The sequence below is a fragment of the Acidovorax sp. LjRoot74 genome, from assembly GCF_964254355.1.
Classification (GTDB): Bacteria; Pseudomonadota; Gammaproteobacteria; order Burkholderiales; family Burkholderiaceae_C; genus Acidovorax.
Genome location: NZ_CAXUTI020000001.1, coordinates 502,703 through 558,033 on the forward strand (window position 1 = coordinate 502,703; position 55,331 = coordinate 558,033).

General features: G+C 67.1%; 50 protein-coding genes (2 of these 50 running past the window's edge). 30 read left to right on the forward strand and 20 right to left on the reverse strand.

Annotated elements, in window-relative coordinates:
• The 14 genes from ACSQ3O_RS02350 to ACSQ3O_RS02415 form a co-directional block, all read left to right on the forward strand.
• Positions 1–1,063 carry the 3' portion of an MFS transporter gene (locus ACSQ3O_RS02350; protein ID WP_137748845.1) on the forward strand. The gene continues 230 nt to the left of window position 1, outside the view, so the window shows 1,063 of its 1,293 coding nt (coding positions 231–1,293); its start codon lies off the left edge, out of view; it ends in the stop codon at positions 1,061–1,063.
• Between the two features lie 21 nt (positions 1,064–1,084).
• Entirely contained in the window at positions 1,085–2,494 is a 1,410-nt protein-coding gene (locus ACSQ3O_RS02355; protein WP_137748844.1) for a NarK family nitrate/nitrite MFS transporter, read from the forward strand.
• Between the two features lie 46 nt (positions 2,495–2,540).
• The gene (locus ACSQ3O_RS02360) at positions 2,541–6,350 is read left to right on the forward strand and encodes a nitrate reductase subunit alpha (RefSeq protein WP_436137710.1); all 3,810 of its coding nucleotides are present in this window, start codon (positions 2,541–2,543) and stop codon (positions 6,348–6,350) included.
• 23 nt (positions 6,351–6,373) lie between these two features.
• Positions 6,374–7,897, forward strand: a complete 1,524-nt coding sequence (gene narH / locus ACSQ3O_RS02365; protein ID WP_137748842.1) for a nitrate reductase subunit beta — start codon at positions 6,374–6,376, stop codon at positions 7,895–7,897.
• Between the two features lie 22 nt (positions 7,898–7,919).
• Positions 7,920–8,621: a nitrate reductase molybdenum cofactor assembly chaperone gene (narJ, locus tag ACSQ3O_RS02370; RefSeq protein WP_137748841.1), complete on the forward strand. Its 702-nt coding sequence runs from the start codon at positions 7,920–7,922 to the stop codon at positions 8,619–8,621.
• Positions 8,618–9,352 carry a respiratory nitrate reductase subunit gamma gene (gene narI / locus ACSQ3O_RS02375; RefSeq protein WP_137748840.1) on the forward strand — a complete coding sequence of 245 codons (735 nt, stop codon included), beginning with the start codon at positions 8,618–8,620 and terminating at the stop codon, positions 9,350–9,352. Before narJ ends, narI begins: the two co-directional genes overlap by 4 nt.
• Before the next feature lie 27 nt (positions 9,353–9,379).
• Positions 9,380–10,321 (forward strand): peptidylprolyl isomerase, encoded by a 942-nt coding sequence (locus tag ACSQ3O_RS02380; RefSeq protein WP_137748839.1) that lies wholly within the window; start codon positions 9,380–9,382, stop codon positions 10,319–10,321.
• A 29-nt stretch (positions 10,322–10,350) separates the two neighbouring features.
• The gene (locus ACSQ3O_RS02385) at positions 10,351–11,028 is read left to right on the forward strand and encodes a carbonic anhydrase (protein ID WP_137748838.1); all 678 of its coding nucleotides are present in this window, start codon (positions 10,351–10,353) and stop codon (positions 11,026–11,028) included.
• A gap of 100 nt (positions 11,029–11,128) precedes the next feature.
• Positions 11,129–13,576: an adenosylcobalamin-dependent ribonucleoside-diphosphate reductase gene (locus tag ACSQ3O_RS02390; protein ID WP_436137711.1), complete on the forward strand. Its 2,448-nt coding sequence runs from the start codon at positions 11,129–11,131 to the stop codon at positions 13,574–13,576.
• Entirely contained in the window at positions 13,549–14,907 is a 1,359-nt protein-coding gene (locus tag ACSQ3O_RS02395) for an NnrS family protein (RefSeq protein WP_436137712.1), read from the forward strand. The genes ACSQ3O_RS02390 and ACSQ3O_RS02395 overlap by 28 nt, the downstream gene beginning before the upstream one ends.
• Positions 14,908–14,921: 14 nt before the next feature.
• The gene (locus ACSQ3O_RS02400) at positions 14,922–15,599 is read left to right on the forward strand and encodes a nitroreductase family protein (protein ID WP_436137713.1); all 678 of its coding nucleotides are present in this window, start codon (positions 14,922–14,924) and stop codon (positions 15,597–15,599) included.
• A gap of 28 nt (positions 15,600–15,627) precedes the next feature.
• Positions 15,628–16,041, forward strand: coding sequence for a ribonucleotide reductase subunit alpha (locus ACSQ3O_RS02405; protein WP_137748834.1), 414 nt, complete (start codon positions 15,628–15,630; stop codon positions 16,039–16,041).
• An 88-nt stretch (positions 16,042–16,129) separates the two neighbouring features.
• Positions 16,130–16,609, forward strand: coding sequence for a hemerythrin domain-containing protein (locus tag ACSQ3O_RS02410; protein WP_436141060.1), 480 nt, complete (start codon positions 16,130–16,132; stop codon positions 16,607–16,609).
• A gap of 252 nt (positions 16,610–16,861) precedes the next feature.
• On the forward strand, positions 16,862–17,941 hold the full coding sequence (locus ACSQ3O_RS02415; protein WP_436137714.1) for an AbrB family transcriptional regulator: 1,080 nt from the start codon (positions 16,862–16,864) through the stop codon (positions 17,939–17,941).
• Positions 17,942–18,061: 120 nt separating this feature from the next.
• Here the strand turns inward: ACSQ3O_RS02415 and ACSQ3O_RS02420 are convergent, their stop codons facing one another.
• From ACSQ3O_RS02420 to ACSQ3O_RS02430, 3 genes are all read right to left on the reverse strand, one after another.
• Positions 18,062–18,361: a BTH_I0359 family protein gene (locus tag ACSQ3O_RS02420; RefSeq protein ID WP_137748832.1), complete on the reverse strand. Its 300-nt coding sequence runs from the start codon at positions 18,359–18,361 to the stop codon at positions 18,062–18,064.
• Positions 18,362–18,626: 265 nt separating this feature from the next.
• Positions 18,627–19,787, reverse strand: a complete 1,161-nt coding sequence (locus ACSQ3O_RS02425) for a DUF3108 domain-containing protein (RefSeq protein WP_436137715.1) — start codon at positions 19,785–19,787, stop codon at positions 18,627–18,629.
• A gap of 21 nt (positions 19,788–19,808) precedes the next feature.
• Entirely contained in the window at positions 19,809–20,591 is a 783-nt protein-coding gene (locus ACSQ3O_RS02430; protein WP_298452947.1) for an IclR family transcriptional regulator, read from the reverse strand.
• 102 nt (positions 20,592–20,693) lie between these two features.
• On the opposite strand from ACSQ3O_RS02430, the gene ACSQ3O_RS02435 reads away from it, so the two are divergent.
• On the forward strand, positions 20,694–21,701 hold the full coding sequence (locus ACSQ3O_RS02435) for a fumarylacetoacetate hydrolase family protein (RefSeq protein ID WP_137748829.1): 1,008 nt from the start codon (positions 20,694–20,696) through the stop codon (positions 21,699–21,701).
• Positions 21,702–21,977: 276 nt separating this feature from the next.
• Positions 21,978–22,958, forward strand: coding sequence for a Bug family tripartite tricarboxylate transporter substrate binding protein (locus ACSQ3O_RS02440; RefSeq protein WP_137748828.1), 981 nt, complete (start codon positions 21,978–21,980; stop codon positions 22,956–22,958).
• Between the two features lie 119 nt (positions 22,959–23,077).
• Here ACSQ3O_RS02440 and ACSQ3O_RS02445 read toward each other — a convergent pair whose 3' ends face one another.
• Both ACSQ3O_RS02445 and ACSQ3O_RS02450 read right to left on the reverse strand, forming a co-directional pair.
• Complete coding sequence (locus tag ACSQ3O_RS02445; protein ID WP_436137716.1) at positions 23,078–23,491, reverse strand: VOC family protein; 414 nt, start codon at positions 23,489–23,491, stop codon at positions 23,078–23,080.
• Positions 23,492–23,618: 127 nt separating this feature from the next.
• Positions 23,619–24,641, reverse strand: coding sequence for a zinc-binding alcohol dehydrogenase family protein (locus ACSQ3O_RS02450; protein WP_436137717.1), 1,023 nt, complete (start codon positions 24,639–24,641; stop codon positions 23,619–23,621).
• A 129-nt stretch (positions 24,642–24,770) separates the two neighbouring features.
• Here ACSQ3O_RS02450 and ACSQ3O_RS02455 point away from each other — a divergent pair, with 129 nt between their 5' ends.
• The 4 genes from ACSQ3O_RS02455 to ACSQ3O_RS02470 all read left to right on the forward strand — a co-directional run bounded on the left by ACSQ3O_RS02455 (position 24,771) and on the right by ACSQ3O_RS02470 (position 29,180).
• Positions 24,771–25,721, forward strand: a complete 951-nt coding sequence (locus tag ACSQ3O_RS02455) for a LysR family transcriptional regulator (RefSeq protein WP_436137718.1) — start codon at positions 24,771–24,773, stop codon at positions 25,719–25,721.
• A 185-nt stretch (positions 25,722–25,906) separates the two neighbouring features.
• Entirely contained in the window at positions 25,907–26,632 is a 726-nt protein-coding gene (locus ACSQ3O_RS02460; protein WP_171012348.1) for an alpha/beta fold hydrolase, read from the forward strand.
• A gap of 122 nt (positions 26,633–26,754) precedes the next feature.
• Complete coding sequence (locus ACSQ3O_RS02465) at positions 26,755–27,918, forward strand: iron-containing alcohol dehydrogenase (protein WP_436137719.1); 1,164 nt, start codon at positions 26,755–26,757, stop codon at positions 27,916–27,918.
• Positions 27,919–28,088: 170 nt separating this feature from the next.
• Positions 28,089–29,180, forward strand: coding sequence for an alpha/beta hydrolase family protein (locus tag ACSQ3O_RS02470; protein WP_436137720.1), 1,092 nt, complete (start codon positions 28,089–28,091; stop codon positions 29,178–29,180).
• Positions 29,181–29,276: 96 nt separating this feature from the next.
• On the opposite strand, the gene ACSQ3O_RS02475 is transcribed toward ACSQ3O_RS02470, so the two are convergent.
• Entirely contained in the window at positions 29,277–31,370 is a 2,094-nt protein-coding gene (locus tag ACSQ3O_RS02475) for a molybdopterin-containing oxidoreductase family protein (protein WP_436137721.1), read from the reverse strand.
• A gap of 135 nt (positions 31,371–31,505) precedes the next feature.
• On the opposite strand from ACSQ3O_RS02475, the gene ACSQ3O_RS02480 reads away from it, so the two are divergent.
• Positions 31,506–32,654 (forward strand): ABC transporter substrate-binding protein, encoded by a 1,149-nt coding sequence (locus ACSQ3O_RS02480; protein ID WP_436137722.1) that lies wholly within the window; start codon positions 31,506–31,508, stop codon positions 32,652–32,654.
• Between the two features lie 152 nt (positions 32,655–32,806).
• On the opposite strand, the gene argE is transcribed toward ACSQ3O_RS02480, so the two are convergent.
• A complete protein-coding gene (argE, locus tag ACSQ3O_RS02485) occupies positions 32,807–33,967 on the reverse strand; it encodes an acetylornithine deacetylase (protein WP_436137723.1) in 1,161 nt (386 codons plus the stop codon).
• Positions 33,968–34,044: 77 nt separating this feature from the next.
• Here argE and ACSQ3O_RS02490 point away from each other — a divergent pair, with 77 nt between their 5' ends.
• From ACSQ3O_RS02490 to ACSQ3O_RS02505, 4 genes are all read left to right on the forward strand, one after another.
• A complete protein-coding gene (locus tag ACSQ3O_RS02490; RefSeq protein ID WP_137748819.1) occupies positions 34,045–35,256 on the forward strand; it encodes a M20 aminoacylase family protein in 1,212 nt (403 codons plus the stop codon).
• Between the two features lie 111 nt (positions 35,257–35,367).
• On the forward strand, positions 35,368–36,465 hold the full coding sequence (locus ACSQ3O_RS02495; RefSeq protein ID WP_436137724.1) for a M14 family metallopeptidase: 1,098 nt from the start codon (positions 35,368–35,370) through the stop codon (positions 36,463–36,465).
• 156 nt (positions 36,466–36,621) lie between these two features.
• Positions 36,622–37,686 carry a response regulator transcription factor gene (locus ACSQ3O_RS02500; protein ID WP_436137725.1) on the forward strand — a complete coding sequence of 355 codons (1,065 nt, stop codon included), beginning with the start codon at positions 36,622–36,624 and terminating at the stop codon, positions 37,684–37,686.
• 178 nt (positions 37,687–37,864) lie between these two features.
• Complete coding sequence (locus tag ACSQ3O_RS02505) at positions 37,865–39,505, forward strand: tannase/feruloyl esterase family alpha/beta hydrolase (RefSeq protein ID WP_436137726.1); 1,641 nt, start codon at positions 37,865–37,867, stop codon at positions 39,503–39,505.
• A gap of 55 nt (positions 39,506–39,560) precedes the next feature.
• On the opposite strand, the gene ACSQ3O_RS02510 is transcribed toward ACSQ3O_RS02505, so the two are convergent.
• The 4 genes from ACSQ3O_RS02510 to ACSQ3O_RS02525 form a co-directional block, all read right to left on the reverse strand.
• Positions 39,561–40,727, reverse strand: a complete 1,167-nt coding sequence (locus ACSQ3O_RS02510) for a mandelate racemase/muconate lactonizing enzyme family protein (RefSeq protein WP_436137727.1) — start codon at positions 40,725–40,727, stop codon at positions 39,561–39,563.
• A 147-nt stretch (positions 40,728–40,874) separates the two neighbouring features.
• Positions 40,875–41,573 carry an SDR family NAD(P)-dependent oxidoreductase gene (locus tag ACSQ3O_RS02515; protein WP_436137728.1) on the reverse strand — a complete coding sequence of 233 codons (699 nt, stop codon included), beginning with the start codon at positions 41,571–41,573 and terminating at the stop codon, positions 40,875–40,877.
• Positions 41,563–42,525: a Bug family tripartite tricarboxylate transporter substrate binding protein gene (locus ACSQ3O_RS02520; RefSeq protein ID WP_436137729.1), complete on the reverse strand. Its 963-nt coding sequence runs from the start codon at positions 42,523–42,525 to the stop codon at positions 41,563–41,565. Before ACSQ3O_RS02520 ends, ACSQ3O_RS02515 begins: the two co-directional genes overlap by 11 nt.
• A 79-nt stretch (positions 42,526–42,604) precedes the next feature.
• Positions 42,605–43,543, reverse strand: coding sequence for a dihydrodipicolinate synthase family protein (locus ACSQ3O_RS02525; protein ID WP_436137730.1), 939 nt, complete (start codon positions 43,541–43,543; stop codon positions 42,605–42,607).
• A 116-nt stretch (positions 43,544–43,659) separates the two neighbouring features.
• Here ACSQ3O_RS02525 and ACSQ3O_RS02530 point away from each other — a divergent pair, with 116 nt between their 5' ends.
• Positions 43,660–44,607 (forward strand): LysR family transcriptional regulator, encoded by a 948-nt coding sequence (locus tag ACSQ3O_RS02530; protein ID WP_436137731.1) that lies wholly within the window; start codon positions 43,660–43,662, stop codon positions 44,605–44,607.
• A 32-nt stretch (positions 44,608–44,639) separates the two neighbouring features.
• Here ACSQ3O_RS02530 and ACSQ3O_RS02535 read toward each other — a convergent pair whose 3' ends face one another.
• On the reverse strand, positions 44,640–45,107 hold the full coding sequence (locus tag ACSQ3O_RS02535) for a DUF1348 family protein (RefSeq protein ID WP_436137732.1): 468 nt from the start codon (positions 45,105–45,107) through the stop codon (positions 44,640–44,642).
• Between the two features lie 89 nt (positions 45,108–45,196).
• Between ACSQ3O_RS02535 and ACSQ3O_RS02540 the strand changes: the two genes are divergently transcribed.
• Complete coding sequence (locus tag ACSQ3O_RS02540) at positions 45,197–45,805, forward strand: TetR/AcrR family transcriptional regulator (protein ID WP_436137733.1); 609 nt, start codon at positions 45,197–45,199, stop codon at positions 45,803–45,805.
• A 178-nt stretch (positions 45,806–45,983) separates the two neighbouring features.
• Here the strand turns inward: ACSQ3O_RS02540 and ACSQ3O_RS02545 are convergent, their stop codons facing one another.
• A complete protein-coding gene (locus ACSQ3O_RS02545) occupies positions 45,984–47,618 on the reverse strand; it encodes a wax ester/triacylglycerol synthase family O-acyltransferase (protein ID WP_436137734.1) in 1,635 nt (544 codons plus the stop codon).
• 149 nt (positions 47,619–47,767) lie between these two features.
• Between ACSQ3O_RS02545 and ACSQ3O_RS02550 the strand changes: the two genes are divergently transcribed.
• Entirely contained in the window at positions 47,768–48,022 is a 255-nt protein-coding gene (locus ACSQ3O_RS02550; protein WP_063459276.1) for an acyl-CoA-binding protein, read from the forward strand.
• 65 nt (positions 48,023–48,087) lie between these two features.
• On the opposite strand, the gene ACSQ3O_RS02555 is transcribed toward ACSQ3O_RS02550, so the two are convergent.
• On the reverse strand, positions 48,088–49,008 hold the full coding sequence (locus tag ACSQ3O_RS02555; protein WP_436137735.1) for a hydroxymethylglutaryl-CoA lyase: 921 nt from the start codon (positions 49,006–49,008) through the stop codon (positions 48,088–48,090).
• 201 nt (positions 49,009–49,209) lie between these two features.
• Here ACSQ3O_RS02555 and ACSQ3O_RS02560 point away from each other — a divergent pair, with 201 nt between their 5' ends.
• Complete coding sequence (locus tag ACSQ3O_RS02560) at positions 49,210–50,274, forward strand: ornithine cyclodeaminase (RefSeq protein ID WP_436137736.1); 1,065 nt, start codon at positions 49,210–49,212, stop codon at positions 50,272–50,274.
• A gap of 28 nt (positions 50,275–50,302) precedes the next feature.
• On the opposite strand, the gene ACSQ3O_RS02565 is transcribed toward ACSQ3O_RS02560, so the two are convergent.
• Genes ACSQ3O_RS02565 through ACSQ3O_RS02575 form a run of 3 tightly spaced genes read right to left on the reverse strand, consistent with a single transcriptional unit; the run spans position 50,303 to position 52,593 of the window.
• On the reverse strand, positions 50,303–51,007 hold the full coding sequence (locus tag ACSQ3O_RS02565; protein WP_436137737.1) for a nitroreductase: 705 nt from the start codon (positions 51,005–51,007) through the stop codon (positions 50,303–50,305).
• 13 nt (positions 51,008–51,020) lie between these two features.
• Complete coding sequence (locus tag ACSQ3O_RS02570; RefSeq protein ID WP_436137738.1) at positions 51,021–51,428, reverse strand: polyhydroxyalkanoic acid system family protein; 408 nt, start codon at positions 51,426–51,428, stop codon at positions 51,021–51,023.
• A complete protein-coding gene (locus tag ACSQ3O_RS02575) occupies positions 51,421–52,593 on the reverse strand; it encodes an aminopeptidase (RefSeq protein WP_436137739.1) in 1,173 nt (390 codons plus the stop codon). The genes ACSQ3O_RS02570 and ACSQ3O_RS02575 overlap by 8 nt, the downstream gene beginning before the upstream one ends.
• Before the next feature lie 82 nt (positions 52,594–52,675).
• Between ACSQ3O_RS02575 and ACSQ3O_RS02580 the strand changes: the two genes are divergently transcribed.
• Positions 52,676–53,350, forward strand: a complete 675-nt coding sequence (locus ACSQ3O_RS02580) for a DNA-3-methyladenine glycosylase I (RefSeq protein ID WP_436137740.1) — start codon at positions 52,676–52,678, stop codon at positions 53,348–53,350.
• A gap of 20 nt (positions 53,351–53,370) precedes the next feature.
• On the opposite strand, the gene ACSQ3O_RS02585 is transcribed toward ACSQ3O_RS02580, so the two are convergent.
• The 3 genes in view from ACSQ3O_RS02585 to phnN are tightly spaced (at most 39 nt apart) and all read right to left on the reverse strand, a layout consistent with a single transcriptional unit that may run on beyond the window.
• Complete coding sequence (locus ACSQ3O_RS02585) at positions 53,371–54,570, reverse strand: MFS transporter (RefSeq protein ID WP_436137741.1); 1,200 nt, start codon at positions 54,568–54,570, stop codon at positions 53,371–53,373.
• A gap of 39 nt (positions 54,571–54,609) precedes the next feature.
• A complete protein-coding gene (arsC, locus tag ACSQ3O_RS02590) occupies positions 54,610–55,032 on the reverse strand; it encodes an arsenate reductase (glutaredoxin) (protein WP_436137742.1) in 423 nt (140 codons plus the stop codon).
• Positions 55,029–55,331: the final stretch of a phosphonate metabolism protein/1,5-bisphosphokinase (PRPP-forming) PhnN gene (phnN, locus tag ACSQ3O_RS02595; protein ID WP_436137743.1), read on the reverse strand. The gene runs 312 nt beyond the window's last position; 303 of the gene's 615 nt are visible here — the last part of the coding sequence; its start codon lies beyond the right edge, outside the window; its stop codon occupies positions 55,029–55,031. Before phnN ends, arsC begins: the two co-directional genes overlap by 4 nt.

Here is a 55,331-nt window from a genome sequence, read left to right on the forward strand (position 1 = left end):
CTGGACCGACCGCTTCGGTGGCCGCATCGTGATGGCTGCCGTGATGGCCACCACCGTGCCGGCCATCTGGATGATGGGCTACGCCACCGAGTACTGGCACTTCCTCACCATCGGCCTGTTCGTCGGCCTGGCGGGCGGCTCGTTCTCGGTGGGCACGCCCTATGTGGCGCGCTGGTTTCCCAAGCACCGCCAGGGCACGGCCATGGGCGTGTACGGCGCGGGCAACTCGGGCGCTGCCGTCAACAAGTTCGTGGCCCCGGTGCTGCTGGTGGCCTTCGGCTGGACCATGGTGCCGCAGGTGTACGCCGCCATCATGCTCGGCACGCTGGTGCTGTTCTGGCTGTTCAGCTACAGCGATCCGGCCCACCTGGTGGCCAGCAACGTCAAGTTCTCCGACCAGCTCAAGGCGCTCAAGGACCCCAAGGTGCTCAAGTACTGCCAGTACTACAGCATCGTGTTCGGTGGCTACGTGGCGCTGTCGCTGTGGATGGTGCAGTACTACGTGGGCGAATACGGCCTCGATATCCGCGTGGCCGCGCTGCTGGCCGCCTGCTTCTCGCTGCCCGGTGGTGTGCTGCGCGCCATTGGCGGCATGCTCTCTGACAAGTACGGTGCCCACAGCGTGACCTGGTGGGTGATGTGGGTGAGCTGGATCTGCCTGTTCCTGCTGAGCTATCCGCAGACCGACTTCACCATCCTCACCGTCAACGGCCCGCAGACCTTCCACATCGGCTTGAACGTGTACATGTTCACCGGCCTCATGTTCCTGCTGGGCATTGCCTGGGCCTTCGGCAAGGCCAGCGTCTTCAAGTACATCAGCGACGACTACCCCAAGAACATCGGCGCCATCAGCGGCATCGTGGGCCTGGCCGGTGGCATGGGCGGCTTCATTCTGCCCATCCTGTTCGGTGCACTCATGGACCTCACGGGCGTGCGCTCCAGCGCCTTCATGCTGATGTACGGCGTGGTCTGGGTCTCGCTCATCTGGATGTACTTCACCGAAGTGCGCCGCACCCGCCTCATGGGCTCGCCGGACGCCGCTGCACAGCCCGCTGCCCGCTGATTTTTTCTAGGAAACCTCACCATGTCTGCCACCACCACCAGCGGGCGCCAGGGGCGCCTGCTCACCCTCTGGACGCCAGAGGACAAGAATTTCTGGGAGCGCGAAGGCGAAGCCGTCGCCAAGCTCAACCTGTGGATCTCGGTGCCCGCGCTGTTTCTGGCCTTCGCCATCTGGCAGGTCTGGAGCGTCGTCGCCGTGAGCCTGCCGGGCCTCGGGTTCAAGTACTCGACCAACCAGCTGTTCTGGCTGGCGGCGGCGCCTGCGCTCTCGGGCGCCACGCTGCGCATCTTCTATTCGTTCATGGTGCCGCTGGTCGGTGGCCGCCGCTGGACGGCGATCTCCACGGCCTCGCTGCTGATCCCTGCGATCGGCATCGGCTTTGCGGTGCAGGACAACACCACCGCCTACCCCACCATGCTCATTCTGGCGCTGCTGTGTGGCCTGGGTGGCGGCAACTTCAGCTCCAGCATGGCCAACATCAGCTTCTTCTTTCCGAAGGAGCGCAAAGGCTCGGCGCTGGGTGTGAATGCGGGCCTGGGCAACCTGGGCGTGTCCGTGGTGCAGTTCCTGAGCCCGCTGGTCGTCACGGCCGGCATCTTCGGCATCTTTGGTGGCGAGGGCCAGACCATCGTCAAGAACGGCCAGACCCTGCAGGTGTGGACGCAGAACGCTGCCTTCATCTGGGTGCCATGGATCGCCATCACCGCACTGGCCGCCTGGTTCGGCATGAACGACATCGCCGACGCGCGTGCCTCGTTTGCCGCGCAGGCCGCCATCTTCAAGCGCAAGCACAACTGGCTGATGTGTGTGCTGTACCTCGGCACCTTCGGCTCGTTCATCGGTTACGCCGCAGGCTTTCCGCTGCTCATCAAGAGCCAGTTCCCCAGCATCAACCCCCTGGCCTATGCCTGGCTGGGCCCGCTGGTGGGCGCGGTGATCCGGCCCTTTGGCGGCTGGCTGGCCGACAAGCTCGGCGGTGCACGCGTCACGCTGTGGAACTTCATCGTCATGGCCATCGCCGTGATGGGCGTCACGGTGTTCCTGCCGTCCGCAGGCAACGAGGGCCAGTTCGCCGGCTTCTTCGTGTGCTTCCTGGTGCTGTTCCTCACCACCGGCATCGGCAACGGCTCCACCTTCCGCATGATCCCCGTGATCTTCCTGACCGAAGCCATGCGCGGCGTGGACAAGAACGACACCGCCGCCGTCGCCAGTGCCAACAAGGAAGGCAACACCCTGGGCGCCGCCACGCTGGGCTTCACCGCCGCCATGGCGGCCTACGGTGGCTTCTTCATCCCCAAGAGCTACGGCAGCTCCATCGCCCTCACTGGCAGCCCCCATGCCGCGCTGTGGACGTTCTTCGCGTTCTACATCGTCTGCATCGTGATCACCTGGTGGTACTACGGCCGCAAGAACGCCGAGATGCCTTGCTGAGCCGCCCCACAGAACCGCACAGAACAGACAAGAAAAGGAGTCCCCGATGAGCCATTTCCTCGATCGCCTCACGTACTTCTCGCAGCCCCGCGAGACCTTCGCCCAAGGCCATGGCGAAACCAACGGCGAAGACCGCACCTGGGAGGACGCCTACCGCGACCGCTGGGCGCACGACAAGATCGTGCGCTCCACCCACGGCGTGAACTGCACGGGCTCCTGCTCGTGGAAGATCTACGTCAAGGGCGGCATCGTGACCTGGGAAACCCAGCAGACCGACTACCCCCGCACCCGCCCCGATCTGCCCAACCACGAACCCCGTGGCTGCGCACGCGGCGCCAGCTACAGCTGGTACCTGTACAGCGCCAACCGCGTGAAGTACCCCATGGTACGTGGCCGTCTGCTCAAACACTGGCGCGCCGCCATTGCCCTGGCCAAGAGCCCTGTGGATGCTTGGGCCAGCATTGTTGAAAACGATGCCTCCAAGCGCGAATGGCAAAAGCAGCGCGGCTTGGGCGGCTTCGTGCGCAGCACCTGGGACGAAGTCAACCAGATGATCGCTGCGGCCAACGTCTACACGATCAAGAAGCATGGCCCGGACCGCATCATCGGCTTCTCGCCGATTCCGGCCATGTCGATGATCTCGTACGCGGCCGGCAGCCGCTACCTGAGCCTGATCGGCGGCGTGTGCATGAGCTTTTACGACTGGTACTGCGACCTGCCTCCCAGCAGCCCGCAGACTTGGGGCGAGCAGACTGACGTGCCCGAGTCGGCCGACTGGTACAACAGCTCGTACATCATTGCCTGGGGCTCCAACGTGCCCCAGACCCGCACGCCCGACGCGCACTTCTTGACCGAAGTGCGCTACAAGGGCACCAAGGTTGTGTCCATCACGCCCGACTATTCCGAAGTGGCCAAGCTGGGCGATTTGTGGATGCATCCCAAGCAGGGCACCGACGCCGCCGTGGCCATGGCCATGGGCCACGTGATCCTGAAAGAGTTTTACTTCAAGGATGGTGGCAAGGGCCGCAGCGCGTACTTTGATGACTACGCCCGCCGCTACACCGATCTGCCGCTGTTGGTGGTGCTCAAGGAAAAGACGCTGCCCGATGGCCGCACGGTGATGGTGCCTGACCGCTATGTGCGCGCCAGCGACTTCCCTGGCCAGCTCGACCAGTCCAACAACCCCGACTGGAAGACCGTGGGCTACGACGAGCTGGGCCAGGTCACGCTGCCCAATGGCTCCATCGGCTTTCGCTGGGGGGCCGACGGCCGCGCCGATCAGGGCCTGTGGAACCTGGAGAACAAGGAAGCCCGCACGGGCAACACCGTCAAGCTCAAGCTGTCGGTGATCGAAGACGGCGCACAGGCGCATGAAGTGGCCAAGGTGGCCTTCCCGTACTTCGGCGGTGTGCAGTCGCCCAACTTCACGGCCAACGAACAAGGCAGCGATGTGATGGTGCGCCCTGTGCCGGTGACGCACCTGGAGCTGGCGGGCCACGAGGCACAAGGCAAGGTGATGGTGGCTACGGTGTTCGACCTGCTGGCCGCCAACTACGGCATCGACCGGGGCCTGCCTGGTGAAGAGCCTGGCGGCAGCTATGACGCCGACCGCCCCTACACCCCTGCGTGGCAAGAGAAGATCACCGGCGTGCCGCGCGATCAGATCATCACCGTGGCCCGCCAGTTCGCCGACAACGCGCACAAGACGCATGGCAAGTCCATGGTCATCATCGGCGCGGCGATGAACCACTGGTACCACTGCGACATGAACTACCGGGGCATCATCAACATGCTGATGCTGTGCGGCTGTATTGGCCAGAGCGGCGGCGGCTGGGCGCACTATGTAGGCCAGGAAAAGCTGCGGCCCCAGACCGGCTGGACGGCGCTGGCCTTTGCGCTGGACTGGATCCGCCCACCGCGCCAGATGAACAGCACCAGCTTCTTCTACGCGCACACCGACCAGTGGCGCTACGAAAAGCTGGGCATGGAAGAAATCCTCTCGCCCCTGGCCGATGCCAGCGCCTACCACGGCGCGCAGATCGACTACAACGTGCGCGCCGAGCGCATGGGCTGGCTGCCTTCGGCGCCCCAGCTCAAGACCAGCCCGCTGCAGGTGGCCAAGGATGCCGCTGCGAAGGGCATGGACGCCAAGGACTATGTGGTGAAGTCCCTCAAGGAAGGCAGCCTGCAGATGAGCTGCGAAGACCCGGACCATCCCGACAACTGGCCGCGCAACATGTTCGTGTGGCGCTCCAACATCCTGGGCTCGTCGGGCAAGGGGCATGAATACTTCCTCAAGCACCTGCTGGGCACCACCCATGGTGTACAGGGCAAGGACCTGGGCCAGGACGAAGCCAAGCCCGAAGAAGTGCAGTGGCACGCCAAGGCACCCGAAGGTAAGCTGGACCTGCTGGTCACGCTCGACTTCCGCATGAGCACGACCTGCCTGTACTCCGACATCGTGCTGCCCACGGCCACCTGGTATGAGAAGAACGACCTCAATACCAGCGACATGCACCCCTTTATCCACCCGCTGTCCACCGCGGTGGACCCTGCCTGGCAGGCCAAGAGCGACTGGGAGATCTACAAGGGTTTCGCCAAGGCCGTGAGCGAGGTCAGCGTGGGCCATCTGGGCGTCGAGAAGGACGTGGTGCTCACTCCCATCATGCACGACACCCCCGGCGAAATGGCGCAGCCCTATGGCGTGCGCGACTGGAAGAAGGGCGAGTGCGAACTCATCCCCGGCAAGACCGCGCCCCAGGTCACGGTGGTCGAGCGCGACTACCCTAACCTGTACAAACGCTTCACCGCCCTGGGCCCCTTGATGGACAAGGCCGGCAACGGCGGCAAGGGCATTGGCTGGAACACGCAGACCGAAGTCGGCCAGCTGGGCGACCTGAACGGCCGCGTGAAGGAAGAGGGCGTGACGCAAGGCATGCCCCGCATCGTGACCGACATCGACGCTACCGAAGTGGTGATGATGCTGGCGCCTGAGACCAACGGCCACGTGGCCTGCAAGGCCTGGGAAGCCCTGGGCAAGCAGACCGGCCGTGACCACGTGCACCTGGCGCTGCACCGCGAGGACGAGAAGATCCGCTTCCGCGACATCCAGGCGCAGCCGCGCAAGATCATCAGCTCGCCCACCTGGTCGGGCCTGGAAAGCGAGAAGGTCAGCTACAACGCGGGCTACACCAATGTGCACGAGTACATCCCATGGCGCACCCTCACGGGCCGCCAGCAGTTCTACCAGGACCATCCGTGGATGCGCGACTTCGGCGAAGGCTTCGTGAGCTACCGCCCACCGGTGCACCTGAAGACGCTGCATGAAGTTGAAGGCAAGAAGCCCAATGGCAACCGTGAGATCCAGCTGAACTTCATCACGCCGCACCAGAAGTGGGGCATCCACAGCACGTACAGCGACAACCTGATGATGCTCACGCTGAACCGGGGTGGCTCGGTGGTGTGGCTGAGTGAAGACGACGCCAAGGTCGCAGGCATCGTGGACAACGACTGGGTCGAACTCTTCAACGCCAACGGTGCCATTGCGGCGCGCGCGGTGGTGAGCCAGCGCGTGAACCCCGGCATGGTGATGATGTACCACTCGCAAGAGAAGATCATCAACACCCCCGGCTCCGAGATCACCGGCACCCGTGGCGGCATCCACAACTCGGTCACGCGCATCGTGCTCAAGCCTACCCACATGATTGGCGGCTACGCACAGTACAGCTACGGCTTCAACTACTACGGAACCATCGGCACCAACCGCGACGAGTTCGTGCTGGTGCGCAAGATGGACCGCGTGGACTGGCTCGACGATGAAGCCCCCGCATCGGCCCACAGCGGTGCGCATGCCTGAAGCCGAAGACAAGGAGAAACACGATGAAAATTCGCGCACAAATCGGCATGGTGCTGAACCTGGACAAGTGCATCGGCTGCCACACCTGTTCCGTCACCTGCAAGAACGTCTGGACCAGCCGCCCCGGCGTGGAATACGCCTGGTTCAACAACGTCGAAACCAAGCCTGGCATTGGTTACCCCAAGGAATGGGAAAACCAGGACCGCTGGAACGGTGGCTGGGTACGCAGCCCTGACGGCTCCATCGCCCCCCGCCAGGGCGGCAAGTGGAAGCTGCTCATGCGCATCTTCGCCAACCCCAACCTGCCGCAGATCGACGACTACTACGAGCCCTTCACGTTCGACTACGACCACCTGCAGTCGGCGCCTGAAAGCAAGGCTGCACCCACCGCGCGCCCGCGCAGCCTGATCACGGGCAAGCGCATGGAGAAGATCGAGTGGGGTCCGAACTGGGAGGAAATCCTGGGCGGTGAATTCAGCCGCCGCAGCAAGGACAAGAACTTCGACGATGTGCAAAAGGACATCTACGGCCAGTTCGAGAACACCTTCATGATGTACCTGCCGCGCCTGTGCGAGCACTGCCTGAACCCGGCGTGCGTGGCATCGTGCCCCTCGGGCTCGATCTACAAGCGCGAGGAAGATGGCATTGTGCTGATCGACCAGGACAAGTGCCGTGGCTGGCGCATGTGCGTCAGCGGCTGCCCCTACAAGAAGATCTACTACAACTGGCAGTCGGGCAAGGCCGAGAAGTGCATCTTCTGCTACCCCCGCATTGAGGCAGGCCAGCCGACCGTGTGCTCGGAAACCTGCGTGGGTCGCATCCGGTACCTGGGCGTTCTGCTGTACGACGCGGACCGCATCCAGGAAGCCGCCAGTGTGGAGCGCGACCGCGACCTGTACCAGGCGCAGCTCGACATCTTCTTGAACCCCAACGATCCGGACGTCATCAAGCAAGCGCGCATCGACGGCATCCCGGACAGCTGGATGGACGCTGCCCGCAACAGCCCCGTCTACAAGATGGCCGTGGACTGGAAGGTGGCGCTGCCGCTGCACCCCGAGTACCGCACGCTGCCCATGGTCTGGTACGTTCCGCCGCTCTCGCCCATCACGGCCGCCGCCAACGCGGGCCATGTGGGCGCGAATGGCGAGATTCCGGATGTGTCGCAGCTGCGCATCCCCGTGCAGTACCTGGCCAACCTGCTCACCGCCGGTGACACCGGCCCTGTGGTGCGCGCGCTGGAGCGCATGCTGGCCATGCGCACTTACCAGCGTGACAAGCACGTAGAGCAGCGCCAGAACCTGTCGGTGCTCAAGCAGGCTGGCCTGTCGATGGCCGAGGTGGAGGAGATGTACCAGGTGATGGCGATCGCCAATTACGAAGACCGCTTCGTGATCCCGTCAGCCCACCGCGAGTACGCCGAGAACGCGTTCGACATCCGGGGCGGTTGCGGTTTCTCGTTCGGCAACGGCTGCTCCGATGGCGCCAGTGAGGTCAGCATGTTCGGCGGCAAGAAGCCTCGCACCATCCCGATCAAGGCCACGGTCTGATCGCACACAGGAAGGAATCACCATGTTCAAGAAGAACCCGACCTCTGTGCGCTTGACCCTGCGCGCCCTGGGCTACTTGCTGAGCTACCCCGATGCGCAGCTGCGCAGCGTGATGCAGCAGCTCGTCGATGCGCTGCAGGCCGAGCAGGCCCTCCCCGCCGAGCGCATGGAGGAGCTGAAGGCCGTGTGCCAGCACCTCGCGGCACTCGATCCGCTCGAAGCCGAAGCCCGCTATGTGGACAACTTTGACCGGGGCCGCCAGACCTCGCTGCACCTGTTCGAGCATGTGCACGGCGACTCGCGCGACCGCGGCCCGGCGCTCATCGACCTGATGCAGACCTACGAAAAGGCCGGCTTGCAATTCCAGGCCGACGAGCTGCCTGACCACTTGCCCGTGGTGCTGGAGTTCGCCTCCACCCAGCCCCCCGAAGTCGCCAAGGAGTTCCTGGGCGAAATGGCCCACATCCTCAACGCGCTGTTCAGCGCGCTGGTGGCGCGCAACAGCCCTTACGCCAGCGTGATTGCGGCCGTGCTCGAAGTCTCGGGCCAGCGTGTGCAGTCGGTGGCGCTCACCCCCGAGCCCGAGATGGACGAGGTGTGGGCCGAGCCCGAAGCGTTTGGGGGTTGCAGCACCCAGGGCCAGTCCAAGCCTGACCAGCCGCAACCTATGCATTTTGTTCGTACTCCCCGCGCCGAGCGGGCATCCGAAGGAGTCTCAGCATGACTACCACCTGGCTCGACACCCTGTTGTTCGGCATCTATCCCTACATCTGCTTGGCCGTTTTTTTCATCGGCAGCTGGGCGCGGTTTGACCGCGATCAGTACACCTGGAAAAGCGATTCATCGCAGCTGCTGCGCACCGGCAGCCTGCGCTGGGGCAGCAACCTGTTCCACATCGGCGTGCTGTTCCTGTTCTTCGGCCACACCGTGGGCATGCTCACGCCGCACTTCTTGTATGAGCACTTCATCAGCGCGGGTGCCAAGCAGGTCATGGCCATGGTGTCGGGTGGCCTGGCAGGTACGCTGGGCTTCATTGGCCTGTCCATCCTGTTGCACCGCCGCCTGTCGGACCCGCGCATCCGCGCCACGTCCAAGACCAGTGACATCCTGATCCTGGTGCTGCTGTGGCTGCAACTGGCGCTGGGCCTGGCCACCATCCCGCTGTCGGCGCAGCATCTGGACGGCTCCATGATGATGAAGCTGGCCGAGTGGGGCCAACGCGTGGTGACCTTCCGCAGCGGCGGTGTGGAGTTGCTGGCCGAAGCCGGTTGGATCTTCAAGGCCCACATGTTCCTTGGCATGAGCATCTTCCTCGTCTTCCCGTTCACCCGCCTAGTGCACGTGTGGAGCGGTTTTGGCACGCTGGCCTATGTGCTGCGCCCTTACCAGGTGGTGCGTGCGCGCCGCTTGAACCTGCCCGCAGGCCACATGCAGTCGCAAGACCGCCGTGCCTGAGACCTACCGATCCCCAAGGAGCACACCATGAGCGGATGTGGAACCGGGAGCTGCGGATGCGGCTCCACCGATAGCAGCGCGGCAGCAGCCCCTGCCAGCACACTGACCCCCACGCAGACTGCGGCCTACGAGGCCCTGGTAGCAACGATGGCCGATGCCCCCGTGCAGGCGATGCCAGCATCCGTAGCAAGCGGGCCGGGGGTAGTGGCTGCAATCGCACGCATCAACGGCGTGGCCCTCAACGCACCGCACGAAGTTCTGGACGAAGAGGCCCTGCGCCAACGCGCCTGCACCGAGCTGCTGCGCCAGGCGGCCCAGCAGGCGGGGTTGCTGTCGGCCGACGATGTGCCGGGTACCGAGGGCGTCATCAGCACCGAGGCTTCCAACGCCATCGAGCAACTGCTGGACCGTGAGCTGCCCATTCCCGATCCGTCGGAAGAGGCCTGCCGCCGCTACCACGAGGCCCACCCTGCAGCGCATGCCCAGGGCGAGCGTGCGCAACTGCGGCATGTGCTGTTTGCCGTGACGCCGGGTGTGGATGTGAAGCAGTTGCGCCTGCGCGCCGAGGCCTTGCTGATCGAGCTGCGCTGCGCCGACGACGGTGGTGCGAAGTTTGCCGAGGCCGCCGCCCAGTGGTCCAACTGCCCCAGCGGCCAGCAAGGGGGTGACCTGGGCTGGCTCACCCGCGCCGACTGCGCCCCCGAGTTCGCCCGCGAGGTGTTTGGCAGCGCCGAGATCGGCGTGCTGGCGCGCCTGGTGCACAGCCGCTTTGGCCTGCATGTGGTGGAAGTGGTAGCGCGTGAAGCGGGGCAACAGCCCGCGTTCGAGGACGTGCGCCAGGCCATCGCGCTCACCCTGCGCCAGCAGGCCTGGGTGAATACCCTGCGCCAGTACCTGCAACTGCTGGCAGGTGCTGCGGTGGTCGAAGGGGTGGCGCTGGATGCGGCCGAATCGCCGCTGGTGCAGTAGCGGCATGTTTGTCTGTGGGTCATACCACCATGCCTGACGAGCTGCTGGACCGCTTGCGCCGTTTTCATGACGACGCCTTTCCCCAGTACCGCGAGCAGTTCCAGACGCTGGTGGACGAGGGGCAGCACCCCACCACTTTGTTCATTGGCTGCTCCGACTCGCGCCTGGTGCCCTACCTGCTGACCGGGGCGGGACCGGGCGAGCTGTTCCTGGTGCGCAATGTGGGGGCCTTCATCCCGCCGTATGACGGCTCGCACGGCCACCATGGCACCACGGCGGCCATCGAGTTTGCGGTACTCAACCTGCAGGTGCGCCGCATCGTGGTGTGCGGCCACAGCCACTGTGGGGCCATCAAGGCGATGTACAGCGAGGTGTCGCCCGAGGCTCCCAACCTCAACCACTGGCTGGACCTGGGGCGCGAGGCCCTGTTGCCCATGTCGCCGGGCCCCGAGGTGCTGCGCCGCACCGAACAGCGCGCGGTGGTGCTGCAGCTGGAGCGCCTCATGGAGTACCCCATGGTGCGCAGCCGGGTGCAGTCGGGCCAGATCAGCCTGCATGGCTGGCACTACGTGATCGAGGAGGGCGAGGTCCATGTGTTCGACGTGAGCACCGGTGGTTTTGTGCCTGCCTCGCGTGCGGACAACAGCGGCACAGGCCCTTACCAGCCCTATGTGGAGCACGACGGACAGGTGCTGGTGGACGAGTGATGGGCCGACGACTTGCCACGGCGCGGCATTCGGAGTCGAATGAGCGCTCCTTGACGGAACGCAACCCCGTTTCAGTGTGAAACCCAAATCATCGGCCCCCATGAAACGCGAACCTCAGCCCCCCCTCCGTGCCCTGTCCTCCCTGCAGCCCATCAGTCTGGATGTGCTGCGCGAAAAGTACCTCAAACCCGGCGAGACCACGGCCGACGAGCTGTACCAGCGCGTGGCGCGGGCCCTGGCCTCGGTCGAAAAGCCGGACCTGCGTGAAAAGTACGAAGCCCTGTTCCTGGCCAACCTGAAGGCAGGCGCCATCGGTGCGGGCCGCATCATGAGCGCGGCGGGCACTGACATCCAGGCCACGCTGATCAACTGCTTTGTGCAGCCCGTGGGCGACTGCATCCAGGGCGTGGACGACGAGGGCTTTCCGGGCATCTACGAGGCGCTGCGCGAAGCCGCCGAGACCATGCGGCGTGGCGGCGGCGTGGGCTACGACTTCTCGCGCATCCGCCCCAAGGGCGCGTACGTGAAGGGCACGGCCTCCATGGCCTCGGGGCCCTGCAGCTACATGAACGTGTTCGACCAGTCATGCTCCACGGTAGAGAGCGCGGGCGCGCGCCGGGGCGCGCAGATGGGCGTGCTGCGCATCGACCACCCCGACGTGCAGGAATTCATCACCGCCAAGCGCACGCCGGGCCGCTGGAACAACTTCAATGTGTCGGTGGGCGTGTCGGACGCGTTCATCGAGGCCGTGCAGAACGATGCACCGTGGGAGCTGGTGCACAAGGCCGCCCCGGGCGCCGCGTTGCTGGCACAGGGCGCCCGCCAGCGCGCCGACGGCCAGTGGGTCTATACCACCGTGCAGGCGCGGCAGCTGTGGGACACGATCATGAAGTCGGCCTACGACTTCGCTGAGCCGGGCATCCTTTTCCTGGGCCGCATCAACGAAGACAACAACCTGCATTACTGCGAGGACATCGCGGCGACCAACCCGTGCGGTGAGCAGCCACTTCCCTCCTACGGCTGCTGCGACCTCGGTCCCATCATCCTCACCCGCTTCGTGCGCTACCCCTTTGGCTTCGGTGGTGTGGCGGCGTTTGACTTTGAGGCGTTCAGCGAGGCCGTGGCGCTGCAGGTGCGTGCGCTCGACAATGTGCTCGATGTGACCTTCTGGCCGCTGCCGCAGCAGCGCGACGAGGCCATGGCCAAGCGGCGCATTGGCGTGGGTTTTACCGGCATGGGCAACACGCTGGCCATGCTGTGCTTGCGCTATGACCTGCCCGAGGGTCGCACCATGGCGGCGCGCATTGCCGAGTGCATGCGCGATGCCGCATACGCCGCGTCGATGGACCTGGCGCGCGAGAAAGGCGTGTTCCCCAAGTTCGACGCCAAGGGCTATCTGGCCGAAGGTACCTTTGCCAGCCGCCTGCCGGAGTCGCTGCAGGCGGCCATCCGCACGCACGGCATCCGCAACAGCCACCTGCTGTCCATTGCGCCCACGGGCACGGTGAGCCTGGCGTTTGCCGACAACGCGTCCAACGGCATCGAGCCGCCGTTCTCGTGGATGTACAAGCGCAAGAAGCGCGAGTCCGATGGCAGCACCACCGAATACGCGGTGGAAGACCATGCCTGGCGCCTGTACCGTGAGCTGGGCGGCGATGTTGACGCGCTGCCCGACTACTTTGTCTCGGCCCTGGCCATGTCGGCGCAGGACCACATCGCGATGATGGAGTCCGTGCAGCCCTTCGTGGACACTGCCATCTCCAAGACCGTGAACATCCCGGCCGACTACCCCTACGAGGACTTCAAGGACCTGTACCTGCAGGCTTGGCGCGCGCGGCTCAAGGGCCTGGCCACCTACCGGCCTAACAACATCCTGGGCTCGGTGCTCGAAACCCATGCAGCGCCTGCGCCTGAGCCCGCTGCGGTGGCCAAGCCTGCGCCTGCAGCACCGCCGGTGGACCCGATGCGCACGGTGATCGAAAGCCGCCCGCAGGGCGGCCTCTCGGCCGTGGCCGAAAAGCTTGAATACTGGACGCAGGAAGGCCACAAGACCCTGTACCTCATCGTGTCCTTCCTGCCCGTGCCCACGGGCGTGGGTGGTCGCACCGTGGACCGCGCCATCGAGTTCTTCATGCCCGTGGGCCAGAGCGGCGAGTCGCAGCAGTGGATCACCTCCAGCATGCGCATGCTGTCGCTCGCGGCGCGCGGTGGCTTCCTGGAGCGTGCGCTGTCCGACATGCGCAAGGTGGCCTGGGACCGGGGCCCCGTGCGCCTGGGCCAGCACCGCAAGGACGATGGCACGCTGGTGCCCATGTGGCACGACTCCGAGGTGGCGGCCATGGCCTATGCGATCCAGAACATCCTGGCCCGCCGCGTGGCCGACCCGGTGCAGCAGCAACTGCCGCTGGACGAGCCCGCACCACCGCCCGTGGCCGTGCCCCAGGCCATGGCGGGCAAGAAATGCAGCGAGTGCGGCGCCCACGCGGTCATCCGCAAGGACGGCTGCGACTACTGCACGCAATGCGGACACCTCGGGAGCTGCGGGTGACGCCTGCCCGCCCTACCATTCCCTTGGGGCTTGTCTCGGGCAAGCCCACGGCCGAGGCGCTGGCGCAGATGGACCGGCACTGGCGCTGGCGCTATGTGATGCTGGCGCCGCACCGCCTGGGCTTTTTGCTGGCCATGGTGGTGCTGGTGGCTTCGGGGGCATGGTGGGCGCTGGTGATGGTGGACCGCTCCACCGGGTGGCCGGGCCTGGCCTGGACGCTGCCGCCCACGCTGGTGCATGCGGCCGTGATGGTGTTTGGTTTTATTCCGCTGTTCTTTTCGGGTTTTCTGTTTACCGCAGGGCCCAAGTGGCTGGGGGTTGATCCACTGCCGCCGCAGGCACTGCGCAACCCCCTGTTGGCCCAGGCGGCGGGCTGGCTGCTGTGGCTGGTCGGGGCCCACCTGCATGTGGTGGTCGCGCTGGCCGGGCTGGCGCTGGCTTGGGGCGGGCTGGTGGCGATGGCGCTGCAGTTCTGGGGCCGGGTGCGGCTGAGCCAGGCGCAGGACCAGCTCCACGCGCGCGTGATTGCGAGCGCCTGCGTGCTGGGAGGCATCAGCGTGGCCGGGCTCGGGCTCAGCCTGGCGCTGGGTGCTCCGGCCTTGGGGCGGGCCTGGGTGTTCACCGGGCTGTGGGGCTTTGTGGTGGTGGTCTACGTCACGGTGGCGCACCGCATGATTCCGTTTTTCACCTCCAGTGCCATGCCCATGGTGCGGGCCTGGCGGCCGTTCTGGGTGCTGTGGCTCATGCTCGCTGCGGCGGGGCTGCAGGTGCTGGCGACTTGGCTGGAATGGGCGGGTGTGCCGGCGAGCGCCGCAGGCCCGGCCTGGGGGCTGGTGTTCGGTGCGCTGCAACTGGTGGTAGGGGGCGTGCTGGTGTGGCTGGCCTGGGTGTGGGGGCTGGTGCAAAGCCTCAAGAACCGGCTGCTGGCCATGCTGCACATCGGCTTCTTGTGGCTGGGCCTGGCCTTCCTGCTGGGGGGCGCGTCGCAGTGGCTGGCCTGGGGGCTGGGCATGGGCACGTTGGGGTGGGGCGCTTTGCATGCGCTCACGATGGGTTGCCTCGCGTCGCTGATGCTGGCCATGGTCACACGCGTGTCCTGCGGCCACAGCGGCCGCGCGCTGGTGGCTGACAGCATTGCCTGGACACTCTTCTGGCTGCTGCAGGCGGCCACGCTGCTGCGCATTGCGGCGGCGGTGCCGGGCATGCCGGTGGGGGCGTTGCCCTGGCTGCTGCTGTTGGCTGCGGGCCTCTGGGCTGGCACCATGGGGGCCTGGGGCGTGCGCCTGGGCCGTTGGTATGGCTGCCTGCGGGCCGATGGTCGCCCGGGCTGAGAAGGATTTTTGTCATGGCTGTCATTCCCTGGCCTTTGAGCCCTTCACCCAAATCGATATCCGCTGCCGTGCGTGCGCCCGTGGCCGACGACGTGGCGGGCATGGCGGCGGCGCTGATCCAGTCGCGCCAGACCATCTTGCCCAAGCGCCTGGGCGCGCCTGGGCCAGGGGCGGCCGAGCTGGCGCAGATCCTGAGTGCAGCAGCCCATGCGCCCGACCATGGCCAGCTGGTGCCCTGGCGGTTTGTGCTGGTGCCCGAGGCATCGCGCACGCCGCTGGCCGATGTGTTTGCCCAGGCCTTGCAGGAGCGCGACCCTGCCGCCACCGCCGAGCAAGCCGAGCAGGCGCGCGAAAAAGCCTACCGCTCGCCCGTGCTGTTGTTGGCCGTGGTGGATGCAGAACGCGGCGACGCCGACATCGACCTGGCCGAGCGCACTGTGTCCGCCGGTTGTGCCGTGCAGAACATGCTGCTCATGGCCACGGCGCTGGGCTATGGCTCGGCGCTCACCAGCGGCAAGGCGCTCAAGGCCGACAGCCTGCGGGCACTGTTCCAGTTGGCGCCGTCCGAACTGGCCCTGTGTTTCGTGAGCATCGGCACCGTGTTGTCGCGCAAGGCCGTGCGTGCGCGGCCCATGCCCAGTGCCTATGTGAGCACGCTGGACGCAGACCGGGGCGTGGTGCCCGGCTTTTGACCTGTTTTTTTGATGACGGAACCTTGTGATGGAAATTGCCAGCTTTGACGACCTGCTGCAGGCCGCGCGCCAGCAGCCCGAGCCCCAGCGCCTGCTGTTTGTGTTTGCCGCCGCCGAGTTGCCCGACGACGCCACCCCTGCCCAGCGTGCGCGTTTTGAGGCCGGGCAGGGCGGCGCCCTGGTGCCGCTGATGTGTGTGGACAAGACGCCGCAGGAGCTGGCGTCGTTCAGCGCGCTGGTGGAAGAGGCGCGCCAGTTCACCGCCCCGGGCCACGACTGGGCCATGGTGTTCGCGGCGGCGCTGTCTGGCACCCTGAACCAGGCGCCCACCAGCGCCGATGCCGAGGCGCCCTTGCAGCGCATGGTGGATGCAATCAAGGGCGGCGCACATGGCGCCTACATCCCGTTCAACCGCCAGGGCCAGCCTGTGCGTCTGGGCTGAGACGGTGTCCGCCACCCCCTCGGGCCCAACGGCCCGCCACCTGCCGGGCTTCAGCGCCCCGGCCGTGGGGTTTGAGCAGCCCTTTGCCATGCTGGAGGCCTGCCACGAGCGCGTTCAGCGCACCCTGGCCCTGCTCGCGCGGCTGCGCGCCCATGTGCGCCAGCACGGCGCCGACGAAGACGCCCGCCAGGCCGCGCGCGATGTGCTGCGCTATTTCGACATTGCCGCGCCGCTGCACCATGAAGACGAAGAACTGCATGTGTTCCCGCTGCTGCGGGCCCAGGCGTCGTCCGACGTGCAAACGCTGGTGCAGCAGCTGCAGCAGGACCATCTGGCCATGACGGCCGACTGGGCGGCGGCGCGTGTGCCCTTGCTGGCGCTGGCTGATGCGACTGCGGCCCTGTTCACCCCCGGGGACGACGCGGCGCTCGACCGGTTTGCCCAGCGCTACGCAGACCACATTGCGGCGGAAGAGGGCACGGCCTACCCCGCAGCGCTGGCGCTGCTGGCCCCCGCCACCCTGGCGGCCATGGGGCAGGAGATGGCTGCGCGGCGCGGTGCGCGGTAGTTGCTTCTAAAAGTATAGCTATTGGGGCAAGATGGATACGCGCAAAGGCCTGTTTTGGCTTGAAATGATCGCCTGGCGGGTAGTCGCCGCAGCGGTTTCCTTCTGGCGATGGCTGCCATGCTGCCTGGGCAGGGCCTGGTGGGAGTGGCGTGGCAGTGGCGGCGCGATACTTGGTGGCTGAGGCTGCTGCTCCGTCTGGCTGCGCCCCGGTTTTCTCTCCGCCTTCCTTCCCCGGCCCGCCGCTCTGCCCGTATGCGTTTCCCTTTTGTTGCCCGTGTCCTTGCCACGCTCGCCCTGGCCTGGGCGGCGGCTGCCGCCTGTGTGGCGCTCCAGATCCCGCTGCCATGGATGATCGGCCCGCTGCTGGCCACCTCGCTGGTGTCGATTGCAGGCGGGCCCACCGAAAGCTGGGGCCCGCTGCGCAACGCCGGACAGTGGACCATTGGCGCGGCGCTGGGCCTGTACTTCACGCCCGAGGTGGTGGCGCTGATCGGGGGCCTGTGGTGGGCCATCGTGCTGGGCATCGTTTGGGCGCTGTTCCTGGGCTGGTTGTTTGGCGCCTGGCTGTACCGCGTGCACGCCCCGCGCATGCACGGTGTGCCCGCGCCCATGCTGCGCGCCACCAGCTACTTTGCGGGGGCGATTGGGGCGGCGTCCGAGATGACCCTGCTCTCTGAGCGCGAAAACGCGCGCACCGACCTGGTGGCCGCCAGCCACAGCCTGCGCCTGCTCATCGTCACGGTGACGATTCCGTTTGCGCTGCAGTGGAGCGGCCTGCATGGCCTCGACATCCTGCCGCCTACGCTGCGTGTGGTGCACTGGCCTGGTCTGGCATTGATGGCACTGATGACCGGCGCCGGCGCGGTGGTGATGGACCGGCTGGGCCGCGCCAACCCCTGGTTCATGGGCGCGATGCTGGTGTCCATGGGGCTCACCATGGCGGGCCTGGGCCTGTCGGCCGTGCCACAGGGGCTGGTGAATGCAGCGCAGCTGGTGATTGGCGTGAGCCTGGGCGTGCGTTTTCGCCGGGAGTTCTTGCACACCGCGCCGCGCTGGCTGGCCACGGTGGCGGTGGGCACCTTGGGGCTGATGGGGGTGTGCGCCCTGTTTGCCGGGGCGCTGGCCTGGACCACGGGCCTGCCCTGGGTCACGCTGCTGCTGGGCACGTCCCCGGGCGGCATCACCGAAATGGCCATCACCGCCAAGGTGCTGCAGCTGGGGGTGCCGGTGGTCACCGCTTTCCAGGTCTGCCGCTTGATTGCCGTGCTGATGCTGGTGGACCCGATGTACCGGCGGATCTACCCGCCAGCGGCAGCTGGCTCCGGGGCTTAGACTGGGCGGGGTGCCTTCGAAACTGTCACTACGCCATCGCGAGGGACGACAAGCAAGGGCCGCCCCGCAGCGAAGTCGTCGTCCCCCTGGGGGGAAGGCGCGTAGCGCCTCAGGGGGGAATCAATGAACCACCACAGGGTTCTGCGCCAGCCCCGCGTAGCGGTCCAGCGCATCTTCCACTTCTTCCTGTGTGGGGGTGTCGCGTTGCCAGGCCAGGATCTGCTCCTGGAACATCTCGGCCCAGGATCCGTCCAGGTACACCTCCTTGCCCGAGCGCTTGTCCACGATTTCAAAGCCGTGGCGGGCGAGCTGGGGGGCGGCGGGGGCGGTGTCGTTGAGCGCCTGGGCGCTCTTTTTCTCCACGGCGTCGGGCAGCATGTGGACCACCACGAAGGATTCTGAGTCGTAGAGCATGTGCATCGTGTTCCCCTGGTTGATTTGAAATTCAGATGACAGCAGTCACGCAGAGTTCAAGCCCCGGGGGCGGCTTGCGGGGTATCCCGACGGTGGGGTGGTGTCTTGTCGGGCCCTGAGAAGGCCTGCCAACCAGAACACTTGCCGCACCGCATCAACCCTGTTGCAGCCAGTATTTCACGAAAAACGCAGTGCGCAGGGCTGGTGGGGCTTTTTTGCCCCGGTGGCGTATGGGCGCAACACTCGGCCTGGGGCGCTGTTCCGTCTGGGGTCAGGGTGCGCCGCTGTGGCGCAGCTGCAGGTCGGCGAAGTCGCCATTGGCCTGCGTGAGCTTGATGCGCACGGGCAGGTAGCCCAGCGACGGCGCCACCCACAGCTCGGCCTTCTGGTCGTAGTCCTTGCGGGGCAGGCGCTGCAGTTTGAGCGTGGGGGTGGCGCCCAAGGGCAGGTCCAGCGTTTCGGGGCCTTCGATGGTGAAGGTCCAGCGGTCGGCGCTGCGGGCGCTGACGGTGGTGAGCGTGATCTGGGTGCCGGGCACAAAACGCCCGGGGTCGGCGGCCAGCAGGGCGCCCAGCTGGATGAAGACGCTCAGGCGGTCCTGCACACCGGGGCTGGCGGGGGCCTGCGGGGTGTTGGCGCTGAAGGTGACGCGGCCCTGGGCATAGTCGAAGTGGGCGGCCTGTTCGCTGCGGGATTTGTCGGAGAACTTGTCGGGCATCAGCCCCTGCGCCGTGATGGCGCCCACGCTGCGCTGCGCGCGGGTGCCCACCAGGAAGGCGCTGATCTCCTGCCGTGCCTCGTAGCGGCTGCCATCGTGTTGCCACAGCAGCTCGGCGCGGGCGCTGTAAGCGAACTTTTTGGCCTGCCCGCTCACGTCAAACGCCAGCCGCGTGGGCGGTGGCAGGCGGGCGGGGGGCGGTGCCTGCGGGGGCGTCTGGCCCGTGCCAGCGCCCGGCGGGGTGATGTCCACCCCGGTGGTGCTTTCGGCTGGGGGGGCGGGGCGCGTGGCGGCTGAGGCCGGGGCTTCGGGGGCTGCTGCCGCTACCTCGGCGGGGGGGGCAAGGGTTTCAGTGGGCGGGGCTGCCGCTGTGTCAGTGCCCACTTCGGTAGCTGTGGTTGTGGCGTCTGCTGGCGGCTGTGGGGCTGCGGGCGTCGCCGCAGGGGCGGTGGAAGTGTTGGGTGAGGGCGTGGTGCGGGCCGGGGGCTTTTTTCGGGCGGCGGGTGGGGGGGGGGCTGGCGGGGCGGCCTGGGCAACCGGTGCTAGCGCCGTAGCAGGCAACGCGGGCGGCGTGACGGCGGCAATGCTGCGGGTGCTGAACACCTGGCCCGTGGGTTGCGCCGGGCCGTCCCAGGCCAGCGGCACGCCGCTCAGCACCAGCCAGTGCAGGGCAAGCACCAGGGCGGTGATGGCAACCAGCGCGCGGCGGGGCATGCGGTGCGGTGCGCGCGCGGCTCAGGCGCTGCCTGCGCCCAGGTCGCGCGAAAGCTGGCCTGCGGCGGCGCGCAGAGGGGCGTCGATGGCGCCGTCCCACTCGGGGTCGAAGGTGGCAATCGAGCCCAGCGTGGTGATGCCCAGCTCCAGGTGGCCGTCCGAATCGAACACGGGCGCGCAAAAAGCCACGATGCCGGGCAGCAGGGTATCGACCACCCGGGCCGCGCCGCGCTCGCGCACCTCGGCCAGCAAGGCATTCACCTCGGCCTGGGTGGCGGGCAGGTCGGTGCGGCGCATCTTCACGGCGCGCGCCAGTTCTTCCTTGATCAGCGGCGCCACCAAGTCGGGCGGCATGAAGGCCGCAAAACACCGCCCTGTGGCCGACGACAGCAGCGGCATCACATCGCCCAGGCGCAGGTTGGCGGTGACGGCCTGGGGCGATTCCTCCCAGTGCACGATGGTCGGGCCATGGTTGCCCCACACGGCCAGCGCCAGGGTGTGGCCAATGCTCTCCATCAGCTCCGGCATGCGCTCGCGCGCCAGGCGCACGGCATCGAGCCGCGCCAGCGACGCCAGGCCCAGCTTGAGGGCAGCCGGGCCCAGGTCGTAGCGCGCGGTGCGTGGGTCTTGCGTGACCAGGCCCAGGCGCTGGAAGCTCACCAGATACCGGTGCGCCTTGGCCGCGCTCATGCCCGCCGAGGCGGCCACATCCTTGAGCATCAGCGGTCCGCGCGAGCGTGTCAGCCCCTCCAGCAGGGCAAAACCCACCTCGACCGATTGAATTCCTGCACGTTCTTTGTCCATGTGCACTAAAATTTGCGAGTTTTGTTTAGTTAAATCAATTTACCCAAGCGTAATTTTCGCTAGCGGTGCCCATCCACCCACTGAGACAAAGGTCCTGCCACCATGAAACTCGCTACCTACAAAGACGGCTCACGCGACGGCCAACTGGTTGTCGTCTCCCGCGACCTGGGCACGGCCCATTATGCGACCGGCATTGCCAGCAAGCTGCAGCAGGCGCTGGACGACTGGGGCTTCATCTCGCCCCAGCTGCAGGACCTGTACGACCAACTCAACAGCGGCCGCGCGCGCCACGCGTTCCCCTTCGACCCCGCCCAGTGCATGGCCCCGTTGCCCCGCGCCTACCAGTGGGCCGACGGCTCGGCCTACATCAACCACGTGGAACTGGTGCGAAAAGCGCGCAACTCCGAAGTGCCCGAAAGCTTTTATACCGACCCCCTGATGTACCAGGGCGGCAGCGACGACTTCATCGGCCCCTGCGATGATGTGGTGGTGCCCAGCGAAGCCATGGGCATTGACTTCGAGGCCGAGATCGCCGTGGTGACCGGCGACGTGAAGATGGGCACCAACGCCGACCAGGCGCTGGACGGCATCCGCCTGGTGATGATTGCCAACGACGTGAGCCTGCGCAACCTGATCCCGGCCGAGCTGGCCAAGGGCTTCGGCTTCTTCCAGTCCAAGCCCGCCACCGCCTTCGGCCCCGTGGCCGTGACGCTGGACGAGCTGGGCGACGCCTGGGACCATGGCCGCGTGAACCTCACCGTGCAGTCCACCTGGAACGGCCGCAAGGTCGGCATGTGCGATGCCGGCCCCGAGATGACCTTCCACTTCGGCCAGCTCATCGCCCATGTGGCCAAGACGCGCAACCTGCGCGCGGGCTCCATCATCGGCAGCGGCACCGTGAGCAACAAGGGCGTGACTGATGCCAACGGCCGCACCGAGTGGCCCAAAGGCTACAGCTGCATTGCCGAAAAGCGCTGCATCGAGACGATTCAAGATGGCAAGCCGAGCACCGAGTTCATGAAGTTCGGCGACACGATCCGCATCGAGGTCAAGGGCAAGGATGGCGCGAGCATCTTCGGCGCCATCGACCAAGCTATTGCAGCCCCCTGAGCCGCCTTCGGCGTCTCGGTGCTGGCCGCGCAGAGGCGGCAGCTCTTCGGTGCCGTCCAAGCCTGCGCAGGCAGGCTTGGAGCCGCGGCCCTCAGCCCCTCAGAGGGACGCCACCCGTGGCCTGGCAGAGCCAGTTCCACGGTGGCGCTGGCCTTGGCGTGCGCTGGTTTCCCATGCCATGCGTACAGCCAGAAATATAAGAAAAAATGGTGCTACCGCCTGATAGGAAAGCGCTGGTAGCTATTAAATTTATAGTATCAACAAGGAGACAGTTTCATGCAACGCCGTACCCTCTTGACCGCCCTGGCCGCTGCAGGCGCCACCACCGCCGCGCCCTGGGCCGCTGCCCAGTCTGCCAATTGGCCCGACCAGCCCCTGCGCTGGGTCGTTCCGTACCCCGCTGGCGGCGGCACCGACGTGCTGGCCCGCACCGTGGCCGAGGCCATGCGCCAGACGCTGGGCCAGCAGATCATTGTGGACAACCGCCCCGGCGCCTCCACCAACATCGGCGGCCAGGCCGTGGCCACGGCCAAGCCCGACGGCAACACCTTCATGTCGGCCGACAACGCCATCCTGGCCTACAACGAGCACCTGTTCACCAAGCTGCCGTTCAACCCCGAAAAGGACTTCACCTACGTGGGCGGCATCAGCCGCTTTCCGCTGGCGCTGGTGGTGCACCCGTCGTTTGAAGCCAAGACGGTGAAGGAATTCCTCGCCTACGCGCGCGCCAACCCCGGCAAGCTCAACTACGCATCGCCCGGCAACGGCTCGCCGCACCACCTGGCGATGGAGATGTTCAAGAACCGCACCAAGACCTTCCTCACCCACATCCCCTACCGCGGCGCCGCGCCTGCGCTGCAGGATGTGATGGGTGGGCAGGTGCCCTGCATGTTCCTGGACCTGGCCGCAGGCCTGCCCGTGATCACCTCGGGCAAGGTGCGTGCGCTGGCCATCGGCTCGGCCAAACGCGTGGCCGCGTTGCCCGACGTGCCCACGCTGGCAGAAGCCGGTGTGCCCAACACCGAGGTGTTCGCGTTCCAGGGCATCCTGGCGCCCGCCGGTCTGCCCGCCGCCATCACCACGCGTTTGAACGCGGACCTGAACAAGGCCCTGCTCAACCCCGCTGTGGTCAAGCGCATGAACGACTTCGGCATGGAAGCCCTGCCCGGCACGCCCGAGCAGTTCCGCGCCATGGCACGGGCCGAGTCCAAGCGCTGGGGCGAGATCATCCAGGCAGCGGGCGTCAAACTCGACTGACCCCCTGAGCGGCTGCGCCGCTTCCCCCCAGGGGGACGCACCCGCTGGCCTGGCAAAGCCAGTTCCACGGGTGCACTCGCTTGGCGACGCGCCCTCTGCGGGGTGTGCGGCGGTGTTTCTTACTCCGGCAGATGGCACACCGCTTCCACGTTGTTGCCCTCAGGGTCGATGACAAACGCGCCGTAGTAGTGCTCGTGGTAGTCGGTGCGCAGGCCCGGGGCTCCGTTGCCCTTGCCGCCGGCCGCGATGGCTGCGGCGTAGAAGGCGTCCACCTGCGCACGGTTCTGGGCGCGCCAGGCCAGGTGGCAACCGGTGGTGGTGGGCGGCCCGCCGTATGGCGAGGGGCCGTCGATGAACCACACGTCGGCCTTCTTGCCGTCGGGCTCGGCTGGGTCCGGGTAGGCAAAGCCCAGCATGTTCGAGCCATAGTTGCCCTCAAAACACAGGCTGTAGCCCAAAGGCGCGAGGGTGGCGGTGTAGAACGCCTTGGTGCGGGCGATGTCGGTAACGCGGAAGGTCATGTGGTCCAGCATGGGAAGGCTCCTCGGGTTGTGGTGCCTCGCTTTATACCCAAATACTGTTTATAAATACAGTATTTTTGCAACCTGACACACCATCCACCGCGCTGGTGGCGCTGCCCCCTGTGTGGCCCGCAGTTCGTCAGTTCCACCCCTCCAGCACCAGCTTGCCCCGCGCCTTGCCGCTCTCAATGAGCGCATGCGCGCGCTTCAGATTCTCGGCATTGATGGTGCCAAACCGCTGGTCCAGCGTGGTGCGGACCAGCCCCGCGTCCACCAGCTGCGCCACCTCGGTCAGCAGCCGGTGCTGGCCGATCATGTCGGCAGTGCCAAACAGCGCGCGGGTGAACATCAGCTCCCAGTGCAGCGACACCGACTTGCGCTTGAACTTCGTCACGTCGAGCGACACCGGGTCGTCGATCAGCGCGAACTGGCCCTGGGGCGCGATGGCCTCCACGATCTGGTCGAAGTGCGCGTCGGTCTGCGTCAGGCTCACGATGATGTCCACCGTGGGGTGGCCGATGCGCGCCAGTTCTTGCGTGAGCGGCTGGCTGTGGTCGATGACGTGGTGGGCGCCCAGGTCGCGCACCCACTGCTGCGTTTCGGGGCGCGATGCGGTGCCAATCACCGTGAGGCTGGTCAGCCGTGCCGCCAGCTGCGTGAGGATGGAGCCCACGCCGCCGCTCGCACCGATGATGAGCAGGGTCTTGTTGGTGGGTTGCTTGCCAGGGGCCACGCCCAGTCGGTCAAACAGCAGTTCCCACGCGGTGATGGCGGTCAGCGGCAATGCGGCGGCCTCGGCAAAGTCCAGCGATTGTGGCGCGTGGCCCACGATGCGCTCGTCCACCAGGTGCAGTTCGCTGTTGGTGCCGGGGCGGGCGATGGAGCCTGCGTACCAGACGCGGTCGCCGGGCTGGAACAGCGTCACCTCGGGCCCCACGGCGCGCACGATGCCGCTGGCGTCCCAGCCCAGCACTTTGTAGTCCGGGCCGTCGCCGCTGCGCGCACTGCTTTTGCGCACCTTCGTGTCCACGGGGTTGACGGAAACGGCGTGCACTTCCACCAGCAGATCGTGGCCGGTGGCCACCGGGTCGGGCAGGGTGATATCGAGCAGGGAGTCGGCGCGGTCGATGGGGCCGGGGTGGGTGTAGCCGATGGCTTTCATGGGAGATCCTGGGTCAAACAAAAGAATGCCTCGATGATGGGTTTTGAGGAATTGTTTTTAAATGGGTTGGTGGTTGAATCCATCTTCAACATTTGTTTGAAAATGAGGGCTTCCGTACCGGAGCCACCCATGAAAAGCCTGCAAGACCTCGACATCTTTGTGCGCACCGTGGACAGCGGCAGCCTCTCGGCCACCGCCCGCGCGCTGGACCTGAGCCCGGCGGCGGCCAGTGCCGCGCTCAAGCGGCTGGAGGCCGAGCTGGGCGTGGCGCTGTTCGTGCGCTCCACGCGCAGCCTGCGGCTTACGCAGGAGGGCGCACTGTTCCTGGAGCATTGCCGCCCCGCACTGGCTGCGCTGCAGCAGGTGCAAGGCCAGCTGGCAGGCGGGCGCGCCGGTGGCTTTCGCGGCACGCTGCAGCTGGCGGCGCCGTCTGACCTGGGGCGCAATGTGCTGCTGCCCTGGCTCGATGCGTTCCAGTCCGAGCACCCCGGCATCGACCTCCGCCTGCAGCTGGCCGACCGCGTGGCCAACGTCTACAGCGAGCCGGTGGACGCCGCCTTCCGCTACGGCAAACCGCAGGATTCGGGCCTGGTTGCGCTGCCGCTGGTGGCCGGGCACCGGCGCGTGTTGTGCGCCGCGCCCGCCTATGTGCAGGCCCACGGCGCACCCGACAGGCCACACGCCCTGGCCGGGCACAACGGCCTGTGTTTCATGCTGGGCGAGGAGGTGCACGACCGCTGGCGCTTCTGGGATGCGGCGGGCGACGAGGTGGTGGTGCGCGTGCGCAGCCGCAACGTGGCCAACGACGGCGACGTGGTGCGCCGCTGGGCCGTGGCCGGGCGGGGCATTGCCTACAAGTCGTACTTTGACGTGGCCCATGACCTGGCCGCCGGGCGCCTGGTACCGCTGTGCCCGGGCTGGACGACCGAGGCCGTGCCGCTGTACCTGGTGGCCCCCAGCCGCCACCAGATCACGCCGCTGGTGCGTGCGCTGCGCGACTTCATGGCCGAGCGGCTGCAGGCGCTGATGGCGCAAGCGCCGCATCTTTCTGGCTCTGGGCTGGGCGCGGTGGGCCCCTGACCCGCGCGTGGGGGTGGCGAGGGCAGGGCGTGCCGCGCACGCGCAATCGGGTGTCCGGATCCAGCGAGTGCCTGGGGGGCGGCGGTTTTACGCTCCGGCCGGAGTGGGGCGCCTTGCCACCGCTTGCCAGGCGGATGGCGCCATCCGGCGCCCGGCCGCTCTCCCCAAGACCCAAAGGCATCTTCATGAATATCGTTCTTTTGCACGGCAGCTGGCACGGCGCCTGGTGCTGGCACAAAGTGGTTCCGTTTCTCCAGGCCCAGGGGCACCAGGTGCATGTGCCCGACCTGCCTGCCCATGGCCGCCACTGGCGGCTGGCGCGCGGCCGTACCACGCTCTCGGCCATGGCCGCGCATGTGTGCCGGGTGCTTGATGCGCTGGACGGCCCCGCGCTCATCGTGGCGCACAGCCGGGGCGGCATTGTGGCGTCCACGGTGGCCGAGTTGCGGCCGCACAAGCTGGTGGGCGTGACCTATCTGGCGGCCTACATGCTGCGCCACGGCGAGCGGGTGAGCGACTTCTTTCGCCAGGACAAGGCCTCGCTGGTGGCGCGTCACATCCATGTCAGCCGCAGCACGCTGACCGACCAGCTGGCGCCCGAGGCCTACCGCCCCGCGCTGTATGCCGACTGCTCGGACGCCGACGTGGCGCTGGCGCAGGCCCTGCTCACGCCCGAGCCCTCGCTGCCCGCGCTCACCCGGCTCCGGCTCACGCCGCCGCGCTATGGCAGCGTGCCCCGGCACTACATCGAGCTGACGCAGGACCGGGCCGTGACCATCGACCTGCAGCGCAAGATGGTCGCGGCCTCGCCCTGCGCCACGGTGTCGTCCATCGAGGCCAGCCACTCGGCGTATTTCTCGCAACCGCAGCGGCTGGCAGACACCGTGCACCAGATCGCCGGTTTTCGCTGACGGGCCCGGGATGCGCGTGGCGGCGGCAGGGCTATCGCCCACGTGACCGGCCCCGCGCGCACGCGCGCCGCACAATGCCACCCCCAATGGCGCATGCGCTTGCCTTCCCCAGAAAGACCCCCATGCTGAATTTCGACTTCCACAACCCCACCCACATCGCCTTCGGCCAGGGCCGCGTTGCCGACCTGGGCAAGCTGGTGCCCGCTGCCGCCAAGGTGCTGATCCTGGTGGGCGGCGCCAGCGCCGAAAAGACCGGCACGCTGGCCGAGGTGCGCGCCGCGCTGGGCGAGCGCCAGCACGCCACCTTCAGCGGCATCGAGCCCAACCCGAGCTACGAAACCTCCATGAAAGCCGTGGCGCAGATCCGCGAAGGCGGTTTTGACTTCTTGCTGGCCGTGGGCGGCGGCTCGGTGATCGACGCCACCAAGTTCATCGCCGCTGCCGTGCGCTTCGAGGGCGACGACCCCTGGGCCATCCTTGAAAAGCACGGCCGCAACGTTAAGGCGGCCATGCCGTTTGGCTCGGTGCTCACGCTGCCCGCCACGGGCTCGGAGATGAACAACGGCGGCGTCATCACCCACCGCGCCAAGGGCGCCAAGCTGGCGTTTGGCAGCGTGCACACCTACCCGGTGTTCTCGGTGCTCGACCCCACCAAGACCTACACCCTGCCGCCCCAGCAACTGGCCAACGGCGTGGTGGACGCGTTTGTGCACACGGTGGAGCAGTACCTGACCTACCCCGTGAACGCACCCGTGCAGGACCGTTTTGCTGAGGGCATTTTGCAAACACTGATCGAGGTGGGCCCGCGCCTGCTCACCGCCACCGAGCCCGTGTACGACGACCGTGCCAACCTGATGTGGGCCGCGACCATGGCGCTGAACGGCCTGATTGGCGCGGGCGTGCCGCAGGACTGGGCCACGCACATGATCGGCCACGAACTCACGGCGCTGCACGGCATCGACCACGCGCGCACGCTGGCCATCGTGCTGCCCGCGCTGCTAAACGAGCGCCGCGTGGCCAAGCGCGCCAAGCTGCTGCAGTACGGCGAGCGTGTGTGGGGCATCACCACCGGCACAGATGACGAACGCATCACCGCCGCCATCGAGCGCACGCGTGACTTCTTTGAAAGCATGGGCATCCCCACGCGCCTGTCGGGCTACGGCCTGGGCGGCGAGGTGGTGGACACCGTGGTGGCGCAGCTCGAAGCGCATGGCATGGTGACCCTGGGCGAACAGCGCGAGATCACGCCCGCAGTGAGCCGCCGCATCCTCGAAGCTGCGCTGTAAACGGTTGCCGCGCGGCCAGGGCGGCCGGGGCGTGCATGCGCTCGCCCCTTTCATAGTGCATTTGGCGCCGCACAGCCGCGTTTCGTCGCAGGGCAGTGGAGCCCGCCCCTTGCGCCGCCTACAGTGCCGTCAAGCCACCCGCCTGGGTGGTATCTGACGAAAGGCGCACCGTGACCCTCATCCTCTTCCTGGCCCTCCGCTCTGCATGGCGCAAGGCCCGTGCCCCGCTGCTGGCGGCTTTCATGGCGCTGCTGGCCTGGGCCACGCCGGCCTCGGCACAGCATGCGGGCCTGCGCACCCTGGTGGTCCCCGGCGCCCAGCCGGTGACCGTGGCGCTGTTCTACCCCACGCCTGCCTTGGCACGCACCCAGCCCATGGGCCCCTGGCGGCCCGTGGTCACGCCGGGGGCTCCGGTTGCCACTGCGCCCCTCAAGGGCCTGGTTCTGATCTCGCACGGCACGGGCGGCCATGAACTGGGCCACCACAACCTAGCCACGCGCCTGGCGGCCGACGGTTATCTGGTGGCGGCGCTGCGCCACCCGGGCGACAACTGGGAAGACCGGTCGATGATCACCTCGGGCCGCTACTTCAGCGAACGCCCCCGCCAGGTGAGCCGCGTGCTGGATGCATTGCTGGCCCACGCCGAATGGGGCCCCCGCATTCCGGCCGAGCGCATCGCCGCCGTGGGGCATTCGGCCGGCGGCTACACCGTGCTCGCCCTGGCCGGTGCACAGGCAGAACCAGCCCGTGCCGTGCAGCATTGCCGCAGCGTGTCGGACGACCCGGGCTTCTGCAGCCTGGGCAAGCTCACTTCGGCCCCGAGCGCCAACAGCGCCAGCACTGCCAATAGCGCCAGCAGCCCCGTGGCCCCGGCGTCTTCAGCAGGTGGCCCGCAGGACGGTCCGCTGGTCTCGGTGGCAGACCCCCGCATCCGCGCCGTGGTGGCCCTCGCGCCCATGGCCGTGGTGTTGACCCCCCAGAGCCTGGCCGCCATCAGCGTGCCCGTGAAGGTAGTCATGGCCGAGCGCGACGTGGTGCTGCAGGGCAAGTACCACGGCCAGCACGTGGCGGCCCACCTGCCTCGGGCGGACACCAGCACCGTGGCGGGCGCCGGACACTTTGCCTTCATGGCCCAGTCCGTCTGGCCCCTTGTGTCAGACGCGGGTGACGCCGCTGCCAACCCTGAGGGCTTTGACCGGGTGGCCTACCACGCCACGCTGGAGAACCAGGTGGCGGAGTTTCTGGGGCGGCAGTGGCGGTGAGTGCAGCGGATTTTTAAGAAAAATGGCCGTCTGCGCGCAATGGGAAAGCCTTTTAAGCTATTCAAATGATAGCAATCTAGGGGCTGCTGCAGACGCTCAGGCGGGGAGCGCCGCCCCGGTGGCGCTGGCCTCCACCTGCACCAGGCAGTCATAGAACGTGGGTGCGCGCCCCAGGTCCGTCAGCGCCTGGCTGGTCACCTCGTTCACGTTGGTGCCCTCCAGTCCCATCTTGCGCCACCAGATGCCCAGTCCGTTTACCACCCCGGGCCGCGCGCGGCGTGACACGGTGGCGTGGCACAGGTAGCTGCCCCGGTCGTTGAACACGCGCACCACGGCGTCGTTGGTGATGCCACGCGCGTCGGCGTCGTCGGGGTGGATCTCCAGCACCGGGCGGCCTTCGATGTTGCGCAGGCTCTGCACGTTGACGAAGGTGGAGTTGAGGAAGTTGCGCGCAGGCGGCGAGATCATCGCCAGCGGGTAGCGTGCATCCGTGCCCTGCAGCTCGTAGTTGGGCAGGTGGTCGGGCAGGCCGTCCAGGCCCTGCGCGGCCAGGCGGGCGCTGTAGAACTCGCAGCGGCCAGATGGTGTGGGGAAGCGGCCTTCGGCAAACGGCGCATCCGGAATGACCAGCGTGGCAAAGCCTTGTGACTCCAGCAGCGCGTAGTCCACGGCGTCGCCAAACGCCTGGCGGCACAGGGCCTCGTCGCTGTCGGTAAAGCCGGGCTCGGTGAAACCCATGTGCGCCGCCAGGTCGCGGAAGATCTGCGCATTGCTGCGCGCCTGGCCTTGCGGTGCAATGGCGGGGCGGTTGAGCAGCACGTCGGTGTGGCCGTAGCTCAGGTGCACGTCCCAGTGCTCCAGCTGCGTGGTGGCGGGCAGGATGTAGTCGGCGTAGTCGGCCGTGTCGGTGCGGAAGTGTTCCAGCACCACGGTGAACAGATCCTCGCGCGCAAAGCCCTGCACCACCTTGCCGGAGTCGGGCGCCACGGCCACGGGGTTGCTGTTGTAGACCACGATGGCCTCCACCTTCGGCCCGAACGCGGGCGAGGTCTCGCGCAGCAGGTCGTCGCCAATGGTGGACATGTTGATGGTGCGCGGTGTCTTGGCAGGCATCAGTTCGGGCATTTGCAGCACGCCACGCTGCGCCGGGAACTGGCCCGAGCTGGACAGCAGCACGCCGCCCGCGCGGTGGCGCCAGGCGCCCGTGAGCGCAGGCAGGCAGGCCACGGCGCGCACCGCATTGCCGCCGCCGCGCACGCGCTGCATGCCGTAGTTCAGGCGGATGGCGGCGGGTTGGGTGGTGCCGTAGTCCTTGGCGAGCTGGCGGATCTGTTCCACCGGAATGCCGCAGACCTCGGCCGCGCGCTCGGGTGGCCACTGCAGGGCGCGTTCGCGCAGCTGGTCCCAGCCCAGCGTGTGGCGGGCGATGTAGTCGTGGTCCAGCCAGTCGTTCTGGATCAGCTCGTGCATCAGCGCTAGGGCCAGCGCTGCGTCGGTGCCGGGGCGTAGCTGAATGTGCTCGTGGCACTTGTCGGCCGTCTCGCTCTTGCGGGGGTCGATGCACACCAGCTTGGCGCCATTGCGCTTGGCCTGCTGGGCATAGCGCCAGAAGTGCAGGTTGCTGCCGATGGAGTTGCTGCCCCAGATCAGGATGAGCTGCGACTCGGCGAAGAACTCCACCTTCATGCCCACCTTGCCGCCCAGGGTCTGGATCAGCGCCTCGGCCCCGGCCGATGCGCAGATGGTGCGGTCCAGCTGCGACGCGCCCAGCTTGTGGAAGAAGCGCCGGTCCATGCTTTCGCCCTGCACCATGCCCATGGTGCCCGCGTAGCTGTAGGGCAGGATGGCCTCGGGCGCGCGGGCGGCGATGGCCTGCAGGCGCTGGGCGATATCGCTCAACGCCTCGTCCCAGCTCACGGGGGCGAACTGCCCGCTGCCCTTGGGGCCGGTGCGCTTGAGCGGGGTGAGTACGCGCTCGGGGTGGTAAGTGCGCTCGGTGTATTTGCTCACCTTGGCGCACAGTGCGCCGTCGGTGTGGCGGTGGTTGGGGTTGCCCTGCACGCGGGTGGCCACGCCCTGCTCGTCCACGGTGGTGAGCAGGGCGCAGGTGTCGGGGCAGTCGTGCGGGCAGGCGCCGCGCACCTGAATCGGTGTGGCTTGAGTGGGATTGGCGGCAGAAGGCGTGGGCATTCGGGGGCTTGATCGTTAAACTGGCACTCAGGGTTGGAACGGGCATGCATAAGTTGCCGCAGTTCCAAGGAGGCTGCCTACCGGCAGCGCAGAGGGGCATGCCCCCCAACTTCTTAGAAGAGCAGAGATTTCACCATGAACCAGACAGTATTGGGTCGCAGGCAGTTTTCGGTGGGCATGGGCGCCGTGGCGCTGGGTGGGTTCGGCCTGGCCCGGGCGCAGGGCGAGGGCCGCATCGTGCTGGGCCAGTCGGCCGCCTTCACCGGCCCGGCCGCCCAGCTGGGCGTGCAGTTCAACCAGGGCGCCAAGCTGTTTTTCGACCAGCTCAACGCCCAGGGCGGTGTGGGCAAACGCATGGTCGAGATCCGCACGCTGGACGACGGCTACGAGCCCGACCGCTGCGCCGAGAACACCAGGAAACTGATCGCCGACGAGGTGTTTGCGCTGTTTGGCTACATCGGCACGCCCACCAGCCTGGCTGCGATGCCGCTGTTTAACCAGGCCAAGGTGCCGTTTTTTGGGCCTTTCACGGGCGCCGAGGCGCTGCGCCAGCCGTTCAACCGGCTCATCTTCCATGTGCGTGCCTCGTACTACGACGAAACCGCGCTCATCGTGCGCCAGCTCACCAACCTGGGGCTCAAGAAGATCGCGGTCTTCTACCAGAACGATGCCTATGGCAAGGCGGGGCTGGACGGGGTGACGAAGGCCCTCACCGAACTCAAGCTCACCCCGGTGGCCACGGCCACGGTGGAGCGCAATTCGGTGGACGTGAAGGCCGCCATCGACAAGCTGGTGCCCGCCATGCCCGACGCCATCGTGCAGATCACGGCCTATGCCTCGGCCGCCGCGTTTGTGCGTGCGGCGCGCAAGGCGGGGTTTGGCGGTACGTTCTACAACGTGTCGTTTGTGGGCACCCAGGCCCTGGCCGACGAACTGGGCAAGGATGGCGCGGGCGTGGTGGTGTCGCAGGTCGTGCCTTCGCCCTACCAGCCTTCGCGCCAGATCACGCGCGAGTTTCTGGAGGCCATCAAGAAGGGCGGCGACAAGGTGCAGGCCAACTACTCCAGCATGGAGGGCTACGTGGCCGCCCGTGTGTTTGCCGAGGGCCTGCGCCAGGCCCAGGCCAGCGGCAAGATCACACGCGAGAGCTTCATCACCGGCACCGAGTCCATTGGCAACCAGGTGATCTCGGGCTTTCCGGTGTCGTTCAGCGCCACCAGCCATGCGGCGTCGAAGTTTGTGGAAATGTCGATGCTGACCGGGGACGGCCGGGTCAGGACCTGATTTCCCCTTGAGCCGCTTCGCGTTTTCCCCCGGAGGGGGACGCCACCGGTGGCCTGGCAAAGCCAGTTCCACGGTGGCACTGGTCTGGCCCGCGCGCAGTGCAATCCTTGCGCGCCTTGCGTTGCCCTGACCTGCTTGCCGCTTGCCGCGCGTCAGCCGAACGACTTGGTGCGCGCCAGCCCCTGCATAAACGCTTCGCAGCGTCCCAGCTGCTCCAGGCTCACATACTCGTCGGGCTGGTGGGCCTGCTGGATGCTGCCGGGGCCGCACACCACGGTGGAGATGCCCGCGTTCTTGAACAGGCCCGCCTCGGTGCCAAAGGCCACCAGCGTGGTGCTTTTTTCGCCCGACAGCTCTTGCGCCAGGCGCGTCACCGGGTCGTCCTTGCTGCCCAGAAAGCTCGGGATCTCGCAGATGGTCTCGAACGCGAAGCCCGCTGCCGGCGCCACCTTCTTCATGGCGGGCTCCAGCGACTGGGCGTAGGCCACCACTTCGGACTGCATGTGCGCGGCGTTGGCCGTGGGCAGGTCGCGGAACTCGTAGCGGAACTCGGCGTCGCGCGGCACCACGTTGTCGGCAATGCCGCCGTGAAACTGGCCCACGCTGCTGGTGGAGAACGGCACGTCAAAGCCCTCGAAACGGGGCTCGTTCTTTTCAAAGTCTTCTGCCATGTCGCGCACCCGGCCCACCACGCGGGCGGCCATCTCGATGGCGTTGACCGAATGGGGGGTGAGGGACGAATGCGCCTCCTTGCCACGCACGCAGCACTTGTAGCGGTACACGCCCTTGTGCGCGATCGCGGGGACCATGCTGGTGGGCTCGCCCACGATGCAGGCCAGGGGCTTGATGTTGGCATCGCGCAGGTCGGCGATGAGTTCCTTTACGCCAAAACAGCCGATCTCTTCTTCGTAGCTGAACGCGTAGTGGAGGGCAAACGGCGCGTCACTGTTCAGGAACTGCTCGGCCTGCGACACGGCGATGCCGATGAAGGCCTTCATGTCGGCGCTGCCGCGCCCGTAGAGCTTGCCGTCCTGCACCAGCGCGCTCAGCGGGTCCATGGTCCAGTCCTGCCCGTCCCACGGCACCGTGTCGGTGTGGCCCGAGAGGATGATGCCCGCCGGTTTGCCCTCGCCCAGCGTGGCGAACAGGTTGGCCTTGGTCTTGTCCTCGTTGAAGGTCAGGCGGCTTTTCACGCCCAGCTTGGCCAGGTGGTCGCGAATGAAATGAATCAGCTCCAGGTTGGAGTTATGGCTGACGGTGTTCATGCGCACCAGGGTTTGCGCAAGTTCGAGGGCGTGGGGGGAGAGTGTCATGTTGCAGTGCAAATAAACCCGGAGTGGCGCAAGGGACGGTCAGCGGGCTAGACTGTGAGATCGTAAGGACACATATCATGAACGTTATTGACTCCATCGTCACCCAGGCGGCCAGTATTGCAGCGGTGCGCCGGGACATTCACGCCCACCCCGAGCTGTGCTTCGAAGAGGTGCGCACCGCCGACGTGGTGGCGCAAAAGCTCACCGAGTGGGGCATTCCCATCCACCGGGGGCTGGGCAAGACGGGCGTGGTGGGCATCGTCAAGGGGCGTGACGGCGGCGCCAATGGCCGTGCCATCGGCCTGCGCGCCGACATGGACGCCCTGCCCATGCAGGAGTTCAACACCTTCGCCCACGCGAGCAAACACCAGGGCAAGATGCACGCCTGCGGCCACGACGGCCACGTGGCCATGCTGCTGGCAGCCGCGCAGCACTTTGCCAAGCACCGCAACTTTGACGGCACCGTGTACCTGATCTTCCAGCCGGCCGAAGAAGGCGGCGGCGGTGCCCGCGTGATGATCGAGGACGGCCTGTTCGAGCAGTTCCCCATGGAGGCCGTGTACGGCATGCACAACTGGCCCGGCATGCCCGTGGGCACCTTCGCCGTGAGCCCCGGCCCGGTGATGGCATCGACCAGCGAGTTCAAGATCACCCTGCGTGGCAAGGGCGGCCATGCGGCGCTGCCGCACACCGGCATCGACCCGGTGCCGATCGCCTGCGGCATGGTGCAGTCTTTCCAGACCATCATCAGCCGCAACAAGAAGCCGGTGGATGCGGGCGTGATCTCCGTCACCATGATCCACGCGGGGGAGGCCACCAACGTGGTGCCAGACAGCGTCGAGCTGCAGGGCACGGTGCGCACCTTCACCACCGAAGTGACGGACCTCATTGAAAAGCGCATGCGCCAGATCGCCGAGCACCACTGCGCTGCGCACGATGCCACCTGCGAGTTCGAGTTCGTGCGCAACTACCCTCCCACCGTCAACTCGCCCGCCGAGGCCGAATTTGCCCGCAAGGTCATGGCCAGCATCGTGGGTGAAGAGCATGTGGTGGCCCAGGAGCCCACCATGGGTGCCGAAGACTTTGCCTACATGCTGCAGGCCAAGCCCGGCGCGTACTGCTTCATCGCCAACGGCGACGGCGCCCACCGCGAGATGGGTCACGGCGGCGGCCCCTGCATGCTGCACAACCCCAGCTACGACTTCAACGACGATCTGATCCCGCTGGGCGCGACCTACTGGGTCAAGCTGGCCGAAGAGTGGCTGGCCCAGCCCGCCAAAGCCGCCTGAAGCTGCCTCGACTCCGCTTTGAGCGGCGTTGATCCCCCTCCACCCGGCGCACGCAGCGCGCGTGCCCGGGTTTTCTTTTTGTGTCCCCACTGACTCCCGAAAGCCCCACCCATGACCGGAATCGTCGAAGCCTTCTCGCCCAGCTATGCCCAGGCGCGCACAAAATTTCTGGAGGCCGCCGCAGCCGCCGGCCTGCCCATCGAATCGCATGCCCACCCGCTCAAGGGCCGCGACGGCGAAGACCTGGCCATGGACGTGGTGCGTGACGGCCCTGCCGATGCGAAGAAGCTGCTCATCGTGAGCAGCGCCTGCCACGGCGTTGAAGGCTACTGCGGTAGCGGCGTACAGGTGTTTGCGCTGCACGATGCCGAGTGGCGCGCCAAGGCGCGCGATGCCGGTGTGGCCACGCTCTACATCCATGCGCTCAACCCCTACGGCTTCTCGCACGTGCGCCGCTTCACGCACGAGAACGTGGACCTGAACCGCAACTTCCAGGACTTCAGCCAACCGCTGCCCGTGAACACCGCCTACCGCGAGGTACAGCCCCTGTTGCTGCCCGAGCAATGGCCTCCTGGCCCCGAGAACCTGGCGGCGGTGGCCGAGTACATCGCCACCAAGGGCGAGGCCGCCTGGCAGGCTGCCATCTCGCAGGGCCAGCACGAGTTTCCGCAAGGCATCTTCTTTGGTGGCACCGAGCCCACCTGGAGCAACCGCACGCTGCGCCAGGTGCTGCGCCAGCACGGTGCAGCCGCGTCGCAGATCGCCTGGATCGATTTGCACACGGGCCTGGGCCCCAGCGGCCACGGCGAGCGCATCTATGCCGGCAAGGACGATGCCGCTTCGGTGGCACGTGCCCGCGCCTGGTGGGATGGCGGCGGTGCCACGCCGGTGACCTCGATCTACGACGGCTCCTCGACCTCGGCCTTCCTCACGGGATTGATGTGGAACGCGATCTACGACGAGTGCCCGCACGCCGAGAGCACGGGCATTGCGATGGAGTACGGCACCGTGCCCGTGCTCGACGTGATGAATGCCATCCGCGCTGAACAGTGGCTCAACCTGCATCCCGACACGCCCGCCGACAAGGCAGCGCAGATCAAGGCGCAAATGCTGGCGGCCTTCTACACCGACACCGATGTGTGGAAGGGCCAGATCGTCAGCCAGGCACGGCAGTCGATGTTCCAGGCGGTGGACGGTTTGGCGGGCTGAAGGGCTAAAAATCTGTATAAAAATGGTCTTTTCCGCTCTTCCATCAAGGGTTTTTAGCTCCTGAAATCATAGTAATCATCTCCTGGAGCCGCTGGGCGCATGGGGCGGGTGGCTGCGGCGTGGCGGCTACCATCGCCCCAAAAACCAGGAGACACCATGGCCTTGGCAGCCCAGGCACCCCATGCCCCCCAGGCGGCATCAGCCGCCCCTCTGCGCGCGCTCAGCCGCAGCCTGCTGCGGTTGTCCGAACAGGCCCAGCAGGCCCCACCCCAAGACCTGCTGCACCAGGCGCTGCAGACGCTGCGCGAACTGGTGCCTTTTGATTCGGCCTGGTGGGGCGAGGTGTCGGCGGGCGAGCCCGGCAGCGAGGTGGATGGCGGTGCCGGACAGGGCGTGGATGCGCCAGTGGCCCAGGGCGCACCGCGCAACTGGCTGCACGGCAGCATCGGCCTGGCCCGGGGTTTTGCCGACGAATGGAATGCCCTGTCGGCGGTGGACGATTTTGCGCAGCAGTCCATGCGCCGTCTGGGCGAGGTGATCCGTGAGCGCGACGTGGTGGGCGCGCTGCCCGAAGACCCGCAGGTGATGGCGTTTGCCGAGCGGCATGGCCTGTACCACTGCATGGCCCTCACGGCAGAGCTGCCCCACAGCGGGCTGATGTTTTTTGTCTCGGTCTACCGCCCGCAGACACGCACCGAATTCACCGACGCCGAAACCGTGCTGTTTGGCGAGTTTGTGCTGCACCTGCTGCAGCACTGGCACCACCGTCTGCAGCGGCTGCAGCACGATTCGCCCAGCCGCCCCTGGGACAGTTTTGCCCTCGCCCAGCCCACGGGGGAGCTGCTGTTTGCAGGCCTGCGCATCAGCCAGGCCCTGCGCGCGGCCTGCCCGGAGTGGACGGGCACCCGCTTGCCCGCCGCCGTGGTGCAGGCCCTGCCCAGCGCACCCTGCACCCTGGCCGTGGGCAAAGCCTGCCGCCTGCGGCTGGAGCCCTGTGGCCCCCTGGTGGCGCTGAGCATGGCAGCGGGCCGCCACAAGCAGCCTCTGGCCCCGCGCGAGCTGAGTGCCGCCATGCTCTACGCCCAGGGGCAGTCGCACAAAGACATTGCTGGCGCGCTGGGCCTCACGCCCGCCACGGTGCGCACCTACCTGCGCACCGCCTATGCCGTGCTGGGTGTGCGCAACAAGCTGGAGCTGGTGGCGGCACTACGCAACGCGTAGCTGCCCACGGAAAGCCCTCGGGCGGGGGCTCGGTAGTTTCCCGCTCCCTCTGCATTTGCAGAGGCTGCAGCGGCGCCTTCTTTTTCTATCGTCCGCACCGGAGCCAAGGGGCTGCGGCGCAGACCTTGCCGCGAAGCCCGGGCTCCTGAGAAAAAACACCACCACAGGAGACTCCCGCATGTTCCCGACCCCCACCCGCGCCGCCCTGGCGTCCACCCACCGCGCCGCGCGCCCCGCCGGGCGATGGGCCACCCGCGCCCTGACCGGCCTGGGCACCATCGCCGCCCTGGCGCTGACCGCCTGTGGCGGTGGCAACGATGCCCCCGCGCCCCTGGCCAGCAAGCCGCTGGCCGAGGCCTGCTCCGCCTACACCTCTGCCACCTTGCCCCATGGCGCCAAGGTCACCCGCACCGAGTTGCGCAAGGCCGAGGGCACGCTGCTCGATGTCTGCATCGTGCGTGGCCAGATCGTGTCCTCGCCCGACTCCACAATCAACTGGGCCGTGGAGCTGCCCACGCTGGCGCAGTGGAACGGCAAGACGCTGACCATTGGCGGCGGCGGGCTCGATGGCTTCATCCCCACCGACGACCCGTGGTACCAGCAGCTTGTGGGTCCATCGGCTAACCCGTACGTCAAGATCAGTTCCGACTCGGGCCACCAAAGCCGGGGTTTCGAGTGGGCCAAGAGCGACGTGGCGCTGCGCAACCACGCGTTTGATGCCAACCATTTCGTGCTGGAGGTGGGCACGGCGATTGCCACTGAGTTCTACGGCAAGCGGCCCCTGCGGCGCTACCACATGGGCCATTCCAACGGCGGGCGCTCGGGCCTGATCTCCACCCAAAAGTACCCGCAGGACTACGACGGCGTGGTGGCCATGGAGCCCGCCATCAGCCAGCAGGCGCACCAGGTCAACCTGGGCCCCAACGTGATCCAGCACATCTTCAAGAACCGCGAAAACTGGCTCAGCCCTGCCAAGGTGGCGTTGTATGCCAAGGCCGAAACGGCCGCGTGCGACGGGCTCGACGGCCTCAAGGACGGCATCATCGGCAACGTCGAGGCCTGCAACTATGTGCCCACTGAGTTGCTGTGCAAGGGCGCCGACAGCGACACCTGCCTTACGGCCGGGCAGATCGAGACCATCCGCCTCATCTACTCCGACCACAAGACGCCCGTGACCCTTTCGCGTGGTGCGGTGGGCTATCCTCGCTACGGCCGGGGCGGTGCGGCCACCTCCGACTGGGAGTCGTACATGTTCGGCCCCCGCTTTGAGGCGCGCGAGTCCTTTAACCACATGGCCGTGACCGAGGCGGCACGCGTGGTCGAGGGCAACCCTACCGCCGACATCCTGCGCCACGACCCCACGCTGTACGCCGCGCAGTACCTGCGCCTGGCGCAGATGATCGACGGCACCGACCCGGATGTCTCGGCCTTTGCCGACAAGGGCGGCAAGCTGCTGATCTGGTACGGCCTGTCGGACACCTGTGTGTCGCTGTACCGCACGGCGGAATACTTTGATTCGGTGAAGCAGCGCCTGGGGGCCAGCAAGGTGCAGGGCTTTGCCCGCATGCTCACCTCACCCTCGGTCGGCCACAACCTGGACGGCCCGGGCACCGATCCGCTGTCCATCGACCTGCTTGCCGCGTTGGACGCCTGGGTGGAGAAGGGCAACGCACCCGACAAGCTGGTGGCCACGCAGTTTGCGCCCGGCACCCGCACACCCACGGCCCAGCGCCCGGTGTGCGAGTTTCCGAAGTTCCCGCGCTACAACGGCACGGGTGATCCAGCCAAGGCCGAGAGCTTTACCTGCTCTGCAACCTGAGTGACGGACGATGTCCAGAGTCCGCCACCCGTGCGGGTTCTGGCCGTCGGGCTTCTCAAGAAGCCAGCGCGCGCATCTCCGCAATCAGGTCCGACTTGCCTTCAAAGCCGATGCCCGGCAGCGGTGGCAGCGTGACGTAGCCGTTGTCCACCTTCACGCCGTCGGGGAAGCCGCCGTAAGGCTGGAACAGGTCGGGGTAGCTCTCGTTGCCGCCCAGGCCCAGGCCGGCGGCAATCGCCAGCGACATCTGGTGGCCGCCGTGCGGGATGCAGCGGCTGGGGGACCAGCCGTGTTCCTTGAGCATGTCCAGCGTGCGCAGGTATTCGACCAGGCCGTAGCTCAGTGCGCAGTCAAACTGCAGCCAGTCGCGGTCCTTGTGCATGCCGCCGTGGCGGATCAGGTTGCGCGCGTCCTGCATCGAGAACAGGTTCTCGCCCGTGGCCATGGGGCCTTGGTAGACCTCGCCCAGCTTCGCCTGCAGTTCGTAGTCCAGCGGGTCACCGGCTTCTTCGTACCAGAACAGCGGGTACTGCGACAGGGCCTTGCCGTACTCGATGGCGGTAGGCAGGTCGAACCGGCCGTTGGCGTCCACCGCCAACTGCTGGCCCGGGCCCAGGATCTTCAGCACGGACTCGATGCGCTCGCAGTCTTCGGCCAGCGTGGCGCCGCCGATCTTCATCTTGACCACCGAATAGCCGCGCGCCAGGTAGCTTTCCATTTCGCGCTGCAGCGCTTCGAGCCCCTTGCCGGGGTAGTAGTAGCCGCCGGCCGCGTAGACGAACACGCGCGGGTTGGGCGTGCCGTTGCCGTAGCGCTCGGCCAGCAGCTGGAACAGCGGCTTGCCCGCGATCTTGGCCGTGGCGTCCCACACCGCCATATCGATGGTGCCCACGGCCACCGAGCGCTCGCCGTGGCCCCCGGGCTTCTCATTGATCATCATGCGGGCCCAGGCCTTGTGTGGGTCCAGGTTCTCGCCGGTCTCATCCAGCAGGCTGGCGGGTTCGGCCTCCAGCACGCGCGGGATGAAGCGGTCGCGCATCAGCGCGCCCTGGCCGTAGCGGCCGTTGGAGTTGAAGCCGTAGCCGATCACCGGCTTGCCATCGCGGATCACATCGGTGACCACGGCCACGAGGCTGAGCGTCATCTTCGAGAAGTCGATGTAGGCGTTGCGGATGTCCGACTTGATCGGGCGGGTCGATTCGAGGATGTTGACGATCTTCATGGTGGTCGTATTGGTTGGCGGTTGATTGGGAATCTTTGAACTTGAACCCACCGTTCGGGCTGAGCCTGTCGAAGTCCTGCGCGCCGCTTCGACAGGCTCAGCGTGAACGGTTCAATGGGATGCATCCATAGATGAGAAAAAGGTGGATCAGCGGGCGAGCGACGAGCCTCCGCAGATCGCGATGTCTTGCCCCGTGATGGCGGCGGCAGGGGCGGAGAGAAGAAAGCCCACTAGCGCGGCGATCTCGGCCGGCTCGATCAGGCGGCCGATGGGCGGCAGGCGCGGCGCGCTGCCCTGGCGCGCGGGGTCGCTCAGCATGCCGGTGGCGGTGGCCGCAGGCGAGACCACGTTCACCGTCACGCCCTGTGCGGCCACCTCGGCCGCCCAGCTGCGCGCCAGCGCGATCAGCGCGGCCTTGGTCGCGGCGTACTGCCCGCGCCCGGCCATGCCCTGCGCCACGCGGCTGCCGATGAACACCACGCGGCCGCTGCCGCGCTCTGCCATCGCAGGCACGATGGCGTCGGCCAGGCGGGTGGCGGCGTCCACGTGCAGGCGCCACATCAGCTCGCCGCCCGCATGGTCGATCTGGCCCAGCGGCCCCACGCGCAGCACGCCGGCCGCATGGACCAGCGCGTCCACGCCGGGCAGCGTTGCGGCCACGCGGGCGATGTCTGCGCCATCGGCCAGGTTGACGGCTATGTGGGTGAAAGATGGATCGACGATGGACGGCTGTGCAACGTCCAGGCCGCTCACGCGCCAGCCGTTCGCCAGCAGCGATTCGGCGATGCTGCGGCCTATTCCGCTGCTGGCGCCAGTGACGACGGCAAGGCGGGCATTACTCGACACGGATGTTCCCTTCGGTCACGATTTTTTGCGACCGCTCCATGTCGCTGCGCTGGAACTTGGCAAAGTCCTCCACGCTGCCCGGGGTGGTCAGCAGGCCTTGTTCGCGCAGCTTGGGCGTCATCTCGGCCAGGGCCTTGTTCACCTCGGTGTTCAGCCTCTGCGTGATCTCCGCCGGCAGCTTGGCCGGGCCCCACAGGCCATACCAGCTGTAGAACTCGTAGCCCGGAATCGTCTCGCCCACCGTGGGCACGTCCGGCAGGCTGGCCGCGCGCTGGGCGGAGGTGACGGCCACCACGCGCAGCATGCCGCTCTTGTGGTACTGCAGCGAGCCGAGGATGGGGTCAATGAAGCCGTCGATCTGCCCGCCGATCAGGTCCTGGAAGGCCGGCGCCGTGCCCTTGTACGGCACGATCAGGTAGTCGAGCTGGCCCGCGCGCTTGAGCAGCTCGGTGGACAGGTGCCCGGCCGAGCCGATGGAGCCCACGGCGAAGGTCATCTTGCCCGGGTTGGCCTTGGCGTAGGCCATCAGCGACTTGATGTCGGTGACCGGCAGGTTCTTGTTGATGGCCACCGACAGCGGTGCCTTGGCCACCAGCGCCACGGGCGTGAAGTCCTTGACCACGCCATAGGGCACGGACTTCATGGTCATGGGCGCGGTGGTGAAGGTGGATGCGTTGAACAGCAGCGTGTAGCCGTCGGCCTGGGCCTTGGCCACCACATCGCCGCCGATCACGCCGTTGCCACCGGGCTTGTTCTCGACGATGAAGTTCTGGCCCATCTGCTCGCCGAGTTTTTGCGCGAGCTGGCGGCCCACGGTGTCCAACGTGCCGCCCGGCGGAAAGGGGATGATCACCCGCACCGGCTTGGTGGGGTAAGCCTGTGCCAAGGCGCTGACCGCCATGGCGAGCATGGCGGCGCCGAAGGCGGTGCGAAGGAAGGTTTTGCGTTGCATGGTGTCTTGTCTCCTTGTCGGTTTTGTTGTGTGCCATCCCGACGCGGGGGACTCAAAATCCCCCGCGCTTCGCAGTCGCTCAGCGCTTGAGCAGGCCGGCCTGCTTCACCGCAGCGCGCAGGGCCTCGACTTCCTTCGCGTTGGGCGCCTCGGTCGGTGGGCGCACGGTGGCGTCGTCCAGCACGCCGGCCAGGTACATGCCGCCCTTCATGCGGGCGTGGGCCTCGCCGGTGGGCTCGCCGCCGCCGTACACGGCGTCCTTCAGGGGCGTGATGACGGCCTGCACGGCCATGGCCTTCTTCAGGTCACCGGCCTTGACGGCGTTCCACAGGTCGATGATGAGCTGCGGAATGAAGGTGGCAAAGCCCACCAAGGCGCCGTCCACGCCCTGCACCATCGAGGCCAGCAGGTACTCGTCGTGGCAGGTCAGGATGGCCTTGGAGGCATCGGCCTCGCGGATCGCCTGGATGTCGCGGGCGTACTTGTTCATGTCACGCTGGCCCACCTTGAAGGCCTGCAGGTAGGGCAGCTTCGCCAGGTCGGCCAGCAGCTGCGAGGAGTACGAGGCACGCGTCCAGGCGGGATAGACGTGGCAGACCAGGTCGGCGTTGGGCGCGGCCTCGTGGATGGCCTCGAAGTACTGCAGCGCATGGCCGGGCGTGAAGCCAAAGCGCAGCCAGTGGTGCGGTGGCATCACATCCAGCGCGACGGCGCCCGCTTCGACGGCTGCGCGGGCATGGTCGGCCGCATCCTTCAGGCCTTCGCAGACGATGGACGAGATGACGGGCATGCGCCCCTTGAGCTCGTCGGCCACGATGCGGGTGACCTCGGCGCGCTCGGCCGGCGTGAGGGAGAACACCTCGCCGGTGTGGCCGTTGGTCATGATGGCCACCACACCCTCGTGGCTCGCCAGCCAGGATGCGAGCTTGCGCAGCGCGGGCTCGTCGATGCGGTGGTCGGGGGTGAAGGGGCACGAGATGGCGGGGATGATCCCGCGATAATTCGAGATGGCAGGCATGCTTTTTTGTCTCCGTGTTGGAAAGCTGGTGAACGATGGGGTGGATCATTTCCGACCCCGCGCCAGCGGTCCAATACTCGAATCGCATACAACTATCGCAAGGCAGGAAGCAACCCATGGGACCGGGCAACCGACCGCTGGATCTGGAGTGGCTGGAGGACTTTCTGGCGCTCGCGGAGACCGGCAATTTCTCGCGCGCCGCCGAGGCCCGTGCCATTGCCCAGCCCGCCTTCAGCCGCCATATCCGCGCGCTGGAGGACTGGGTGGGCGTGGAGCTGTTTGACCGCAGCGCGCACCCTGCGGCGCTCACGCCGGCTGGGCAGCGCTTTCTGCCGCTGCTGGAAACCATCCTGGCCAACCTGGAGGCCGCGCGCATCAAGGCCCGCGCCGCACACGATCTGGCCGCCGCCAGCCTGCGCTTTGCGGCCACGCATGTGCTGTCGCTCACCTTCTTCCCTCGCTGGCTGGTGGGCATGGAGGCGCGGCTGCAGATCGGCCCCATCCAGACGATGTCTGACAGCTCCCAGGCTTGTGAAGACCTGATGTTGCAGCGCCGCGTGCAGTTTGTGCTGTGCCATGGCCACGCGGAAGTGCCGGGGCGCCTGGACGAGGCGCAGTACCCCCTGTGCCGCCTCGCGGACGACCTGTTGCTGCCGGTCAGTGCCCCGCTGCCGGGCGGCGCAGCGGGCCAGCCGTTGCATGCCCTGGGTCAGCAGGCCTCGGTGCCCGTGCTGGCCTACAGCGAAGCATCGGGCCTGGGCCGCATCATGCGGGCACGCATGCGCAGGGTGTTTACCGAAGGCGCTGATGGCCCGGTGGCCGTGGTGTTCACCGCGCACCATGCGGTGTTGCTCAAGACCATGGCCCAGGAAGGGCGGGGCGTGGCCTGGCTGCCAGAAAGCCTGATTGCCCACGAACTGCGCGCTGGCACCCTGGTGGTGGCGGGGGGCGCCGACTGGAACGTGCCTGTGCAGATCCGCCTGTACCGCCAGCGCGCCGAGATGTCGCCAGTGGCAGAGGCCTTGTGGGAACTGGCGGCGGTGCAGGTGACGCCGCAGCCCTGATCGCCTGCCGCCCCCCGGCGGGCGGCTGGCTTTTAAAGCCCCAGTTCGCTCAGCCCTGGATGGTCGTCCGGCCGGCGCCCCAGGGGCCAGAAGAACAGCCGGTCTGCGGCCTGGATGGGGCGGTCGTTGATGCTCGCGTGGCGCACGGCCATCAGGCCATCGTCGTTGAACTCCCAGTTCTCGTTGCCGTAACTGCGGAACCACTGGCCTGCGTCGTCATGCCATTCGTAGGCGAACCGCACGGCGATGCGGTGGCCGCTGAATGCCCACAGCTCCTTGATGAGGCGGTAGTCCAGTTCGCGCGCCCACTTGCGCTCCAGCAGCTGCCGGGCGGCGTCGCGGCCCACAGGAAACTCGGCGCGGTTGCGCCAGCGTGTGTCCTCGGTATAGGCCAGGGCCACGCGGGCAGGGTCGCGCGAGTTCCAGCCGTCTTCGGCCAGGCGCACCTTCTGGACGGCGGTGTGTTGTGTGAACGGGGGCAAAGGTGGGCGTGTTTCCATGGAGTCCTCCGGGGTCAAGGGTTGATGTAGACAGGTCTGTCTACTCGCAATCATAACAACATGTAGACAGACTTGTCTACAATTGGTTGATGACCTTTGATCCCCTCCCTCCTGGCTGGCAAGACCTGCCCGCCCGAGACCGCCTGCTGCACACGGCCCACGCGCTGTTCTACCGGGATGGCATCCGCGCCACGGGCATCGACCGCGTGATCGCGGAGTCCGGCGTGACCAAGGTGACCTTCTACCGGCATTTCCCAAGCAAGAACGACCTGATCTGTGCGTACCTGGAGTACCGGCACACAGGCTGGATGGCCTGGTTTGCCGACGCGCTGCAGCGCCATGCGCACGCGCTGCCTGCAGGCACGGACCGCACGCGGGCATTGGCGCCCGCCCTGGCTGAATGGTTGGGCAGCGAGCACTTTCGGGGCTGCGCCTTCATCAACAGCGTGAGCGAGCTGGCAGATACCGTGCCCGAGGTGTTGGAGATTGCGCAGCGCCACAAGCGCGACATGACGGCGTTGCTGGCGGACTTGCTGCCTGCGCCGGCCCAGCGTGCGCAAGATGCGCAGGCGCTCACGCTGGTGGTGGAGGGCGCCATCGTGCGCGTGCAGATGGGCGAACCCGTCAAGGCGGTGGTCGCCGCAGTGTCCCACCTTGTGGGAGCCTTGGTACCTGCGCCGTCTCCTCGCAACGTGTAGGCATTGCACGCTGACACAAAGCGTGCAGACGGAGCTTGCGTTTGCAGTCCAGCCGGTGGCCCAGCGCATTGCTTTTGCGCCCCCGCCTGGCGCGCACTATTCGGGCCTGCTGGATGTTTTATTCATCGACGACAGTGCGCAACCTACCAGTGCGCTGGGGGCCACGGCCCAGAGGCGGCTATTCACCCCACGGCAGCATCAGCGTGAGCAGTGACAGTTGGTCAAACTCGGGCGCAAAGGCGTCGATGATCAGTTGGGGCTCGGGGCATAAGGTGGTGTCGGTGATCACACCAAACTGCACGCCACCGCCGTAGCTGAGGATGGACACCCCCAGGCCGATGTCGCCCGACTGCGGTACCCAGAACATGCACTGCGTGACACGCGAGCCACACAGCGTGAGCTGTTCCTTGGGGCCGGGCACGTTGGTCATCACCGCCGTGGTCTTGCGGCCAAACAGGTTGAGCAGCGCGTCCTGCGCGGGCTTGATCATCAGCCCCGCCACGGCCAGCATCGCAAACGCCAGGATGGGCTGGGTGCTGCCCTTGAGCGCGTTCATGCGCCTGCGCACTTCGTACACGCGCTCGATGGGGTTGGCCACGCCAATCGGCAGCACCAGCGGCACCAGGCCAAAGCGGTTGCCCAGCTTCCACGCCTCTTCCATGGGGCGCAGGTTCACGGGGATCATGGCGCGGATTTCCTGGCCCGTGGGGTCGTCACCCTGGCTGCGCAGGTAGCCGCCGATGGCGCCCGCCACACACGACAGCAGCACATCGTTGATGGAGCAGTTCAGCGCCTTGCCGATGGCCTTGACCTCTTCGAGCGGAATCGGCGGGCACCAGGCCACGCGCTTGGCGCTGCCGGGCTGGCCTTTGAGGCGGGTGGGTGAGTCGTCGGGCATAAGCGCCAAGGCAGCGGCATCGCTGACAAGCTGGTAGGCAACGCGGGCCATGTCGGCCGTGCCCGAGAGTCCATGCTGCATGGCCTTTTCCGGGTCGCCCAGGATCTGCAGGGATTTGGCCGCACTGTCGCCTGCCAGGTCCAGCGCCTTCACGGTGAGGCCAGTGAAGGGCTTGATCAGAGTGTCAGCTATCCAGTCTTCGGCGGTGGCGGCTTCCTTGTCGGCCCGCGCCTTGCGCTTGGGGGGCTCCGAACCACCATCTACCAGCGACATGGTCACCGAGATGAGGGCGATGCCGTCGGCAATGCAGTGGTGGATGCGCACGATGAGTGCGCTGCCTTTCGCGCCGTCGTCACCCACAAAGTCTTCGATCAGGTGCATCTGCCACAGCGGGCGGCGGGTATCGAGCGGCTGCATGGCGAGTTCACCCACGCGGTCCTGCAGTGCGCGCTGCATGCTGTGGCCTTTGCGGTGGGGCAGCTTTTCGCGCAGCACATGGGCGGCGATGTCGAAGCCCTTGTCCTCCACCCAGGTAGCGCCCGCCGCGTCTTCCACCACCCGCTGGCGAAAGCGTGGGTACTGCAGCAGACGCTGCTGTACGCGTTCGCACAGCGCCTCCCAGGTGATGCCAGGCGAGAGGGTCCACACGCCGTTGATCATCATCAGGTTGCTGCTCGAATCCATGCGCAGCCAGGCGGTATCCACCTTGCTCATGCGTTCGCCCGACAGGCCCAACATGCCGGTGGCCGCGCGGCGCACGTTCTTCTGGACCACGGTGGCGGCTTTGCGGGCTGCGGGGGGCAAGGCCTGGGCGGCCTTGCGTGCCACCTCGGGGGCCTGGTCGCGCACCTTGCGCAAGGGGTTCTGGCCATTGCCGGGCGCGGCTTTGCTGGGGGCTGGAATGCGGGTCACCATCAGATGTACACCTATTGTTTGATTTTTGGGGGCTTGCCTCTATGGATTGAGCGGCCCCGGGCCATGCTCAGCCCGTAAGATACAACGCAGCAAACCCTTGCCGACACCGTTTTTTCCCTCCCCCCAAACATTCCCAGGAGCACACTGACATGGCCGACCTCAACGCCACCTTCGAAGCCGCTGTGGCCAATTCCAAGAACCTGAGCGAGCGTCCCGACAACGCCACGCTGCTCAAGATCTATGCGCTGTACAAGCAGGCTACCGCCGGGGACAACAGCGAGAAGAAGCCCAGCTTCTCCGACATGGTGGGCCGCGCCAAGTGGGACGCCTGGGAAAAGCTCAAGGGCACGGGCGCCGATGAAGCCAAGCAGCAGTATGTGGACCTGATCACCTCGCTGAGCTGATACGGCGGGTCTCTCCAAAGAAAAAGGCGACCAAGGTCGCCTTTTTCTTTGGGGGCAACGGCGGTCTAACGCTGAACCCACCCCTTGGGCAGCCCTGCTTCCGGCGTCATGCCGTAGACCGGTTCGCCCGGCAGCCCGGCCTGCAGCGGCGCGCGTGCGGCCATCAGGCGCTCCAGGTCCACTCCTGTGGTGATGCCCATGGCCTCAAACATGAACACCAGGTCTTCGGTCACCACATTGCCCGAGGCGCCGGGCGCATAGGGGCAACCGCCCAGGCCGCCCAGCGACGCATCAAAGGTGCGCACCCCCACGTCGTAGGCCGCCAGGCAGTTGGCCAGGCCCAGGCCCCGGGTGTTGTGCATGTGGGCCGCCCCGGCCTTGGCGCCGAGCTCGGCGCGCAGGCGTGTGAACAGGCGGCGCACCTGGGCCGGGTTGGCCATGCCGGTGGTGTCCGACAAGCCCACCTCGTCGGCACCCGCCTCGGCACACAGGCCGGCGAGCCAGATCACATCGTCCTCGGGCACCGCGCCTTGCAGCGTGCAGCCAAAGGCGGTGGACAGCCCCACCTCCACCAGCACGCCGGGTGCCTGCGCGTCACGCAGCTGGGCCACGGCACGCACCTCTTCGACCATGGCCTCGCGCGTCTTGCGCACATTGGCCAGCGAATGGGCGGCGCTGGCCGACACCGGCAGCGTGACCTTGTGCACCCCGGCCGCCAGCGCCGCCTCGGCCCCGCGCAGGTTGGGCGCCAGCGCCATCACGGTGATGCCGGGGTGGGTGAGCGCGTGGCGCACCACCTCGGCGACATCGGCCATCTGGGGCAGCAGGCGGGCGGGCACGAACGAACCCACTTCGATCTCGCGCAGGCCCGCAGCCACCAGCGCGTCGATCCAGCGCAGCTTGTGGGCGGTGGGCATGGTGGCCTGGACGGACTGCAGGCCGTCGCGTGGGCCGACTTCGCTGATGAGGATTTCTGGGGGCGTCATGGTGCGGGGCGAGTCAAGCCGCAGAGGATAGCGCGCGGGTGGCGTGGGGGCATGTCTTGGGGCTTTTGAGCAAAGTGACAGTTGGGGCTGCCATACCGGCAAACAGCCCAGCAATATGCGGCAGTTTGGGCGATTCCTATTGTTCTGGCGCTTCGGGACACTGCCTGGAAACACATTCCTTCGAATCTGGAGACAAACACCATGGCTGCCCCCCAGCACTTTTCCACCCTGTACCTCAGCGCCCCCGATGTGATCGCTTTGGTGCAGCACAAGGGTGTCGAGCCCTGCCTGCGCGGTATCGCTGACTACATCCAGGCTGACTTCCTGCGGTGGGGCATGTTCGACAAATCGGCACGGCTAGCGAGCCACTCGCGCGACGGTGTAATCGAACTCATGCCGATTGCCGACGACCAGACCTATGCGTTCAAGTACGTCAACGGCCACCCCAAGAACACGCGCTGGGGCCTGTCCACGGTGATGGCGTTTGGCGTGCTGGCCGATGTGGCCACGGGCGCGCCGCTGCTGCTGAGCGAACTCACCCTCACCACCGCGCTGCGCACCGCCGCCATGTCGGCCGTGGCCGCCCGGGCGCTGGCACGCCCCGGTGCCCGCACCATGGCGCTGATCGGCAACGGTGCGCAGAGCGAGTTCCAGGCGCTGGCCTTTCACCATCTGCTGGGCATCGACACCCTGCGCCTGTTCGACACCGACCCTAGTGCGACGGCCAAGCTGCGGGCCAACTTGCAAAGCACGGCGGGCCTGCGCACCGTGGCCTGCGCCAGCACGGCCGAGGCCGTGCGTGGCGCCGACATCGTGACCACGGTGACGGCCGACAAAACCGACGCCACCATCCTCACGCCCGACATGCTCACCCCCGGCATGCACATCAACGCGGTGGGTGGCGACTGCCCCGGAAAGACCGAGCTGCATGCCGACGTGTTGCGCCGGGCCCAGGTGTTCGTGGAATACGCGCCGCAGACGCGCATCGAAGGCGACATCCAGCAGCTGCCGCCTGACTTTGCGGTGACCGAGCTGTGGGAGGTGCTGGCGGGCCAGCACGGCGGGCGCGCGAGCGATGCGGCGGTGACGGTGTTCGACTCCGTGGGCTTTGCGCTGGAGGACTTTTCTGCGCTGCGCTTCTTGCGCGACGCGGCGGCCGAACTGGGCATGGGCCAGCCCATCGAACTCATCCCTCAGCTGTCAGACCCCAAGAACCTGTTTGGGTTGCTGCATACACGCAGTCCCATGCTGCGCGTTGTGGCCTGACGCCCGTCAGGTCCCGCCTCTCGGCGTCTCAGTCCTTCCACACCACACTGCTGGCCGGGTCGGCGCGCGTGGTGCGGAAGTGATTGGCCGGGTGCGCTGGGTCTGCCATCCCGAACGAGATGCCACAGACGATGCTGCGGTCGTCACCAATGCCCAGCACCTCGCGCAGCACGCCGGGGTAGGACGCGAGCGCAGCCTGTGCGATGGAGCCCACGCCCAGGCTGTGCGCGGCCAGCATGAAGTTGCTCACATACGCGCCGCAGTCCACCGCGCCATACACGCCCAGGGCCTCGTCGCTGGTGACGATGGCCACATGCGGTGCGCCAAACATGGTGAAGTTCTGCGCCGCCTGGCGCGCCGAAGCTTCGCGGTCGCCCTTGGCAATGCCCAGGGCTTCGTACAGGCCCCAGCCGCATTCGCGCCGCCGCTCCTGGTACACGCCCTGGTACTCGCGCGGCCAGGGCAGGTCGGGCTGGGGCGCAGCGGCGACCATGTGGGATTGCAGGGCACTGCGCAGACGCTCCAGCGTGGCGCCGCTGGCAATGGTGAGCTGCCAGGGCTGCGCATTGCACCACGAGGCCGTGCGCTGCGCGGTGGCCAGGATGGCTTCGATGGTGCTGCGCGGCAGCGGCTCGGGCAGAAAGGCGCGGCAGCTGTAGCGGGTGTGCAGCAGCGTGGAGAGGGTGTCAAACGCCGGGCTGTGGGCGGTAGCCTCGTTCGCAGGGGATGTCATGGCGGTGGCCCGGCTAGGCCTTCTTGGCCTTCGCGGCGGTTTTCGCCGCGGCCTTGGGGGCGGGCTTGCCAGCATCCGTGTCTGCCGCCGCTTTCTTCTTGTCGGCCGCTGGCTTCTTGGCGCCGGGGTGCGGCGCATTGAGCAGTGCATCCAGCTGTTCGCCAATCTCGGCTTCGATGCGGTCCTTGAAGGCGCCCAGCAAAAAGCCCAGCTGGGCCTTCATCTCGAACTGGTGGGCATTCACCAGCAGCGTGCCTTTGACGCCGGTGCGGGTGAAGGTGAGCAGGTCTTCCTTCTCGCCCTCTTCGTAGGTGCATTCCATGTCGAATTTTTCTTCGGCCTTCTCGGCCCAGGAGAAGGCGACCTTGCGGGCTTCCTTGAAGCCGAGGTGGTGTTCGCGGTGGATATGAATGTCAGGCACCGGCTGTCTCCTTGAGGTGTTGTGGGTCAGGTAAAAGGGCGCGCAGGGCCTCGTGCCGCTCGGGCTGGGGCTGCTGCGTCAGTTGTCGTACGGCATCATAAAACCGGGGCCAGTCGCGGCCCTCACGTTCGAACAAGGCCTCGAATGCGGGCACCAGTTCGTCGTAGGCGGCCTGGGCCGCAAAGCTGGCGTTGTTGGCCTGGGCCACCCAGCGGTCGTAGCCTGCCACCTGGGCGGTGGTGGCCTGGGGTGCACCACCGCCAGTTGGGCTGAGCCAGCGCTCGCGCAGCGCCGCGTAATCTGCGCGGAAACGCTGCATTGCTTCAGTTTTGATAGCTAAAAGAGCTTGCTCATCGCGCGCAGCGGCCTCTTTTTGCTCATAAATGGCGGCCAGTTGAGCTCGTGTGGCACGGGTCAGGGCGCGGAAGGCGCCGCGCCGCGCCTCGTTGGTGGCATAGGCCTCGTGCGCGGCGGGGGGGGACTGCGTGGCCAGCCACTGCGCCACGCCGATGCGCTCCACCGCCGTGGCGAAGGATTCGTTGAACAAGGTGTCGTTTTGGGCATAGACCACCTGGTGCGCCAGCTCGTGGAATAGCAGGCGCACAAAGTCGCCCTCGGGCCAGGCGATGAAGGTGGACAGCAGCGGGTCGCCGCCCGCCCAGTTCATGTAGCCCAGTGTGGAGTACGCGGGCACGCCGTACACCTCCACCTCCAGGCCCTGCGCGGCCAGCTCGGCGGCCTCGGCCTGCGCTGCGGCCTCGGTGAAGTAGCCCCGGTAGCCGATGCAGCCCGTGACCGGAAAGCACCAGGTGTGCAGCGTCAGCGAAAAGGGTGGTGCGGCGACCACGTTCCACACGGCGGCGGGGCGTTTGAGGTCGGCATAGCGGCGGTAGCTGGCGTTGTCGGGAAGGCCGAGTTCCGCCACTGCAAAGGCCCGCGCACGTTGCGCCAGCTGCAGCCGCTCGCGCAGGGCGGGCGAGATGTCCTTGCGCGCCACCCAGTCGTCAATGGGTTCTGCCGCATGCAGGATCTGCATGTGCCCCCGCAGCGACTGCCAGTAGTAGCCCCACGCGTTGGAAGGGCCGGTGGTGCTGGCGCAGCCGGTCAGCACCAGGCACAACATCAGGCTGAAAGTGGTCTGCAGTCGGGAAAGTGGCTGGCGCATGCAGCGCAGTTTATGGGCAGATCGGGCCCTTTGTGCTCGCCCTGTCAGCAGCTTGGCTGTGGTGGTTTCTAGAATGCCGCGCATGACCCCTTCGACTGCTCAAGACCCTGCTCGCCCAACCGCACTGGCCGACGGCCTGTTCGCCGACGAATCCGGTTGCCCGCGTTGCACCTGGTGCCAGGCCACGCCGCTGTACCGCCACTACCACGACACCGAGTGGGGCTTTCCGGTGGCGGACGACCACCGGCTGTTCGAAAAGATCTGCCTGGAGGGTTTCCAGTCCGGCCTGAGCTGGCTCACCATCTTGAACAAGCGCGAGGGCTTTCGCGCCGCGTTTGCCAATTTCGACGCCGGGCAGGTCGCAGCCTTCGGCCCGGCCGAGGTTGAGCGCCTGGTGCAGGATGCGGCCATCGTGCGCCACCGGGGCAAGATCGAGTCCACCATCAACAACGCGCGCCGGGTGCTTGAGCTGCGGCGCGAGTTCGGCTCACTGGCGCACTACGCCTGGCGTTACGAGCCCGCCGCCACCGAGCGGCCCGAGCGCATCACGCGCGAAGTGGCGCGCACCCTGTCCACGTCACCTGCATCCATTGCCATGTCCAAGGACCTGAAAAAGCGGGGCTGGAGTTTTGTGGGGCCGACCACGGTGTACGCCTTCATGCAGGCCATGGGGCTGGTCAATGACCACCTGGAAGGTTGCCATTCGCGCCCCGCAGCGCTGGCGGCGCGTAAAGCGTTTGTGGTGCCGCGCGGCTGACCGATCAATCGATAGTTCGGTCAGGCCCGTGCCATGGGACGCAGCAGCCACAGCGCTGCCAATGCAGCCAGGCCCAATAGCGTGGTGAGCCATAGAGCGGAGGCGCCAACGCGGTCCAGCGCCATGCCGAACAGAACGGGTGCAAACGCCTGCGCCACACGGGCGGGCACCATCATCAGGCCCTGGCGCGCGCCGTAGCCCGCAGGGCCAAACAGCACCAACGGCAGCGTACCCTTGGCAATGGTCAGGATGCCGTTGCCCGCGCCATGCAGCAGGGTGAACACCGCCGCCGCAGGCCCGCCCAGCACCATCAGCAGGCCCGCACCCACAGGGTGTGCGGCGGCAGCCAACTGGGCCGAGAGCAGCGGGTGCAGGCGGCGCAGCAAGCCAAACTCCAGCAGGCGCGCCGCCACCTGGGCCGGGCCTACCAGCGCGGCCATTGCCACTGCCGCTTGAAGCGATGTGCCGCTGGCCTGCAACAGGCGAGGCAGGTGGGCCGCCATGGCGGTGCTGGTGAACCAGGTGACGGCAAACACAAACGACAGCAGCACGGTGGTGCGCAGCGGGTGGGCGACAGCGGGCGGGGTGGATACGGCCGGTTCCGTAGTCTGAGCTGCGGGTACATTCGCCGACGGTTGCGGTGCCTTGTCGGCGGCGTTGGCGCGGGGCAGCCAGCCGTTGAGCGGCACGCCCACCAGCAAGTGCAATGCGGCCCAGCCCGCGCACGCGCCGCGCCAGCCCCACTGCGTCTCCATCCAGGCCGACAGCGGCCAGCCCACCGTGCTGGCAAACCCCGCAATCAGCGTGATGCCGGTGATGGCGCCGCGCGCGCCCTGGCCGTACAGCCGCACCAGCGTGGCAAACGCAGCCTCGTACAGGCCCGACCCCATGGCTACACCCATCAGCACCCAGGCGGCAAACAGGCCCACCGGGCCTTGCGCCAGCGCCATGCCGGCCAGGCTGGCGGCAAACAGCAGGTTGGTGCCCACCAACACCGGGCGGCCGCCGTGGCGGTCGATGGCCCGGCCCGCGAAGGGCCCGAGCAGCGCCGACACGATGAGCGCCACCGAAAACGCCGCGAACACGGTGGGCGTGGCAACGCCCAGATCGCGCGCCATGGGCGCGGCCAGCATGGCAGGCAGGTAATAGGACGAGGCCCAGGCCAGCGTCTGGGCCGTGCCCAGGCGCGCCACGGTCCAGCGTTGCGAGGCGGCGCTCATGCCGCGCGGTGCGCTACCGCATGGGTGTGTGCGGTTGCATCAGACACGCTGGCCCTGCGGGTGGATGACGACTTCGCCATCCTCCTTGGTGAAGGCACCTTGCTGCGGCGCGGGCAGGATGTCCAGCACTTTCTCGGACGGGCGGCACAGCCGCGTGCCCAGGGGCGTGACCACGATGGGGCGATTGATGAGGATGGGGTGCTGCAGCATGGCGTCGATGAGCTGGGCGTCGGTGACGCCCGGCGCGTCCAAGTGCAGCTCGGTGAAGATCGCTTCCTTGGTGCGCACGGCGTTGATCACTGGCTCGCCGGTCGCTGCAATCAGCGCCACCAGCGCGGCGCGGTCGGGCGGGGTTTTCAGGTATTCAATGACGTCGGGCTCCACGCCGCTGTTGCGGATCATGGCGAGGGTGTTGCGGGACGTGCCGCACTTGGGGTTGTGATAGATCGTGATGGTGGTCATGGCGTGCTGGAAAGGATGGGAGCGATGGGTGAACGTTTGCCACTGCGCCGGGGCCAGCCCGGCAAATTTTCCAGCGCGTTCAGCAGCCGCTGGCCTGCATCGCCCAGCGCGCCGTCGTTGTGCACCTCCAGGCTGGCGGCTCCCGGGGGTGGGGTGTAGGCCAGCGCGCGCTGCACCCGGGCCTCCACCTCTTCGCGCGTCTCGCGGCCACGCGACAGCAGGCGCTCGCGCAGCACCTGCGGGCTGGCGGTGATGTGTACGGCCACCAGGTCCGGGAACCGCGCCAGGGCCTCGGGCAG

Excerpts from the sequence above, each read along its gene's own strand:
- narI (WP_137748840.1), top strand. The coding sequence starts at position 8,618 with ATGACTACCACCTGGCTCGACACCCTGTTGTTCGGCATCTATCCCTAC.
- ACSQ3O_RS02500 (WP_436137725.1), top strand. The coding sequence starts at position 36,622 with ATGGCCTTGGCAGCCCAGGCACCCCATGCCCCCCAGGCGGCATCAGCC.
- ACSQ3O_RS02390 (WP_436137711.1), top strand. The coding sequence starts at position 11,129 with ATGAAACGCGAACCTCAGCCCCCCCTCCGTGCCCTGTCCTCCCTGCAG.
- ACSQ3O_RS02425 (WP_436137715.1), bottom strand. The coding sequence starts at position 19,787 with ATGCCCCGCCGCGCGCTGGTTGCCATCACCGCCCTGGTGCTTGCCCTG.
- ACSQ3O_RS02380 (WP_137748839.1), top strand. The coding sequence starts at position 9,380 with ATGAGCGGATGTGGAACCGGGAGCTGCGGATGCGGCTCCACCGATAGC.
- ACSQ3O_RS02405 (WP_137748834.1), top strand. The coding sequence starts at position 15,628 with ATGGAAATTGCCAGCTTTGACGACCTGCTGCAGGCCGCGCGCCAGCAG.
- ACSQ3O_RS02540 (WP_436137733.1), top strand. The coding sequence starts at position 45,197 with ATGACCTTTGATCCCCTCCCTCCTGGCTGGCAAGACCTGCCCGCCCGA.
- ACSQ3O_RS02415 (WP_436137714.1), top strand. The coding sequence starts at position 16,862 with ATGCGTTTCCCTTTTGTTGCCCGTGTCCTTGCCACGCTCGCCCTGGCC.
- ACSQ3O_RS02460 (WP_171012348.1), top strand. The coding sequence starts at position 25,907 with ATGAATATCGTTCTTTTGCACGGCAGCTGGCACGGCGCCTGGTGCTGG.
- ACSQ3O_RS02480 (WP_436137722.1), top strand. The coding sequence starts at position 31,506 with ATGAACCAGACAGTATTGGGTCGCAGGCAGTTTTCGGTGGGCATGGGC.
- ACSQ3O_RS02445 (WP_436137716.1), bottom strand. The coding sequence starts at position 23,491 with ATGCTGGACCACATGACCTTCCGCGTTACCGACATCGCCCGCACCAAG.
- arsC (WP_436137742.1), bottom strand. The coding sequence starts at position 55,032 with ATGACCACCATCACGATCTATCACAACCCCAAGTGCGGCACGTCCCGC.
- ACSQ3O_RS02450 (WP_436137717.1), bottom strand. The coding sequence starts at position 24,641 with ATGAAAGCCATCGGCTACACCCACCCCGGCCCCATCGACCGCGCCGAC.
- narH (WP_137748842.1), top strand. The coding sequence starts at position 6,374 with ATGAAAATTCGCGCACAAATCGGCATGGTGCTGAACCTGGACAAGTGC.
- ACSQ3O_RS02435 (WP_137748829.1), top strand. The coding sequence starts at position 20,694 with ATGAAACTCGCTACCTACAAAGACGGCTCACGCGACGGCCAACTGGTT.
- ACSQ3O_RS02400 (WP_436137713.1), top strand. The coding sequence starts at position 14,922 with ATGGCTGTCATTCCCTGGCCTTTGAGCCCTTCACCCAAATCGATATCC.
- ACSQ3O_RS02490 (WP_137748819.1), top strand. The coding sequence starts at position 34,045 with ATGAACGTTATTGACTCCATCGTCACCCAGGCGGCCAGTATTGCAGCG.
- ACSQ3O_RS02525 (WP_436137730.1), bottom strand. The coding sequence starts at position 43,543 with ATGCCTGCCATCTCGAATTATCGCGGGATCATCCCCGCCATCTCGTGC.
- ACSQ3O_RS02410 (WP_436141060.1), top strand. The coding sequence starts at position 16,130 with ATGCTGGAGGCCTGCCACGAGCGCGTTCAGCGCACCCTGGCCCTGCTC.
- ACSQ3O_RS02440 (WP_137748828.1), top strand. The coding sequence starts at position 21,978 with ATGCAACGCCGTACCCTCTTGACCGCCCTGGCCGCTGCAGGCGCCACC.
- ACSQ3O_RS02395 (WP_436137712.1), top strand. The coding sequence starts at position 13,549 with ATGCGGACACCTCGGGAGCTGCGGGTGACGCCTGCCCGCCCTACCATT.
- ACSQ3O_RS02495 (WP_436137724.1), top strand. The coding sequence starts at position 35,368 with ATGACCGGAATCGTCGAAGCCTTCTCGCCCAGCTATGCCCAGGCGCGC.
- ACSQ3O_RS02430 (WP_298452947.1), bottom strand. The coding sequence starts at position 20,591 with ATGGACAAAGAACGTGCAGGAATTCAATCGGTCGAGGTGGGTTTTGCC.
- ACSQ3O_RS02355 (WP_137748844.1), top strand. The coding sequence starts at position 1,085 with ATGTCTGCCACCACCACCAGCGGGCGCCAGGGGCGCCTGCTCACCCTC.
- ACSQ3O_RS02535 (WP_436137732.1), bottom strand. The coding sequence starts at position 45,107 with ATGGAAACACGCCCACCTTTGCCCCCGTTCACACAACACACCGCCGTC.
- ACSQ3O_RS02510 (WP_436137727.1), bottom strand. The coding sequence starts at position 40,727 with ATGAAGATCGTCAACATCCTCGAATCGACCCGCCCGATCAAGTCGGAC.
- ACSQ3O_RS02555 (WP_436137735.1), bottom strand. The coding sequence starts at position 49,008 with ATGACGCCCCCAGAAATCCTCATCAGCGAAGTCGGCCCACGCGACGGC.
- ACSQ3O_RS02550 (WP_063459276.1), top strand. The coding sequence starts at position 47,768 with ATGGCCGACCTCAACGCCACCTTCGAAGCCGCTGTGGCCAATTCCAAG.
- argE (WP_436137723.1), bottom strand. The coding sequence starts at position 33,967 with ATGACACTCTCCCCCCACGCCCTCGAACTTGCGCAAACCCTGGTGCGC.
- ACSQ3O_RS02385 (WP_137748838.1), top strand. The coding sequence starts at position 10,351 with ATGCCTGACGAGCTGCTGGACCGCTTGCGCCGTTTTCATGACGACGCC.
- narJ (WP_137748841.1), top strand. The coding sequence starts at position 7,920 with ATGTTCAAGAAGAACCCGACCTCTGTGCGCTTGACCCTGCGCGCCCTG.
- ACSQ3O_RS02565 (WP_436137737.1), bottom strand. The coding sequence starts at position 51,007 with ATGACATCCCCTGCGAACGAGGCTACCGCCCACAGCCCGGCGTTTGAC.
- ACSQ3O_RS02360 (WP_436137710.1), top strand. The coding sequence starts at position 2,541 with ATGAGCCATTTCCTCGATCGCCTCACGTACTTCTCGCAGCCCCGCGAG.
- ACSQ3O_RS02455 (WP_436137718.1), top strand. The coding sequence starts at position 24,771 with ATGAAAAGCCTGCAAGACCTCGACATCTTTGTGCGCACCGTGGACAGC.
- ACSQ3O_RS02420 (WP_137748832.1), bottom strand. The coding sequence starts at position 18,361 with ATGCACATGCTCTACGACTCAGAATCCTTCGTGGTGGTCCACATGCTG.
- ACSQ3O_RS02465 (WP_436137719.1), top strand. The coding sequence starts at position 26,755 with ATGCTGAATTTCGACTTCCACAACCCCACCCACATCGCCTTCGGCCAG.
- ACSQ3O_RS02575 (WP_436137739.1), bottom strand. The coding sequence starts at position 52,593 with ATGCGCCAGCCACTTTCCCGACTGCAGACCACTTTCAGCCTGATGTTG.
- ACSQ3O_RS02545 (WP_436137734.1), bottom strand. The coding sequence starts at position 47,618 with ATGGTGACCCGCATTCCAGCCCCCAGCAAAGCCGCGCCCGGCAATGGC.
- ACSQ3O_RS02520 (WP_436137729.1), bottom strand. The coding sequence starts at position 42,525 with ATGCAACGCAAAACCTTCCTTCGCACCGCCTTCGGCGCCGCCATGCTC.
- ACSQ3O_RS02475 (WP_436137721.1), bottom strand. The coding sequence starts at position 31,370 with ATGCCCACGCCTTCTGCCGCCAATCCCACTCAAGCCACACCGATTCAG.
- ACSQ3O_RS02560 (WP_436137736.1), top strand. The coding sequence starts at position 49,210 with ATGGCTGCCCCCCAGCACTTTTCCACCCTGTACCTCAGCGCCCCCGAT.
- ACSQ3O_RS02530 (WP_436137731.1), top strand. The coding sequence starts at position 43,660 with ATGGGACCGGGCAACCGACCGCTGGATCTGGAGTGGCTGGAGGACTTT.
- ACSQ3O_RS02585 (WP_436137741.1), bottom strand. The coding sequence starts at position 54,570 with ATGAGCGCCGCCTCGCAACGCTGGACCGTGGCGCGCCTGGGCACGGCC.
- ACSQ3O_RS02580 (WP_436137740.1), top strand. The coding sequence starts at position 52,676 with ATGACCCCTTCGACTGCTCAAGACCCTGCTCGCCCAACCGCACTGGCC.
- ACSQ3O_RS02505 (WP_436137726.1), top strand. The coding sequence starts at position 37,865 with ATGTTCCCGACCCCCACCCGCGCCGCCCTGGCGTCCACCCACCGCGCC.